Below are 57,095 nucleotides of genomic sequence, written 5' to 3' on the forward strand. Positions count from 1 at the left end.
CAGCGGCGCAAGGAGGCCCAGAAGGCCCAGGTCGAGGCCGAGTTCGAGGAACTGTCCGAAGAGCCGACGGCAGGTGGCTTCCCGGTGCCGCCGCTGGACCTGCCGCACTACCACGGCGTCTCCCGGCCGTGAGCGCCCCGGAACCCCGCCCTCCCCGGGAGGAGGGCGGGCGCCGGTCCTGATCAGCCGAAGCGCAGCGGCAGCGTGTCCGGGCCCTGGATCCCGAGGGGGCCCTGCCAGGCGACCGGCCCCGCGACGGAGGGCGGGCCCAGCCGGGCGGCGAGGATGGGCAGCGCCTCCCCGATCTCGACGCGGGCCAGAGCCGCGCCCAGGCAGTGGTGCGGGCCCGCGCCGAACTGCAGCGGGGGGCTGTCCCTGACCGCCGTGATGTCGAATCGATCGGCGTTCTTGTGCGCACGCGGGTCGCGCTGGGCGATGCTCACGCACATCGTGAGGAACGTCTCGCGCGCGATGTGCAGTCCCTCGTAGTAGAAGTCCTCCGCGGCGAACCGGTAGATGGTGCCCGCCGAGGGAAGCCAGCGCATCACCTCTTCGACGGCCTGGGCCGCCAGCTCCGGCCGCTGCCCCAGCAGGGTCCACTGGTCGGGGTGCTCGGCGAAGACGACCATGGCGTTCGCGAGCTGGTAGCGGGTGTTGTCCTGGGCGCCGAACACGAGCGTGACCAGCAGGTTGCGCAGCTCGTCCCTGGTGACTCGGCCGTCGTCGGCCTGGTAGGCCGCGACCAGGGCGGAGCTGAGGTCGTCGGTGGGCCTGGCCGACTTCTCCTCGATGAGGAAGTCGGCGTAGTCGTTCAGGCCGCGTACCGCGGCTTCCACCCTGGTGACGACATCGCCGCCGGTCGCGAGGCTGAAGACCAGGCCGATGTCTCTGGTCCAGGCTCCGAACACGTCGTAGTCCTCGGGCGGCACGCCGAGCAACCGGCACATGACCGTCAGCGGCAGCCGGGAGCCGAAGTCCTCGACGAACTCGCACGTCCCGGCCGACGCCAGGCCCTCGGTCAGCTGCTCGGCCTGCTCCCGGATGAACGGCCGCAGGCTCTCCACCGTGCGCGCGGTGAACGCCTTGCTCGTCAGGCGGCGCAGGCGGCGGTGGTCCTCTCCTTCGTGGTTGACGATCATCGGGACGAACCAGTCGTAGATCGGACCGTCGAAGATCCCGTTCGTCTCCAGGTACCGCTTGCCGTTGTGGTCCAGCCTCCGGTCGCGTAGGAGGTCATTGGCCTGCTCATAGCGCAGTACGAGCAGGCCGATGGGGCTGGTCGCGTACCAGCTTTCCGCTTGGGCCGCGGAGACCTCGGGGGCGCCGAAGTCGAAAGCCGGATCCAGGACATCGAGGAACGGCACGTTCGGGGGAGTGGGTTCCTGGCCCACGGATGTCGACAACGTCATCCTCCCTGCAGAGATGGGCGTACGGTCCACACTCCCCGGCATCACGGCGAAAATGAAGTAACGCGCCACGCACTCTTTTGAGTTATGACCATCCGTCCGGCGCGATCAGGACGCCGTGTTCTTCTTGCGGAAGGCGGCCAGTTCCTTGGCGGCCTCGTTCAGATCCTTGGCGGTGTCGATGGCCCGCCAGTACACCCCTTGCGGCAACTCATAACCCGCCAGGCGACGCTGGCGGGCGAGGTAGGGGAACGTGCTTCGCTCATGGTCGCCGACATCCGGGAGCATCGAGGCGAACTCGGCGGAGAAGACATAGACCCCGGCATTGATCGGATAGGGCGACGGCGGAGCCTCGACGAAGTCCAGGACATTGCCGAAACGGTCGATGTCGACGGTCCCCCAAGGGAGCCGAGGGCGAGCCAGGGCGAGGGTGGCATGGGCGTCGCGCTCATGGTGGAAGTCCGCCATGGCGCGCAGGCTGAAGCGGGTCCAGATGTCGCCGTTGGTGGCGTACCAGGGCTCATCCGGTCGGGGCAGGGAGGCGGCGGCGAACTTCAGCCCGCCACCACGCCCGAGCGCTTCGGTCTCGATCACCGGGGTCACCTTGAGCGGCAGACTCGCCCCGCCCAGCCAGTCGATGACGACCTCGGACAGGTAGCCGCAGGAGATGATGGCATCGGTCACTCCCTCCGCCGCCAGCCATTCCAGCTGGTGGCCGATGATGGGCAGGCCGGTGCCCGGGATCTCGATCATCGGCTTGGGATGGGTGTCGGTGTACGGGCGCAGGCGTGATCCCTTGCCACCGGCGAGGATCACGGCCTGGGTGACCGGCCGCGACACCAGCGGCGACTCACCGGCGGACGGGATGAGATCATCGAAGGTCATCCCCGCAATTTATACGCGGTCGAGCAACCTGCGCCGACACGCTCACCCGGCCCCGAAGCGTTCGGCGAACGCGGCCCGGTTGGCCGACTCCTCCGACCGGGCCCACACCGCGAACACCACCCGTTCGAACACCCCGCCCTCGGCCAGGTGGGCGTGGAAGGCCGCGGCGACCTCATGCGGGTCGTTGCGGAACACCCCGCACCCCCACGCCCCGAGCACGAGCTGCCGCGCGCCGTGGTGCGCGGCGACCGCCAGCACGCGTCCGGCACGCTCGTGCAGCGCGCGCCGGATCCGCGGCCCCGCGCCGGGATCGCGCCGCAGCAGCTGCCCGGCGTTGGGCGCGGGCGAGGTCAGGAACGAGACCAGGTACGGCTCGCTCAGCAGCCGGCCACGGTCGTCGCGGTGCACCGGCACATCGGGAGACCAGATGACCCGGTGGCTGTAGAGCAGGTCGGAGGAGGCGCGGTGCGCGGCGTAGTAGTCGGGGGCGTTCAGCAGACACGGGTACAGCAGGCTCGCGCGGCACAGGTCCTCCTCCTGCGCCTTGGCCCCGCCGAGGTAGCCGCCTCCGGGATTGCGGGCCGAGGCGAAGTTCAGCACGGCGATCCGTTCGGCGCCTGCCAGGTGCAGCCGCCGCGCGGCCTGCAGGCTGCCTTCCGCGGTGACCTCGAAAGACGCGCGGCGGCCCGCGGCGGTCGGCGCGGTAATCGGCTCGTCCGGCGGATGGCTCACCGTGCCGGCGATCGCCGCGGCCAGCGCGGGACCCACGGTGACGAGGGTGCCGTCCTCGGCGGTGTACCGGCCGTCGGCGGCGATCTGCTCGTTCACCGTCGCGACATGGCTCAATCTGTTGCCCACACGTCCGCATCGTAGATCGTGACCGCCGCCGCGATCGAACGATTTTGCGGCCCGGCCCGTCCGCGTGGGCGGTCCTGCACGCGGTTGCGGGCGGTCGAGTGCTGTCTCGTCCGGGAACGTGACGGGTCGGTGAAAGCCGGGTGCGGTGCGCGAGCGGCAGGCTGTCCTGGCCAGGCAAGCTGCTGTGACAAAGGGGAGCACTTTCATGTCGACTGTCGTGATCGCCGCCGCGGCGGTGTTCTTCCTCGGGATGGGCGTTTACGGCCTCCTCGCGCCTGCCGCGCTGATCAGGCCGTTCCGGATCGTGGCCGACTCGGTCGAGGCGCGGACCGAGGTCCGTGCCGTGTACGGCGGCTTCGGCGTGGCCGTCGCGGGCCTGCTGCTGGCCGCGGCGGTCGACGCGGGCGGGCTGCGGACGGGCGTGGTCGTGACCGTCGCCGGGTCCCTGCTGGGCATGGCCGCCGGCCGGCTGGTGGCGCGGTCGGTCGAGCGGCCGTCGGCGTTCTATCCCTCGTGGCTGTATTTCTGGGTGGAGGCCGTGGGCGGTGGCGCGCTGCTGGCAGCCATCGCCTGGTGAGCCGTCCCGTCACACCAGGGGATCCAGGCACCGGATCGTGAGCTGTCGGGAGAGCAGCGCGCTCGGGGGGAGGCCGAACATCGCGTGGAACGCGGTGCTGAAGTGGGAGGGGCTGGCGAAGTAGCCGTCGGCCGCGGCACGGGTGAGGTTCTCGCCCGCGGCCAGCGCACGAGCGGCCCGGTGCATCTGCGCCCACAGCCGAAACCTCCGGTACGAGGTGCCCGTACGTTCCCTGAACAGCCGCAGGAAGCGTGACTCCGACAGTCCCAGCTCGGCGGCCAGCAGCGCGGCGGCCAAGGGCTCGTCCGCGCCGATCAGGCGGCGCATGGCGGCGGCGATCCGGGGGTCGGTGAACGACGGCGGCTCATGGCCGGTGGCCTCGTCCGCCCAGGCGGTGATCTGCCGGTCCGGGCTGTGCGCGGAGATGGCCGCCGCCCGGACCAGAAGGCCGGCCTCGGCTTCGTGCCCGGTCATGACGCCGCCGTCGCCGGCGGTGAACCTGGCCCGGCACGCCCGGTCCTCGGCCGAGCCCGGGTCGAGGTAGAGGAAGACCATGCGGTCGCCACCCGCCGTGAGCTGGTGCCGGACCCGTGGCGGGATGAGGGCGGTCCGCGCCCGCAGTTCGCCGCCGGGCGCGCGTCGTACGGCGAAGGGCGCGTCCACGCCGACGGCCACGCACGCCACCGCGCCGGAGTGCGGGCCCAGCCGCAGGGACGGCCCGGCGTACAGGGCGCGGCCGGGCCACAGCCACACCGCCGCCTCCCCGCCCGCAGCTTCCCGGACCGGAGGTGACGGACAGGTCCGTGAAAGCGCTGACATCGACGTCTCCCGCAGGCTTGCCGGATTATGAGGGTTCATCGGAGGATACGGTGCGCTTGTTCACCCATCGGCATCGCGTTGTCCTGCGGCACAATCGTGTGATGACCGATCATTTGTTGCCTTTCATCGGCCTGTGCCTGCTGATCACGATTACGCCCGGTCTCGATACTGCCGTGGTCGTCCGCAGCACGATGAAGTCCGGCCGGTCAGCGGGGATGCGTACCGCGCTCGGTTGTGCGGCGGGGCTCTTCGTGCACGCCACGCTGGTCGCCTTTGGTCTGGCGGAGCTGTTGTTGCGCAGCGAGGCGCTGTTCGCGCTCGTCAAGTTCACCGGTGCGGTGGTGCTGGTCGTCCTCGGCGCCCGCTCGCTGTGGGCGGCCTGGCGCATCGGCCCCGCGCACGGGGGCGTCGAACCGGCCATCACCGAGCCCGAACGGCGCGGCACACCCTTCCTGCAGGGGCTCCTGACCAACCTCACGAATCCGAAGGCCACTCTGTTCTTCCTGGCCGCTCTCCCGCAGTTCGTGCCGGCCGGTTCGCCAGGCCAGGCCGTGCCGGTCGCTTTGGGACTGGCGATGATCGCTGTCGCCTTCAGCATGACCGGGCTGGGCCTGATCGCCCTGAGCGTGCACCGCGTTCGTCATCTGCTCCGCTCCCGGCGCGTCCGGCGCGTCCAGGAGGCGCTCCTCGGCGCCACCCTGATCGCGCTCGGAGTCCGGGTGGGCACCGAGTAAACCCCCGGCCGTGCTCCGTGCCCGTCAGCCACGGCGCAACTCCTTGATCAGCTTGGCCTGCCAGCGGACCTTGCAGAGCAGCCAGCCCTGCACCAGCCCCGCCACGAAGGCGGCGGCGACCGGCGCGTACTTGAGCGCGCCCGTCGGCAGCAGCATCGCCAGACCGTCCAGCTCCCGCGTCGCGGGCCGGGCGGGAACCGGCGCGGCCGAGGGGGCCGGGGCGCCGACGAGGGTGGCGAGGTTCGCGGCGAACTGCTGCAGGAGCCGGCCGGACACGGTCGCGATGGCTCCCTTGCCGAACTGCACGATCTTCCCGCGGATCAGCAGGTCGGTGCGGACCCGCAGCAGCGACCCGGCCGGCGCCTCCTCCACGGTGAGGACGACCTCGGCCTCGGCGTCGCCGCCGCCGTGGGTGTCGGCGCCCCGCCCCTGCAGCCGCAGCAGCCGCCGCCCGGCGTCCACCTCCAGAAAGCGGACCGTGCCGGTGTACGCGGCGGTGACGGGGCCGACCCTGACGGTGACCCCACCCTGGTAGGCGTCGCCGTCGCGGCCGTCGAGCGCGGCGCCCGGCAGGCACGTCACGACCCGTTCCACGTCGCTGATCAGCGCGAAGACCTCGTCGGGCGGGGCGGGGACGGTGATCTCGTTGTCCAGGATCATCGCGCGTCTCCCCGGGCCTCGCGCCGCTCGCGGGCGCACCGTTCGATCGCGTCGACGATGCTCTGGTAGCCGGTGCACCGGCACAGGTTCGAGGACACCACCTCGCGGATCTCCTCTCGTGTCGCGTCGGGACGTTCGGCGAGGAATCCCTCGGCGAGCATCAGGAATCCGGGCGTGCAGAACCCGCACTGCAGCCCGTGGCAGGCCGAGAAGGCCCGCTGCAGGTCGTTCAGCTCGCCGTCGTGGGACAGCGACTCCACCGTGCGGATGTCCCGCCCCTCGGCCTGGGCGGCGAAGATCAGGCATGCGCGCACGGGGGCGCCGTCGATCAGGACCGTGCAGGCGCCGCAGATGCCGTGCTCGCAGCCGACGTGCGTGCCGGTCAGGCCGATGTGGTGGCGCAGCACGTCCACCAGCGTGTAGCGCGATTCGATCACCAGGTCGTCGTGGCGCCGGCCGTTCACGGTCAGGCTGATCAGTAGTTTCTCCGTCACGGGCACGCTCCGATCGCCCGCTGCACCGTCTCGGGCCTGATGGGGGTGTCGTCCAGCTCCACGCCGGTGGACCGCAGGGCGTCGTTGACCGAGTTGAGCACGGCCGCCGGGGCGCCGATGGTGCCGCCCTCGCCGGCGCCCTTCGCGCCGCTCTCGGTGAACGCGCACGGCGTCTGCAGGTGGTGGATCTCGATGTCCGGGATCTCGCAGGCGGTGGGCACCTTGTAGTCGATGAACGACACGCACTCCGGCTCCCCCTGGGCGTCGTAGGTGACCCGCTCGAACAGCGCCCCGGCGATGCCCTGCGCGATGCCCCCGCGGCACTGGCCCTCGACGACCTGCGGGTTGATGGCCACGCCGCAGTCCTCCACGCAGACGTAGCGCAGGATCTCCACCTGGCCCGTGCCGGGGTGCAGCTCCACGACCACGCCGTGCGCGGCGTTGGAGAACGTGCCGTCGCCCTGCACGTCGAAGGACGCGCTCGCGGTCAGTCCCGGCTCGGCGTCCTTCGGCAGCAGGTGCGCCTTCAGGTAGGCCACCTCGGCCAGCTCGCGGTAGGTCAGGGCGCGCCCGTGGTCGTCGCGCCGCCGCACGGACCCGTCGTGCAGCTCGACGTTGTCGCCGGTGGTGTCCAGCAGGTACGCGGCCAGGCGCAGCAGCCGGTCGCCCAGCGCGCTCGCCGCCCGGGCGACGGCGCTGCCGCCGATGGTGGCCGACCGGCTGGCGAACGTCCCGAACCCGTACGGGACCCGGTCGGTGTCACCCTGATGGATCTTGACCTGGGCGATGTCCAGCCGCAGTCGGTCGGCGACGATCTGGGCCATCGTGGTCTCGTGGCTCTGCCCGTGGCTCATCGTGCCGGTGGTCACGGTCACGGTGCCGCTCAGGTCCATCCGCGCCTCGGCCAGGTCGAAGCCGGGCACCACCGCCATCTTGCGCTTGGCGAACGCGGCGGAGCCGTAGCCGGTGCGCTCGTTGAAGCAGGAGTAGCCGATGCCGACATGGCGGCCCTCGGCGGCGGCGGCCTCCCGGCGCTCGTACCAGCCCTCGTCGCGCAGCAGCCGCTCGCAGAAGTCCAGCGACTCCAGGTAGGAGCCGGGGTCGTAGGTGACCTCGTTGACCCCGGTGTAGGGGAACTCGGTGATCAGGTTGCGCCGCCGCACCTCCACCGGGTCCAGGTCCAGCTCGCGGGCGGCCCGCTCCATCAGCCGCTCCATGACCGTCACGATCTGCGGCCTGCTCACCCCTCGGTACGGCGCCGACGGCGCCTTGTTGGTGGCGACGGCCCGGGCGCGCACCCGGTAGGCGGGCACCCGGTAGACGCCGGGCAGCTCCGCCGAGGCCATCAGCGGCTCGATCCCGGCCGTGAACGGATAGCAGGAGTAGGCGCCCATGTCGCACACGATGCCGGCGTCCAGCGCGAGCATCCTGCCGTCCTCGTCGAACGCGGCGCGCACGTCGTAGTGCTGCTCGCGGGCCAGGAACGACGCGGTGAGCGCGTCGCGCCGGTCCTCGATCCACTTGACCGGGCGGCGCAGCCGCAGGGCCGCCGCGGCGGCGGCGAGTTCCTCCCGGCCGACGACGCACTTCAGCCCGAAGCCGCCGCCCATGTCGGGCGCGATGACGCGGACGGCTCGCTCGTCCAGGCAGAGACATTCGGCCAGCAGGGTGCGGACCAGGTGCGGCACCTGCGTGCAGGTGTGCACCACGAGCTGTTCCTCGCGCGGGTCCCAGCTCGCGACGGCGCCCCGGGTCTCCAGCGGCAGCGCGTTCTGCCGGGCGGAGTTCACCCGCACGCTCACCACCCGCTGCGCCCCCGCGAACACGGCGTCGATGCCCTCGGTGGCGAACATCGACACGTCCACCAGCGTGTTGGCCACGGCGGCGGGGTGCAGGAGCGGCGCGCCGGGGGCGAGCGCCTGCTCGGCGGAGACCACCGGCCGGTCCGCCTCGTAGATCACCCGGGCCGCCTCCACGCCGTCCTCCACGGCGTAGGGGTTGCCGGCGAGCACGACGGCGACCGGCTCGCCGACATAGCGCACCCGGTCGCGGGCCAGCACCGGCATCGCCGTCGGCACGAACTCCGACGGCGGCCGGTCGAGGATCGCGGTGATGTCGCCCAGGTCGAGGTCGGCGGCGGTGAACGCGGCCACCACGCCAGGCGTCGCCAGCGTCGCGGACAGGTCGACTCCGGTCACGGTGCCGTGGGCGACCGTGCTGCGGACGAACTGCGCGTGCAGCGTCCCGGGCACGTGGAGGTCGTCGACGAACCTTCCGTGACCGCTCAGCAGCCGTGGGTCCTCCCGGCGGGCGGCCGACCTTCCGACCCAGCTCATCGCGTCATCGCCGCCTCGCAAGCCCGTTCGACCAGGGTCCGGGTGAGAGCCCGGCGATATCCGGAGCTGCCGTTGCCGTCCGACGGCGGGTCGATGGCCGCCGCGGCGGCCTCGGCGCACTCGGCGAACGTCCCGCCGCCGGCCAGCACCGCCTCGGCCGCCGGAACCCGCACCGGCGCGGGGGCGACGCCGCCGAGCACGACGCGGCAGGCGTCGAGATCGACGGCGGCGGCCACGGTGGCGAAGTCGCCCCGCCGCTCGGCGTGCTCGGTGAGGGCCGCCCGCGGCGCGGGACGGGGGAACACCACCTCGACGATCAGCTCCTCCGGCGCCAGCGTCGTCGTGTAGAAGCCGAGGAACAGGTCCCCGGCGGGGACGCGGCGGCGGCGCCCGCTGGCCCCCTGGACGACCACCTCGCCGTCCAGCAGGAGCGCGAGCAGGCACCACTCGGCGGTGGCGTCGCCGTGCGCGAGGCTGCCGCCCACCGTGCCGCGGGTGCGGATGGGCAGGTGCCCGACCCACCGCATCGCCTCCCGCAGCACGGCGAAACCGGGGCCGAGCGGCGCCCGCTCCACCTCGTGATGCGTGGTGAGCGCCCCCACGCGCAGCACGCCGTCCTCCTCCTGGAGGCGGGCCAGCTCGCCGCGCAGCCCGCCCAGGTCGACCAGGTGCGCCGGCCGCGCGAGGCGGAAGTTCATCATGGCGACCAGGCTCTGGCCGCCCGCGAGGTATTTGGCGTCCTCGCCCAGCTCGACGAGCAGGGAGATCGCACCGGCGACGTCGCGGGCGCGGTGATAGGTGAACGGCGCGGGCTTCATCACGTGCTCGCGGTCACCGTGTCGCCGGACGGGTCGGTGATGCGGTCGAGCTCCTGGCCCCTCGTCTCCGGCGCGGCGATCGCCATCCACAGCACGACCGCCAGCACCAGGGCGCCCAGGGCGACGAACGTCATCGTCAGCCCCAGCGCCGGCCAGAGCAGGCCGCCGAAGATCATCGGGATGAAGCCGGAGGTCACCCGGCTGACCGAGGACGCCCATCCGAAGCCGCTGGCCCTGATCCTGGTCGGATACAGCTCGGCGACGTAGGCGTACAGGACCGGGATCGTGAGCTGGACGACGAAGCCGAAGACGGCCAGCCACAGCAGCGCCGCCGACCTGACGTCGAGGTACAGCGCGAAACCCACCAGTGCCCCGGCGCCCACCGGCGCCGACACGCCGATCACCCACTTGCGGCCGACCGCCTCGATCAGCCATGCCGAGACGAGCACGCCGACGATGCCGACCGCGGTCATGAGCGTGGTCTTACCGAAGGCCGCGTAGTCGGTGTAGCCCTCCTTGATGAGGATCGACGGCATCCAGCTCAGCGCCACGTAGTACATCGTCATGATCGTGATGAACAGGAGCCAGGCGGCGGAGGTCACCCGCGGGCTGAATGCCCAGACCAGGCGGAGCTGGCCGAGCGCCGCCCGAAGGCCGCGCGATGCGCCGTCGTCCACGGGCGGCTCGATGACGTACGGCTCGGGCGTGGCGCCGGTCCGCTTGACCAGGTCGTCGATGATCGTACGTGCTTCCTGCTCGCGGCCGGTCCCGGCCAGGTAGAGCGGCGACTCCGGAATGCCGCGCCGCACCCAGAACAGCAGCAGCGCGGGCAGGATCATGACGGCGAGCATCCACCGCCAGTTGCCCGGCAGCGGTCCGAGTAGGGTGGCGGCCACGCCGCTCAGCGTCGCGCCGACGGGCCACCAGACGTCCATGGCGGCCAGGACCTTGCCGCGCAGCCGGCTCGGCGAGAACTCGCCGACCAGCGCGTAGTCGACGGGGATGCACCCGCCCAGACCGACGCCGGCCAGGAACCTGAACAGCAGGAAGACCTCGAAACCGGGGGCGGCCGCGCCCAGGACGGAGAAGAGCGCGAAGATGAGCAGGGTCAGGCCGAAGGCCCGCTTGCGGCCCATCCGGTCGGCGACGGTGCCCCAGGCGACGGCGCCGGCCGCCATGCCGATGAGGTTGGCGGTCGCCACCAGGCCCCGCTCGCCGAGCGACAGGCCGAACTCCGTGCCCAGCAGGGGAGTGAGAAAGCCGTTGAGCGCGACGTCCCAGGCGTCGAACATGTAGCCGAGGCCGCCGATGACGAAGATCTTGCCCTGGACCCGCCACTTCCACGGCAGGTCCTGAACGATCTGGTCTCCTGTTTTCATGGTTCCACCCGGATGTGAGGCGACGATGGAGACGGGAGCGCGGCTGGGGGACGGCGCCGGACCGGTCTAGTCATGGAACTGATAGGAGAAGGTCTCCTCATCCCGGTCGTCGAGCGGGCTGCCGCTCCACAACCACCGGTACGAGACGTCGGATTCGCCGTCGAAGCGCCGCAGCTTGTCGTCGCGGGCCCGCTGCTCGGGCCCATCGGGCAGGTGGTAGAGGGCCATGTTGCGCCAGGCCGCGTCCTGGACCATCCCGGCGCGCCTGGCGCGGCGCGACACATAGCGCATGAGCGCCGCCCGCACCCCCTCGACCGGGACGGCGCCGAGCTCCTCGGCGAGGACGGCCGCGTCCTCCATCGTCTGCGAGGCGCCTTGTGCCTGGTACGGCAGCATGGCGTGGCACGCGTCACCCAACAGGGCCACCTGCCCGTCCACCCACACCGGATCACGGCGGCGGTGGTACATGGCCCAGGCCGAGATGTCGCCTGCGGCCTTGGACAACATCAGGCCGACCCGCTCGTCCCAGCCGGGGAAGGCCTCGACCAGCTCGTCCACGGTGGCTGGAACGGTCCAAAGCTCCTCGACCCCGGGAGTGCAGGGCACAATCGCGACGACGTTGAGCCACTCGCCGCCGCGGATCAGGTAGTGGACCAGATGCCGGTCCGGTCCGTACCAGATGGTGCTCTGGAAGCGGTCCACCAGCCACCGGGTCGCCGGATCGGCGGCGATCTTGTCTCCGGGGATGAGGACGCGGTAGGCCATCTCGCCGGAGAACCGCAGGGTGTCGGGCAGGCCCAGCGCGTCGCGCACCCTGGAACGGATGCCGTCGGCGCCGACCAGCACGTCGGTCTCGAACCGCCGGCCGTCGCCGACGACCGCAGCGGGCCGGGCGGGGTTCGTCCGGTCCACGGTCGTGACCTCGCACCCGGTGCGGACCTCCACGACGGGGCCGGGCCCGTCGTCCGCCACGCAGGCGTCGAGCAGCACTTTGTGCAGGTCGGCGCGGTGGTAGTGCCAGTAGGGGGCGTTGTGCTCCCGCTTGCAGAACTCGCCCAGCGGGGTCAGGCCGATGACGCTGCCGTCCTGCCAGCGCCGGCGCACCTGGTCCAGCGGCTCGGTGTGGATCTTCTCCAGCGCGGCGCGCAGGCCCAGGCCGATCAGGACCCGGCTGGCGTTCGGCGCGGTCTGGATGCCAGCCCCGGCCTCTCCCAGCTCGCTCGCCTGCTCCAGCACCGTGACCCGCAGGCCGCGCCGCCGCAGCGACAGCGCGGCGGTCAGCCCGCCGAGGCCGCCGCCGACGATCGTGACGTGGTACGACTGGCTCGCCGCCAACGCTCCTCCAGCCTCTCCTGATCGGGGCCGAAATTAATCCGAACACGGACGATCCACGGAAAGCAAGAGGTGGGAAAGGATATAACCCCAGTGAGACGAGGAACTGACGTCCCCCGCGGGGCGCTTCACTCGCCGGCCGTGAGCCCTTCCCACCGGGCGGCGAGGGCCGTCATCTCGCGCAGCACCCGTTCCCGCTCGGCCGGCGAGTAGCCCTTCAGCAGCTGCTCGTCGAGCTCCCGGGCCCGCTTGCCGACCTCGGCCAGCCGCCGGGACCCCTCCTCGGTCAGGTGCAGCAGCTTGCGCCGGCCGTCATGCGGCGCCGTGTGCCGGACGATCAGCCCGTTGTCCTCCAGCCGGCGGACGACGTCGGCCATCGTGGACCGGTCGAGCGCCACCGACGAGGCCAGCGAGCCCTGATCGACGCCCGGATGGTGGTCGACCGCGGTGAGGACCGCGAACTGGGGGCCCGTCAGGACGGGGTCGACCACGCGGGTCCACAGGGCCACGTACGACTGGTGGAGCCGCCGGGCCACGTAACCGGGTGCCGCGAGAAGCGCCTCAGGGGTGGTGATCGCGCCCCTTATCGTCGGCTTGCCCGATTCATGCGCCATGGGCCTACCTAATCATGACCCTGCGGCCGACGGCCTGGCCGTCGCCTCAGAGCGCCACCGTGCGGAAGCCCGCGTTGCCCATGCTGGAGTCGGGCGTGTTCGACGATCTGGCGGCGTTGCGGTAGCGGTTGCAGTAGGAGTCGTGGCACAGGTACGAGCCGCCGCGCAGGACCCGGAGCCTCGGGGCGACCCGGGAGCGCGGGTCGTGGACCTGAGCGCGGGCTCGTTTGGCGTACGCCCGCGGGTCGAACGGGTCGTCGCACCACTCCCAGACGTTGCCCACGGTCTGCCAGAGCCCGAACCCGTTCGGGCGGTAGGTGCGCACGGGCGCGGTGCCCGGCCAGCCGTCCTCGGCGGTGTCGTGATCGGGAAAGGAGCCCTGCCAGATGTTGGCCTGCCAGTCGCCCCGCGCGTCGAGGAGGTCGTCGCCCCAGGGGTAGCGGGCGCCTTCGAGGCCGCCGCGTGAAGCGCGTTCCCATTCGGCCTCGGTGGGCAGGCGCCGCCCGGCCCAGGCGCAGTAGGCCTGGGCGTCGTTCCAGGTCACGTGCACGACGGGATGATCTTCACGGTCGAGCAGGTCGGAGCCGGGGCCTTCCGGATGCCTCCAGCTCGCGCCTTCGACGGCGAGCCACCAGGGAGCGCGCGGCGAGCGGCCGATGACGTCCGCCCGCGGGTGGACCAGCGTGTGGAAGACCGCCGACATCCCCGCGAGCTCCGCCTCGGTGCGATAGCCCGTGTCGCCGGTGAAGCGGGCGAAGTCGGCGTTGGTGACGGTGGTCGCGTCGATGTCGTACGCGTCGAGCGTCACCTCGTGCGTCGGCGACTCGCCGTCCCCGGCCAGGCCGTCGCCGAAGGGGTCGCCCATGCGGAAGGCGCCGGCCTCGACGCGGCACTGCCCGATCAGGTGGGCGCCGCGCCCGGCGGGAATCGGCTCGCGGCCCGGGGCGGCCGCCAGGTTCGGCATGCAGCAGGAAGAGGGGTCGGACCTATCGACAGAGGGTGACACTTGTGTCATGGTATCACCGTTCCACTTGTGGCACGGTTAACTCCGTTACAACGACGGGCACATTTGATGAAGCTTGAGATTCTGCTGCTCGGCGGGCTGCTCCATCGCCCCAGCACCGGCTATGAGCTGAAGAGGTTCTTCGACACGCACGGCCGGTTCATGCGCTCGAACACCACCATGAGCCAGGCATACCGGACGCTGGCGGCGATGGAGGAGCGCGGCTGGGTCGAGCACACGATCGAGGAGCGCGCCGGGGCGAGCAACGCCAAGCGCTACCACGTGACCGAAGAGGGCCACACGGTCTTCACCGACTGGCTGACACGCCCGTACAACCCGCCCACGCGCTTCCAGGACCCTGACCTGTACGCGCGGCTGGGCAGTGCCGGGTTCATGACGGTCGAGCAGGTGATCGGCATCCTCGACGTCGAGATCAACACCCGGGTGGCGGAGGTCGCGCGGTACCGCCACCGTGACCGCAGCCGGTTCGACGAGCCGCCGCGGGGCTACGACGCCGAGCTCGGCGGCCAGATGGACGAGTGGCTCCACCGGCGCGGGGCCGAGGCGATGGACCGCCACATCGCCTCGCTCATCGAGCTGCGCCGGAGGCTCCTCGACGGAGAGCCGATCAACGCCGATCACGCCGAGGAGGCGACGCGATGAGAGCCATCATCCTCATGTTCGACAGCCTGAACAGGCACATGCTCGCCCCTTACGCCGACACCTTCGTCGACGCGCCCAACTTCGCGCGGCTGGCGGCCAAGGCGGTGACGTTCGACAACTTCTACGCCGGGTCGCTGCCGTGCATGCCGGCGCGGCGTGAGATGCACACCGGCCGGTACAACTTCCTGCACCGCAGCTGGGGCCCGCTGGAGCCGTTCGACGACTCGATGCCGGAGCTGCTCAAGCGGGCGGGCGTGCACACGCACCTGGTCTCCGACCATCCGCACTACTGGGAGGACGGCGGCGCGACCTACCACACCCGCTACAGCACCTGGGAGTTCTTCCGGGGCCAGGAGGGCGACCCGTGGAAGGGCGTGGTCGCCGACGACGGCGCCCCGGCGAGCCCGTACGGGGCGATGAAGCGGCAGGACGTGATCAACCGCACGTACATGCCGACCGAGGCCGAGCACTCGCAGACCCTGACCGTCGACGCCGGTCTGCACTTCCTGGAGACCAACGCCGACGCCGACCGGTGGTTGTTGCAGATCGAGCTGTTCGACCCCCATGAGCCGTTCTTCACCCACCAGCACTACAAGGACCGCTACCCGCACGACTATGACGGGCCCGCCTTCGACTGGCCGCCGTATCAGAAGGTGCTGGAGCCGCAGGGGCAGGTCGAGCACGCCCGCCTGGAGTACGCCGCGCTGGTGTCGATGTGTGACCGCTCGCTCGGCCGGGTGCTGGACTTCATGGACGAGCACGCCCTGTGGGACGACACCCTGCTCGTCGTCAACACCGACCACGGCTTCCTGCTGGGCGAGCACGGCTGGTGGGCCAAGTCGGTGATGCCGTGGTTCAACGAACTGGTGCATCTGCCGATGTTCCTGTGGGACCCGCGGACCGGTGGGCGGGACCGGCGGCGGGGTGAGCTGGCGCAGACGATCGACATCGCGCCGACCGTGCTGCGCTACTTCGGCCAGGAGCCCACCCCTGACATGCAGGGCGCGGACCTCGCCCAGGACGGGCCGCTGCGGGAGGGCGCGCTGTTCGGCATCCACGGCGGGCACGTGAACGTCACCGACGGCCGCTACGTCTACATGCGCGCGGGCAGGGAGGCGGCCAACGGGCCGCTGGAGGAGTTCACGCTCATGCCCACCCACATGCGCAGCAGGTTCTCGGTGGCGGAGCTGCGGGACTGGGAGCCGGCCGAGCCGTTCGCCTTCACCAAGGGCCTGCGCACGATGCGGATGCCCGCCTCCCCGAGCTGGATGAACCCGTGGCAGCACGGCACCCTGCTGTTCGACCTGCACGAGGACCCGGCGCAGGAGAGCCCGATCGTGGACGACGACGTGGAGCTGCGGATGATCGAGCTGCTGCGCCGTCTCATGGTCGAGACCGACGCCCCGCCCAGCCAGTTCGAGCGCCTGGGCATCCCGCGCGAGGGCGAGGTCACCCGCGAGCACCTGCTGGTCCGCGAGCAGCGCGAACGCGCGGCGGCCGTCGCCGTGCCGCTGCCCGCGGGCGCGGAGTCCCAGGCTCCCGCCCTGCTCCGTGCGCCCCTCCTGGAGCTGCTGGGCGTCACCGGCGCCAAGGACGTCCTCGCGCAGGAGGCCCCGGCCCTGGTCCAGTCGGAGCTGCTCGCCGCCCCCGCCCCCATGAGCCTGCTGGACCTCGCCCGTCTCGGCTTCGTGCCCGCCGCGGTCCTGCGCCGCATCGACGAGCAGTTCGGCCTTCTTACGGCAACACCCGCCGCCTCGATCGACTGAGGCGACGGTTTCTCTATCGCAACACTGCAGACAGGGGCACCGCATGGATGCCAGCGCCTCCACCGCGTCCGTACAGCCAGGAGCGGCTCAGGCCGCCAACGTCCCCCATCGCTGGCGCAATCTCGCCGTCCTTTCCGGCGTGAGCGTCGTCGACAACACCGAAGCCGGTCTCATCAACACCGTCTTCCCCACGCTCGCGGCCGCGCTCCGGCTCAACAGCGGTCATCTCGGCATCATCGCGGCGCTCGGCAAGATCGCCAGCGTTCCGGCCGGCCCGTTCTGGGTGTGGCTGTCCAGCAAGATCGGCCGTCGTGGCGCGCTGGTCGCCACGACGGTGACCGGCGGCCTGTTCGGCATCGCCGCCGGTTTCTCCCAGAACTTCGTCCAGCTCCTCATCTGCTGCACCCTCATGTCCGCCGCGGTGATCGGCGGCTCGCCCATCGCCATGGCCGTCATCGCCGACTCCTTCGCCGACGAGCAGCGGGCCCGGGCGAACGGGATCTTCTTCGGTACGCTCCAGCTCGCCGCCATCGTCCTCGCGCCCGTCATGGCCGTCTTCGTCGGACTCGAGGACGGCTGGCGCTGGGCGCTGTGGACCCTCGGCGGCGTCTGCATCGTCGCCGGGTTCGTCGTGGCCGCCTTCTTCACGGATCCGGGCATCGGATCCTCCGAGAAGCAGCTCGCCGACCTCGCGAACGAGGACCGGACGAAGGCGAAGGTCACCGTCGCCTCCGTGGTCGGCCTGTTCCGCATCCCCACGTACACCGTGATGATGGTGAGCCGGCTCCTGTCGGGCCACCTGCTGATCGCCATCTTCGGCGTGCAGTTCCTGGTCACCGAGCGCGGCATCGACAACGCCACCGCCATCCTGGTGGCGCTCCCGTTCGGCATCGGCTACAGCGTCGCCACGCTGAGCGCCGGATTCATCCTGCCCCGGCTCGACCGGCTCATGCCGAGCAGGGGACGCGTCCTGGTCCTGCAACTGGCCCAGATCCTGTTCGCCGTCATCGCCTTCTTCGGCACGCAGTTTCGGTACGAGACGATCGCCACCTACGCGGTCTTCTGGGCCCTGCTGGGCGCCTGTCAGGGCCTGAACCCGCCGGTCAACCGGCCCATCGTGGCCGGCGTCGTGCTGCCGGAGCTGCGCGGGCAGGCGTACGCGATCTGGCTGACGGTGTTCGAGACGATCGCCTGGGCGCTGTTCTCGCTCCTGGCCGGCTCGCTGGCGGCGACGCTCGGCATCCAGGGCGTGTTCCTGTGGGTGCTGGTCATCCTGATGATCATCAACGGCCTCCTGCTCTCCGTCCTGTACGTCACCTACCCGCGCGACACCGCCCGGATCGGGCAGCAGCTCGAACTCCGCCGCAGGCAGGCGCTGGCGGACTGACGCCCGGTCACGACGTCTCCCGGTGAACCACACTGGCCCAGACGTCGGGCTCGGCCGGGGGCGTGTCCTCGACCCCGAGGGCGTGGAGCGCGCGATGGGCGGCGTACCTGCCCAAACCCGCCACATCCACGCGCACGCTCGTCAGCGCGGGCACCAGCAGCCGTGCCAGGGGACTGTCGTCGTGCCCGACCACCGCGAGGCGGCCGGGCAGGGCGATCCCCGCGCGCACGGCCGCCCCCACGACGGCGGCGGCGATGTCGTCGTTGTAGGCGATCACCCCGGTGACTCCGGAGTCCACCCAGTCCCGTACGGCATCGGCCGCGGAGCCGTCCTCGTCGGAGACCGTCCGCACGTCGGCGATGTCGAGGCCGAGCTCCGCGGCGCGCGCCCGCGCCAGGGAGGCACGCAGGCCGGCGAGCAGCTCCAGGCGCGGCTCGCCCGTCCGGGCGACGGCCAGCCGGGCGTGCCCGCGCTCGTGGAGATGCTCCACCTGGAGGGCCGGCCCGGCCCGCAGGGACGGCACCTCGTGCAGCTCGGAGGGCTCACCGCCGCCGAAAAGCAGCCGCGCGCCCGCTTCCCGGCGCAGGACGTCGAGGTCGTCGCGGGGGAGGGGGACGACCGGGACGACGAGGTCGGGGTCGAGCGTCTCCCACAGCGGGCGGGAACGGCCGCCCGCGTGCCGGGTCCAGGTCACCAGCGAGTAGCCGGCGCGGTCCAGGACGAGGGTCGCCTCCTCCAGGTAGCGGCGCAGGCTGTGCTCCACCGGCCAGTCGGGCAGGATGAACAGGACGATGCGGTTGCTGCCCCGGGCGAGTGCCTGGGCGGCGGCGTGCGGCCGGTAGCCCAGGCGCGCGGCCTCGGCCAGCACCTTGCGCCGGGTCGCCTCCGAGATCGTCTGGCCCGGGGTGTCGTTGATGACGAAGCCCACCGTGGCCCGGGAGATCCCCAGGGACCGCGCGATGTCGCTCGCCGTCACCCGTCGTTCCCGTCCGCCCATGGCCGCCCTTCCGTTTCCCGACATGGCACTTGCGCGCGCTAGTGCCCCAAGGTTAGCGTCGCATCGCTGGCAGCTAGCGCGCGCTAGCTCCACTCATCCCGCAGGACAGGAAGGTCACGACATGACCGACGGACGACCCGTCGTCGAACGGCTCACGCTCGAGGAGAAGGCGCGGCTCGTGTCCGGCGCCAGTTTCTGGACGACCGCGGAGGTGTCGCACGCGGGCGTGCCTGCCGCGCTGCTCACCGACGGCCCGCACGGCGTACGCCTGCAGCGGGCCGGGGTCGACCACCTCGGCCTCGCCGACAGCATGCCCGCCACGGCGTTCCCCACCGCGGCGGCACTGGGCTCGTCGTGGGACGACGGCCTCCTGCGCGAGGTCGGCGAGGCGCTCGCGGTCGAGGCCGGGGCGCTCGGCGTGGACGTGCTCCTCGGCCCGGGCGTCAACATGAAGCGCTCCCCGCTGTGCGGGCGCAACTTCGAGTATTTCGCGGAGGACCCGCTGCTGGCCGGCGTCATGGGCGCCGCGTGGGTCGCGGGCCTGCAGTCGCGCGGCGTCGGTGCGTCGGTCAAGCACTTCGCGGCCAACAACCAGGAGACCGACCGCATGCGAGTCAGCGCGGAGGTGGACGAGCGCACCCTGCGGGAGATCTACCTGCGCGCGTTCGAGCACGTCGTCCGCGAGGCTCGGCCGGCCACGATCATGTGCTCGTACAACCGGGTCAACGGCGTGTACGCGTCGGAGAACCCCTGGCTGCTCACCACGGTCCTGCGCGAGGAGTGGGGCTTCGACGGTTACGTGGTCTCCGACTGGGGCGCGGTGCACGACCCGGCCGCCGCCGTCCGGTCCGGCCTGGACCTGGAGATGCCGGGCACCGGGGGCCGCAGCGCCGCCGCCATCGTCGCGGCCGTGCGCGCCGGCGAGCTCAGCGAGGAGGTCCTGGACGTCGCCGTGGAACGCCTGGTGAGCACCCACGACCGGCTGCGGCAGGGGCGCGCGGAGGCGGCGCCCGACTTCGACGCACACCACGCGCTCGCCCGCCGCGTCGCGGCGGAGTGCGCGGTCCTGCTGAAGAACGACGGCGGCCTGCTCCCGCTGGACCCGGAGTCCGGCGGCCCGATCGCGGTGCTGGGCGAGTTCGCGCGCACCCCGCGCTACCAGGGCGCCGGCAGCTCCCTCATCAACCCGACCCGGCTCGACGACGCCCTGACGGCGATCCGCGGCGCCACCTCGCGTGAGGTCGCGTTCGCGCCGGGGTTCCGCCTCGACGGGACGCCCGACGCCGTCCTGCTCGCCGAGGCGGTAGAGGCGGCTCGCGGCGCCGCCGCGGTGCTGCTGTTCCTCGGCGAGCCGTCGGAGGCCGAGTCCGAGGGCTTCGACCGCGAGGACCTGGACCTGCCGGAGGCACAGCTCCGGCTGCTCGAGGCGGTGGCCGCGGTCAACCCCTCGGTCGCGGTCGTGCTGAGCAACGGCGGCGTCGTGCTGACCGGCCCGCTCACCGAGCACGCGGCCGCCCTGCTGGAGATGTGGCTGGCGGGCCAGGCGGGCGGCGGCGCCGCGGCCGACCTGATCTTCGGGCACGCCGACCCCTCCGGCCGGCTGGCGGAGACCGTCCCGCACCGGCTGTCCGACACGCCCGCGCACGTCAACTGGCCGGGCTCGGAGGGGCAGGTGCTCTACGGGGAGCGCCTCTACATCGGCTATCGCTGGTACGACCGCACCGGGCGGGACGTGGCCTTCCCGTTCGGGTTCGGGCTGTCGTACACCACGTTCGCCTACTCCGACCTGGCCGTGCACGTCCCCGACCCGGCCCGGCCCGAGGCCCGCGTCGAGGTCACGGTGACGAACACCGGAACGCGGGAGGGCGCCGAGGTCGTGCAGGTGTACGTCAGCGACCCCGTCGCCGACGTGGACCGTCCCGAACGCGAGCTGCGGGGCTTCCGCAAGGTCCGCCTGGCCCCCGGCGAGAGCGCCCGCGTGGTGATCGAGCTCGACGCCCGGGCCTTCAGCTACTGGAGCACCCGGCACGGGCAGTGGGTGGCCGAGCCGGGCGAGTACGGCGTGCACGTCGGCAGTTCCTCCCGCGACCTGCCCCTGGAGCAGCGCATCCACCTGGACGTGGAGTCGCCGCGGGCCGCGCTCACGGCCGACAGCACGCTTCAGGAATGGCTGGCCCATCCCCAGGGCAGGAAGATCGTCGAGGAGACCCTGCTGAAGGCCGCGGACGGTGAGAAGAGCTTCTTCACCGACCCGGCCAGCCAGGCGCTGATCGCCCAGATCCCGCTGGCGACCCTCCTCAGCATGGGCGCCTCCCAGGGCGGGCAGCAGCCGCCGGCCATGGACGACCTGCTGCGGATGGCGAACTCCGAGGCCCCGGCGAGCTGAGCGGGCGGCCGCGCGGCCTCGGCCGCCGCCCGGAGCGATCAGCGCCCCTCGTGCGCCGTCGTCATCTTCGGGACGGCTCGGGGCCGTGATCAGGCCCATTGGGTCGCCTCGCCATCGCCGCATTCATGCGGGTCGATCATCAGATCGGATTACAGGGAGGGCCACCTCTCATCGGCGGTGCCCGTGGCCGGGCTCATCGCTTGACCGGGACCGGCTTCCAGGCGGTGACGCCCAGGAGGTCCGTGGAGCCGAGGTCGAAGAGGCCGCTGACGCGCTCCCTGCCGGAGCCGGTGGTGACGACGAGCGTGGCGCCTACGGCGGGCGGACGGGTGGTGCCGCCGTAGGTGTTGCGCCACGCCAGGGTGAAGGCGGCCGATCGGCCCGGCCGTACGGTCACCGCCTTCGGCCCGGGATCCTCGACTGCGGTGGTGACCTGCCGGGCGCCCCGGTCGATCTTCACCTTCAGCGGCTCGCCGTCCTCGTCCAGGAGCCGGACACGCGGGTACCCCTCGACCTGCCGCACCGTGTCGCCGCAGTTGGTGAGCGTCACTGTCTGGACGCGCAGCCCCATCGCGGCATTGGGCGGTTCGGCGTACAGGAGCAGTCCCGAGCCGGCGCAGGACGGGGTCGGGGGCGGGGACCACACCGTCGGCGGCGGCTGGACCAGGGGGTGGCCGGGCGGGAGACCCGTCACCGTGGGACGGGCCGGCGCGGCCGCGGCGCCGGGAGCCTGCGTGCCGCAGCCGGCGAGGCAGATCAGGGCGGCGGCGACGACGCAGACGCGCGCGGCGGGCGGGAGGATCATCGGCATCATTCTGCCGTGGAAACCCGATGCCGCGGTCGTCCGGGCGGCGCGGGCCTCCTGCCCGCGCCCCATCAGCGCGTCGCCGCCCAGGTTCGCCCGGATGCGCTCGGACTTCGGCGTGGGAGAAAGGGACGGCGACCAGGTCCGCCTCGGGGAAGTCGGCGACAACCCCGAGGACAAGGGCGCGGGTCATCCGGTTGTCCGGGGTCAGTCCACGGAGGTGTCCCATGCTTCCTGGCGTACCTCCAGGTGCGGGGAGGCGCGCAGGTCACGGAGGAGGTCGCGCCACGGGGCCGCCCACTCGGTGCGCTGCCCTCCCGACTGGGTGAGCATGAGCGCGAACAGGCCGCCGGACAGGTCACCGCGACCGGCCAGACGCCGGGCCGCGGGCAGCGCGACCGCGATCGGCAGTGGCGGCCGCCGTCCGTACTCGCCGAACAGCTCCGAGACGGCCTTGCCGGCCGTCCGGGCGGCGAGCACCGGCCGGTCCGCGAGCAGGTCGGCCAGGGAACACAGGGCGTCGGCGAGTTCGTCCCCGTCCGTTTCCCTGGGGACCAGGGCCACGCCCAGCTCGGCCACCTGGGGCAGCAGGAGGGGCTGGGTGGCGAGCACGTCCATCGCGTCCCGGGCGAGCCGCCGCCGCCACGGCTCCGGCTCCTCCTCCAAGGGCGCGGCCAGTCTGCGGGCGATGGTGTCCACGCGTTGCCTGGCCGGTGTCCGCAGGTCCTCCCCGGGTACGGCGGCGGCCAGCCTGGCCAGGACGTCCAGCGCCTGGGACCGGATCGACCCGGCCCGCAGCAGCCCCAGGAACACCGCCATGCCCTCCCCGGTCGTCCCCGGATCAGCCACGGCCTCGATGATCTCGTCGAAGCCGCCCCGGTACCAGTGCGCCCACACGGCGAACGCCTTCGACCCGCGGAAACTCACCCCGGGCAGGTCGGCGGCCATGAGGAGGCGCCGTACCAGGTCCGCGTAACGGGGGCGGGTGGCGGGGGCGTACTCCATCGGGTGGGCCTGGAAGAGCGTGCGCAGCATCGGCTCGCCGGCGTGCGGGCCGGCGGCGTCGCCGAGCGCGTCCAGGGTCCGCGGGTCCTCGGGGATCGTGCGCAGCACCGAGGCGAGGGCGACCCGTACGTCCCGGTGCAGCCCCGGGTCCGCCCACGCCCGCAGCAGCACGTCCACCGCGCCGGGCGGGCGGTTGCGGCCCAGCTGGCGGGCGGCCAGCTTGCGCAGCGTCACCTTGCTGCCGGGGGCGGTCAGCGCCTCCTCCAGCAGCGGCCCGAGCAGAGACGGGGGTGTCGAACGGCAGCAGCGGGCCAGCGCGGCCACCGCGACGCGGGAGGCCGGCCCGCCGGCGTGGCCCACGAGCACGGGCACCGCGCGGGCGGGCTCGCCGGCGTGCGCCATGGCCGTGACGGCGGCTTCGGCCAGCATCGTCTCCTCCCGGTCCGCCCATGCGGCGAGGAGGGCCAGCCCGCCGCCGATCCGGCCGGTCGCCTGGACGGCGGCCAGCCGTGCGGCGATGGGCAGCCCTTCGTCGTGGACGGCGGCGGTGAGCTCGGCGCGGACCCTTTCGCGCTGGGCGGGCGTCCATCGACCGGCGTCGCCGCCGTCGACCCGCGGCACCCACGCGGGGTCCGCGAAACGGCCGCCGCGGTGGCCGTCCAGGAGGGGGAGGAGGAGGTCGGTACGACGCCGGGCCACGGTCCGCCAGACGGCGGGCAGCGTCACGGCGGACGCGTCCTCCCGCACAAGCCAGAGCACCCGCTCCTCCCGCACGCTCCCGCTTCCTCCTGACCGCCCCTCCTGCTCGATCCTGAGGCCGCTCGACAGCTCCGGCGCCTGCCCCCCGGAGGCGGCTGCGGCACGAGTCGTCCGCAGGCGGCGATGAGGACGGTTCAGCCACAAGCCGGCAGCCTCGCGGGCCGGCGCCTCCGGCGCCGTGCGGATGGCGGCGCGCAGGTCGTCCTGGAGTTCGGCGAGCGCCCATGAACGGCGGCCGAGCATGTGGGCGAGGGCCACGGCCAGGGTGAAGTCCTCCCGCTCGCGTGCGGCACGAAGGTGTGGACGCAGCACCGCCAGTAGATCGTGCTCCTGACCCGCGCGCAGCACCCGGTCCAGGCGGTGCGACTCCGCGACCGGGCCATGGGCGCGGTAGCGGCGGCGGCGGACGGGGGAGGGCCGGGGCTCCCGCGCGGCCAGACCGCTCGCGCCGTGCCGCGCCACGAGCCTCCCGTACGTGCCCAGCGCCCACGTCGTCAGCGCCGGCGCGGTGGCCGGGTCGTGGTGCCGCAGGACCCGGCCGGCCAGGCTCCGCAGCTCGTCCTGGGTGGCGGGGGAGGAGTCCGGAGCCTCGACGGCGTCCGCGGCGATGCGCTCCAGCGTCCCCGCGCAGGAGTCGTCGAGCAGCGCGGGCGGGACCTCCCGCAGAGCGGCCAGCAGGTCCCGGCGGAGCGGGTCCTGTTCGTTGGCGGTGCGCAGGGCCAGGTCGGCGAGGAGCGCGTGGAGCGCCGCCCGGTCCCGGGTCCGGGCCGTGCACTGGATCAGCAGCGTCCTGGCCAGCCCGCGCCGTCGGGGGTCCCCGGCCACGGCGGCCTCGCGCAGCGGGCCGACGGCCTCCTCGTAGGGCAGGTAGGAGGTGAGCTTCAGCGGGATGTCCGGATTGTCCAGGCGGGAACGGGGCGAGTGCCACACCGACTCGTGCCAGGCCAGCATGCGCCTCGCCTCGGCCGCCGCCGACTCCGGAGGCAGCCATCTGAGGAACCGCATCGCCCACAGCCCGGTGGAACCGCCCCTCCGCGCGGCGACCGCCTCGAAGATCGCGGCCCGGCGGGCGGGCGGCAGCGAGGGCAGCACCGGGTCGAGCCGGTGTTCGGACGAGGCCAGACGCAGGATCTCCGCGTCCGAGCCCGACCGCAGGTGGCGGAGCACCGCTTTCGCCGGCCCCTCCCAGCCGGTCGCCACGGGGTCGGCGAACAACTTCCCGGCTCGCGCGGCATCCACCCTGAACAGCGCGTTCACGACCGGGGCGGGCAGGCCGCGGAGGCTGTGACGCAGGTCGTGCCGTTCCAGCAGAGCCAGCATGCGGGCCGGCTCGGCGAGGGCCGCGAGCATCACGCCCGCCCCGCGGCGGCGCCACCAGCTCCACGCATGAACGCCACCCGCCAGCTCCTGCTCGGCCACCGCCATGATCGCGCCCGGGTGCCGTTTGGCCAGCGCCGTCCAGGACGTCACCGCGTGGGCGACGTCCGGCAGCCATCGCGCGACGGTCTCGGCACCGCAGGCCGGCAGCAGCGCCGCCGCCTCGCGCGCCCCCCATCGCGCGTGGACGTCCGGCAGGAGCGCTTCGGCCAGCGCGTGCCGGCGACCGAGCGCCAGCGTGCGATACAGCGCGAACCGCAGCTCGGCAGGGGCGTCCTCGAACGCCGCGGCCACCGCCGGATCCGGCACGGGCAGGGTCCGCACCGCACGCAGCGCCGCGCGCCGCAGCCCCATGTCCGGCCCGGCGAGAACCTCCCGGACGTGATCGAGGTCGCGCGCCGCCATGGCCACGTGCAGCGCCGTACGCCGGGCGTACCGATCCCGCGCGGACAGCTCGTCCAGGAGGACGCGCAGCTGGGAGGTGCCGGCCAGCCGGCGGGCGTGGAGCGCCAGAGCCCGCATGCGCCGCGGGTACGGCAGGGGCGCGAAACGCGCCAGCAAGGCATCGGCGGAGAGATCGAGGGCCGGCTCCTCGGCCGGCTCCATGGGCCTCAACGGGCCGGGCGGAGACCGCCCTTTCCACAAGTCATGCCGACGATACTGACCGATCACCGCCTCGCCGCGCAACCCCGGCCGCTCAGGGCGAGCGGCGCGACGGCCGAGGGGGAGGCGGTGAGCCACCTCGGCCGTGGTTCCGTGGACGCCGGCCTTTCGCAGGAGACGGCGGCCGAGACGGGGTCAGCCCTCGATGTCCGCGAGCTGGTCCTGGGCCGGGTCCGGACGGTCATCGCGGGGCGGTGCGCAGCTCTGGCCACAGCCGCCGAAGCGGGCCGTGTTCACCGGGGTGAAGTCCGCGGCCGGCACGTCCTCCAGCGCCGCCATCATGGTGTCCTTCCAGATCGGCCCGGGCACCGAGGCGCCCGCCACCGCGCCGAAGGTGCGGCCGCCGATCGTGACGCCGGTCAGCTTGTAGCGCTGGGAGCCGCGCGGGTCGCCGACGCTGACCGCTCCCGCCAGGTCGGGGGTGAACCCGGCGAACCAGGCCGTGGCGTACCCGTCCGTGGTGCCCGTCTTGCCCGCCGCCGGGCGGCCGATGCCGCCGACGCCGCGCATCGTGCCCTTGGTGAACACGCCGGACAGGACGTGCGCGGTCGCGTCGGCCACCTCGGGGTCGAGGGCCTTGCGGCACGACGGCTCGTACGAGGTCGCCTTGCCCGTGCTCGCCTCCGTCACCTTGGTGATGACCATGGGCGCGCAGTACGTGCCGCGTGCCGCGACGGCCGCGTACGCGGTGGCCACGGTCACCGGGTCCATCTCGTTGATCCCGAGCGTGAACGTCTCGTACTCCTGCAGCGGCCCCCCGTCCGCCCGCCTGATGCCGAGCGACTTGGCGGTCTGAACCGTCTCGCACAGGCCGACCCGCTGCTCCAGCGCCATGAAGAACGTGTTCACCGACCCCCACGTACCGGTCGCGAGCGTCTTGAAACCGGGCGAACCCTCGTCGTTCGTGACCGTCCAGGACGGGATGCCCATGTTCTGGCCCTTGCAGTTCTTGAACGAGGCGTAGCCGGGGGCGGTGTAGGCGTTGGTCACGCTGATCCCGTCGTCGATCTTCATGCCCTGCGCCAGCGCCGTGATCAGCGTGAACGTCTTGAACGTCGAGCCCGCCTGGAAGCCGATCAACCCGCCGTGCCGCTTGTCCGCCACGGGGTTGTAGGAGATCTCGTTCCGCTTGGCCGAGCGGCCGTAGGGGCGGCTGGCCGCCATCGCCTTGATCTCGCCGGTGCCCGGCTTGACCAGCGCCTCGGCGGCGACGGGGTGGTCCGAGGCGAACACGTGCTTCCTGATCGCCGTCTCCGCCGCCCGCTGCGCCTTCGGGTCCAGCGTCGTGTAGATCTTCAGGCCGCCGCGGGCGAAGCGCTGCTTCCTGGCCTGCTCGGTCCTGCCGAAGGCGGGGCTGGTGAGCAGCTCATGACGTACGTATTCGCAGAAGTAGGGATAGCGGCTGGCCTGGCAGCCATTGGGTGCCTCGACGCCCTTGTAGCCGAGTTTCGCCGCCTTGGCCTGCTCCGCCTGATCCGGTGTGATCCGGCCGAGTTGCGCCATCCGGTCCAGCACCACGTTCCGGCGTTCCAGCAGCAGCTTGCGGGGCTGCTTGCCGAGCCCGGGGTCGGTCCTGTTGGGGTTCTGGACGGCGCCGGCCAGGGTCGCCGCCTGGGTCAGGTTGAGATCGGCGGCCGAGACGCCGAAGAAGCGCCGCGCCGCCGCCTCCACGCCGTTGGCGCCCGCGCCGAAATAGGCGATGTTCAGATATCGGCGGAGAATCTCGTCCTTGGAGTACTTCTCCTCGACGCCCATCGCGTACCGCAGCTCCTTGAGCTTGCGCGCGTAGCTGGCCTCCAGCGCCTTGTTCTTGCCCTCCTCGGTGTCGGCCGAGTTCAGCAGGACCTGCTTGACGTACTGCTGGGTGATCGACGAGCCGCCCTGGGCGATGCCGCCCGAGCTGAGGTTCTTGGCCAGGGCCCGGGCGGTGCCCTCCAGGTCGAGCGCGCCGTGCTCGTAGAAGCGGTAGTCCTCGATGGCGACGATCGCCGTCTTCATCACGTCCGCGATCTGGTCCAGCCGCACTTCCTTGCGGTTCTCGGCGTAGAACTGGGCGATGCGGTCGCCCTCGGCGTCGTACACGACGGAGGTCTGGGCCAGGGGCGGCTCTTCGAGCTGGGCGGGCTTGAGATCAAGCATCTCGGTGGCCGAGACGAACAGGGAGCCTGTGCCGCCCACGGTGGGCAGCGCGATCGCGGCGACCACCGTGCCGGCGGCCACGGCCGCTCCGGTCAGGCGGGCAAGGCTCCACAAGGGGCTCGAAGGGGACATGGGCGTCATGACAGCACAGAGCCGTTCGTGCTGTCCAAGACTGATATGCCTTGATTGTCGATATTCGAATGGATATCACTGCAGGCCGGAACGCCACCGTCCGGGGACGGTGGCGCTCAGCGTCGCGCATGTCACTCGCCGGTCATCGCGGCGTGCATGCGCAGGTACGGCTCGGCGTCCTTCGGCCTGTTCTGGCGCTGCAGCGTACGACCGAGGAGCAGGCAGGCGTACCCCTCCGCCGGGTCGCGCTCCAGCACCAGCCGGAGCTCGGCCTCGGCCCGGCCCAGCTGGGCCGAGTGGTAGTAGGCGCGGGCCAGCAGCAGCCGGGCCGCGAGGTTGTCCGGCGCGGCGGCCACCACCTGGGCCAGGATGCGGGCGGCCCCGATGTAGTCCTGGGAGTCGAAGAACCGGCGCCCGCGCCTGTACTCCTCGGCCAGCTTCTCGATCGGCATGTTCACTCCTGTCCGGTGTGCGGAAGGCGCTCGGCGGGGATGACGCCCAGGCGGCCGGCCTGGTAGTCCTCCATCGCCTGAAGGATCTCGGCGCGGTTGTTCATCACGAAGGGGCCGTACTGGACGACCGGCTCGCGGATCGGCTGCCCGCCGAGCAGCAGCACCTCCAGGTTCGGCTCGGCCTGCGGCTGGGCCGGGTCGGCGGCGACAGTGATCGCCCCGCCCTGGCCGAAGACGACCAGCTGTCCCTTGCGCACCGGCGTGCGCTCGTCCCCGGCGTAGCCGTGTCCGGCCAGCACGTAGGCCAGGGCGTTGTACGCCGGGTTCCACGGCACCTCCAGCCGGGCCCCGGGGCTCACCGTGGCGTGCACCATCGTGATCGGGGTGAACGTGACGCCCGGACCGGCGTGGCCGTCCAGCTCGCCGGCGATCACCCGCAGCAGCGCGCCGCCGTCGGCCGAGGCGAGCAGCGCCGCCTGGCGACCGCGGATGTCCTGGTAGCGGGGCAGGTGGAACTTGTGCGCCTTGGGCAGGTTGACCCACAGCTGGACGCCGTGGAACAGCCCGCCCGAGACCACCAGGTGCTCCGGCGGCTTCTCGATGTGCAGCAGGCCCGAGCCCGCGGTCATCCACTGGGTGTCGCCGTCGGTGATCGTGCCGCCGCCGCCGTTGGAGTCCTGGTGCTCGAAGATGCCGTCGATGATGTAGGTGACGGTCTCGAAGCCGCGGTGCGGGTGCCAGGGGGTGCCCTTGGGCTCGCCGGGCGCGTACTCGACCTCGCCCATCTGGTCCATGTGGATGAACGGGTCCAGCGCGGACTGCGGCACGCCGGCGAACGCGCGCCGTACCGGGAACCCCTCGCCCTCGAACCCGCTGGGCGCGGTCGTCACCGACTTCACGGGCCGCCGCGTGACGGCGGCCGGGTCGGGCGCGGCGACGCGGGGCAGGGCCAGGGTGTCAGCGGTGATGGCGGGCATGACCCCTCCTGTTTGGTTGAAAGTTCAATCGGTTGCTCGCCACAACGCATGGGTGCCTCCGGGCATTCCCGGCCGCGCGTACCTTTGAGCCATGCGATCTGCCGTCGTCGTTCCCGGCGGGAATTTCGGGCCGCAGGCGGGCGCCACCTGGCGTTGGGGCGCCGGTCAGCAGAACTCTCGCATGATGCGCACCAGCTCGTCGGGCCGCAGGGGCGGCTCCGGCAGCGGATGCGCCGCCGGGGCGCGGAACCCGTCGAGGATCAACCCCAGATGCCGCCGCCACACCTCGGGCCGGACGGCGGTGGTGGCCTCGACCGTGCGGGCGATGCCCCACGTCACGAACACCATGTCCTCCAGCGTGCAGTCGGGTCGCAGCACCCCGGCCTCGTGCGCGCGGTCGATGATCCGCGACATCATCGCGTAGCCGAGTGCCGGGTCGCTGGCCGGGGTCGGCTGGGGGCCCCGGCGTGACACGAGGTCGTTGTAGCCGCGGTCGGCGGCCTGCAGCTCGCACACCCGCTCCAGGAAGTGCACCAGCCCGCTCCACGCGTCCGGCAGCGACAGGGCGTGCTCCGAGATCCGCACCACGGTGGCGGTGCGGTCGGCGAAGACGGCGTCGACGAGGTCGTCGCGGCTCGGGAAGTGGTTGTAGAGGGTGCCGCTGCTCACCCCGGCCGTACGGGCGATCTCGTCGAGGGGGACGTCCAGCCCGCGGGCGGCGAACAGCTCTCTCGCGGCCGTCACCAGCAGGTCGCGGTTGCGCTGCGCGTCTCTGCGGAGCGGTCTGGCGGGGGTCGGCATGCGGTCCATCGTAGGCGAAGTTGAGAACACTCCCAACTTGTGCGTATGCTTCCGGCACAGAACTTGGGACTGCAGTCAAGTTAGCTGAATGCATTAAGGAGTCGTCATGCCCAAAACTCTCGCCATCTTCGGCGCCGGCCCCGTCATGGGCCTGTCCCTCGCCCGCCGCTTCGGGCGCGAGGGCTTCCGGATCGCGCTCGTCGCCCGGACCAGGCCGAACCTCGACCACCTCGTCGCCGAGCTCGCCCGCGACGGCATCGAGGCGGCCGGATTCACCGCCGACGTCTACGAGCCCGGCCGGCTCGCCGCCGCGGTCGCGGCCATCAAGGAGACGTACGGGCGGATCGACGTCGCCGAGTTCAGCCCCGGCGGCGGGAACATGGGGGAGGGGATCGCGGCGACGCTCGACGTCGACGTCGAGAACGCGCGGGTGATCCTGGACCGGTTCGTGCTCTCGGCGGTCGCCCTGGTGCGGCAGGTGCTGCCCGACATGGTCGAGCGGGGCGACGGCGCGATCCTGTTCACCGCGGGGCAGTCGGGGATCTACCCGACGCCGGGGCTCGGCAACGCCGGCATGGCGCAGGCGGCGCTGCGCAACTACTTCCACACCCTCAACGCCGAGCTCGCGGGCAAGGGTGTGTACGTGGGGGCGGTCAACGTGGGGGCGCTGATCGAGGGCAGCGTGCCGCACCGGGGGATCACCTCGTCCTCGGTGCCGCTCGAGTTCGAGCCGGAGGTGATCCACCCGGACGTCCTCGCGGACGGCTTCTGGGAGCTGTACGCGAAGCGGGACCGGGTGGAGGTGCTGGCGGGCAGCTTCGGTCAGTAGGCGGAAGGACGGTCAGGACGACTGGACGGGCAGCCCCGCGGCCGTCCAGTCCTCGATCCCCTCGCGGTACTTGCGCACGTCGGTGTAGCCCAGCGCGGTGAGCCGGCCGGCGACCTGGCCGCTGTTCGGGCACGCCGGGTTGGAGCAGTACGTGATGATCGCGGCGTTCTTGTCGGGCAGCAGCGCGGATGCCTGGGCGTCCACGTCGGCCGGGGCCAGGGGGACGGCGCCGGGGAGATGCTGCTTGGCGTAGTACGCGCCGCCGAGCGCATCGACCACGGTCACCGTGCCCGCCTCGATGGCCGCCGCGAGGTCGTCCCGGGTGATCAGAGCGGTCATGTCATTGCCTCCAGAATAAGTCGGACTGCGGTCCGGTTACGTGGGTAAGACGTTACCGGACCGCAGTCCGATTTTGCAATCTGGGGCGGGCGGCTCCTCGTTACTTGCCGAATCCGGCGGTCAGGCCGGCCAGCAGCTGGCGGCGGCCGACCACGTACAGGATGAGGATGGGCACCGAGGTCAGGACGACGGAGGCGAGCACCGCGGGCACGTTGATGCTGTACTGGCCCTGGAAGGTCCACAGCGCCAGCGGCAGCGTGCGCTGCTCGGGGCTCTGGGTGAGGATCAGCGGCAGCAGGAAGCCGTTCCAGATCGTCAGGGCGTTGTAGATGGTCACCGTCACCACGGCGGGCCTGGTCAGGGGGAGTGCCAGGTGCCAGAGCGTGCCGAGCTCGCTGGCGCCGTCGAGGCGCATCGACTCGAACAGCTCCTTGGGCACGTCCCTGATGAAGTTCGACAGGATCAGCACCGACAGCGGGATCGCGAACGCGATCGACGGCAGGATGAGCGCCATGGGCGTGTCGTAGAGACCGAGCTTGATGATGATCAGGTAGATCGGGATGATCGTGGCCTGGTGGGGGATGGCCAGGCCCATGAGGAACGCCGAGTTGGTCCAGCGCAGGAACCGCCCCCTGCCGCTGCGGACGATCGCGTACGCCGCCATGAACGACACCGCCACGGCGGGCGCGACCGCGCCGACCGTGACGACGACGCTGTTCATGAAATATCGGATGAAGTCCGACTCGATGACCATCTGATAATTGGCCAGCGTGGGCTCGGCCGGCGGCACGAGGGGGTTCTCGACGTAATAGTTGCTCTGCGACTTGAAGCTGGTGATGACGATCCAGTAGATCGGCACGACCACGACCGCCAGCCAGAACCAGGCGACCAGCCCGCCCAGCCAGTTGGGGCGGCGGGTCACCCGTTTGGGGCCGGGAGCGGTGTGCCGCGCCGCCGCCTGCGAGGCGTTCTTCGCGAGGGTCGTCGTCATGTCAGGCACCTTCCAGCTGGCTGTGGGTCGCGTCCCGGCCGCCGAGGCGGCGCAGCAGCAGCGCCAGCGCCAGGCCCACCAGGACCAGGATGACGGCGATCGCGCTGGCCGGGCCCATCAGGTTGGCCTGGAAGCCCCTCTTGTACATCTCCAGGGCGAGCACCCGGGTGGCGTCCCCCGGGCCGCCGGCGGTGAGCACGAAGATGAGGTCGAAGAAGACCAGCGACCCCACGACCATCAGCGTCGAGGACGTGATGATCGTGTACTTGAGCTGGGGCAGGGTGATGCTGAAGAACATGCGGACCCGGCCGGCGCCGTCGATCTCGGCGGCCTCGTACATCGAGCGCGGGATCTGGCGCACGCCACCCTGGTAGATCAGCGAGTGGAACGGGATGAACTGCCACGACACCACGAAGATCACGACGCTGAAGGCGAGGACGGGCTCGCCCAGCCAGTCCTGCACGAGGATCGGGATCCCCAGCCCGGCGCCGAGCCCGAAGTTCGGGTCGAGCAGCGCCTTGTAGGTGATCGCGATGGCGGCCGAGCTGAGCAGCAGCGGGATGAAGTAGATCACCGAGAACACCGCGCGGTAGCGCTGGAAGCCGGCCAGGAACGTGCCGAGCAGGATGCTCGCCGGCGTCTGCACCACCCACGACATCGCGATGACCAGGAACGTCACCCACAGCGCGTGCGGCAGGCCGGGATCGGAGAGCACGGCGCGCCAGCTGTCGAAGCCCGCCGGACGGATCTCGCCGAGCCCGTCCCAGGCGGTGAAGCTGAGCACGAAGACCCCGATGAGCGGGATGACGCCGAAGCCGACGAAGAGCAGCAGGGCCGGTACGGCCAGCCAGGCCAGGCCGCGCCCCTGGCCGCCGGGCACGGCGGCCAGGGGCGCGTTTCCCCTGGCGGAGATCGGGGGGACCGTCACTTGCCTATGACCTCGTTGAGGTTCGTGGCGAACTGCTGCGGCGAGACCGACAGCTGGAACAGCTTGGCGATGTTGTCCAGCAGGACCTCGGCCGCGGTCGGGCTGAGCGCCTGGTCCCAGGACTGCTGGAAGGACTTGGCCTTGCTGGCGGTGTCGTAGACGAACCGCTGCCACGTCCCGTCGAGGTCGGTGCCGAACTGCGAGTCGGTGCCCTTGACGATCGGCACGAAGCCGTTGCTGGCCCAGTCCTTGTTCTGCGCGTCGGAGTTCATCTCGGTGGCGAGGAACTTCTTGACGATCTCCTTCTCCGCCTCCGACGCCTTGGAGGAGATCGACATGTACTGGGCCGGGTTGCCCACGGTGTCGCTGGGGTCGCCCTTGCCGCCGTCCACCGGCGGGAAGTTCATGTAGCCGAGGTTGCCGCCCTTGACGAAGTCGCCGCCGGTGTCGCGCATGTTGCCGTACGTCCAGCCGCCGTGCAGCATCATCGCGGCCTTGCCCGTGTACAGCAGCGCCTGGTCGGCGTTGGAGTCGGCGGTGATCGAGGAGAAGCCCTTGATGAAGCCGTTCGCCTTGATGAGGTCCTGCATCTTGGTCAGGGCGTCGATGGCGGCCGGGTTGCTCCAGGCGTCCTTCTCGCCGTCGAAGACGGCCTGGAAGACCTCGGGGCCGGCGATGCGGTCGAAGAGGAACTCCAGCCACATCATGTTCGTCCAGCGCGACTGGCCGCCGAGGGAGAACGGCGCGACGCCCGCGGCGTTGAACTTCTTGACCAGGTCCATGATGTCGCCCCAGCTCTGCGGGGGCTGCGCGCCGACCTTCTCGAAGACCTTCTTGTTGTAGAAGAGGACGATCGGCGTCACGGCCTCGACCGGCACCGCGTAGATCTTGCCGTCGACCGTGGCCGCGTTGAAGGAGGAGGGGAACAGCTTGTCCTTCAGGGCCGCGTTCTGGTCGAACCAGGAGGTGAGGTCGTCGACCTGGCCGGCCTGCACGTAGCTCTTCAGTCCGCCGCCGCCCCAGCCCCAGATGATGGTGGGGGCCTCGCCCGCGCCGATCGCCGTCTTGATCTTGGTCTTGAAGGCGTCGTTCTGGAACATCGTGGTCGCGAGCTGGCTGCTCGGGTTGGCCTTGTTGAAGCGCTCGACGGCGCGGGTGCGGATGCCTTCCTGTGGCTGTCCGGTGAGATACCAGTAGGTGGCCTTGCCGGCACCGCTGCCGCCACCTGTGGTGGTGGCACCCCCGCCACCGGCGCCGGCCTGGGTCGGCCCGGAGCCTCCGCAGGCGGTCAGGGCGGCTCCGAGGGGAAGGCCCATGGAGAGGCTGAGGAAGGTGCGGCGGGAAGTTGACCTGTTCTCCACGCTGATCTCCGTACTTGAACGCCGGGGGGTTGGCCGCGCGGCTCGTTGATCGTCGGATGGTGGTGGCGGGCGGCCGGGGACGCGGCGCCTGCCGATGCCGCTCGTCACGTCTCCTTTGAGTGAGCTCGTCGAAACATTTGCGACATACCGCGTGGTCCGTCAATTTAGGTTTCGACCATGGGCCTGTCAAGACCGGGGTATCCGGGAATCTGCCCATCCGAGCAGCGCGTGTGTAAAGTACTCAGGCGCGGCGTTCATCTGGTCGTCTGTAAATCGGGGACGCTTGCTCGCAGGCCACTCGACGACATCGAAACATTTCGAAATACTCACGGCGGGAATCGGCTTTAAGGAGAGCAGATGACGGCTCTGGATCGGACCCCCGCGATGGACGGCGTGCTCCGCCCGTGGCAGGACCCGGCGCTTCCCGTGGCCGACCGAGTCGAGGCCCTCCTCGCGGAGCTGACCCTCGAGGAGAAGGTCGGCCAGCTCGGCAGCCGGTGGTTCGGCAACGACATGCAGCACGAGCCGGCGCAGGACGCCGAGACGCTGAACGTCGCCCCGATGCAGGACGTGTTCACGGCCTCCGGCACGGTCCCCCTCGACGAGGCCGTCAGGCACGGGCTCGGCCACCTGACCCGGGTGCACGGCAGCGCCCCCGTGACCGCGCGGGAGGGCGCCGCCGAGGTGGTCAGGCTGCAGCGGGCCGTCGTCGAGCGCTCCCGGCTCGGCATTCCGGCCATCGTCCACGAGGAGTGCCTGACCGGGTTCACCACGTACGGGGCGACCGTCTACCCGGCGGCCATCGCGTGGGGGGCGACGTTCGACCCTGAGCTGGTGGAGCGGATGGCGGCCGCGATCGGCCGGGACATGCGGGCCGTGGGCGTGCACCAGGGCCTGTCACCGGTGCTGGACGTGGTGCGCGACTACCGGTGGGGCCGGGTCGAGGAGACGATGGGCGAGGATCCGTACCTCGTCTCCATGCTCGGCGCCGCGTACGTGCGCGGGCTGGAGAACGCGGGGATCATCGCCACCCTCAAGCATTTCGCCGGATACTCCGCCTCCCGGGCGGCCCGCAACCACGGGCCCGTGCCGATGGGGCGGCGCGAGCTGATGGACATGATCCTGCCGACCTTCGAGACCGCCATCGCGCTGGGCGGCGCCCGGTCGGTGATGAACTCCTACTCCGACGTGGACGGCGTGCCCGCCGGAGCCGACCCCTGGCTGCTGACCGAGGTGCTGCGCGAGGAGTGGGGCTTCACCGGGACGGTCGTGTCGGACTACTGGGCGATCCCGTTCCTGGCGAGCATGCACCGCGTCGCCGCCGACACGGGCGAGGCGGGCGTCCAGGCACTCACCGCGGGCATCGACGTCGAGTTGCCCGACACGCTCGGCTTCGGCCCGCACCTGGTCGAGCGGGTACGCGCCGGCGGGCTCCCCGAGTCGTTGATCGACCGGGCGGTGCGCCGGCTGCTCACCCAGAAGGTGCAGCTCGGGCTGCTCGACCCGGACTGGACGCCCGAGAAGTCCGTGTCCGGGGCGGATGACGTGGACCTCGACTCGCCGGGCAACCGGACGCTGGCGCGCGAGCTGGCCGAGCGGTCGATCGTCCTGCTCGACGCCGGCGACGCGCTGCCGCTGCCTGCCGGGCCGCGCCGGATCGCGGTCGTCGGGCCGTGCGCCGACGATCCGCGGACGTTGATGGGCTGCTACGCCTTCCCCAACCACGTGCTGCCCCGCCACCCCGCGCTCGGGCTCGGCATCGAGGCGCCCAGCCTGCTCGACGGGCTGCGGGCCGAGCTGCCGGAGGCCGAGCTCGTCCACGAGCGGGGCTGCGAGGTGCAGGGCGACGACCGCTCCGGGTTCGCCGCCGCGCTCGAAGCGGCGCGCGGGGCGGACCTGTGCGTGGTGGCCGTGGGCGACCTCGCCGGGCTGTTCGGCCTCGGGACCTCCGGGGAGGGCTGCGACGCCGACGACCTGCGCCTGCCTGGGTTGCAGGAGGACCTGGTGGCCGAGCTGGCCGCGACGGGCACGCCGGTCGTCGCCGTCGTCGTCTCCGGCCGTCCGTACGCGCTGGGCCGGGTGCGCGCGGGCGCGGCGGCGCTCGTCCAGGCGTTCATGCCCGGCGAGGAGGGCGGCGCGGCCGTCGCCGGCGTGCTGTCCGGCCGGGTCCAGCCGTCGGGCAGGCTGCCGGTGCAGATCCCGCGCGGGCACGGCGGGCAGCCGGGCACGTACCTGCAGCCGCCGCTGGGCGCCGACAGCCAGGGCATCAGCAACCTCGACCCGACCCCGCTCTTCCCGTTCGGGTACGGCACCTCCTACACCGGCTTCGAGGTCGGCGACCTGCGGATCAGCGACGCCGAGGTGCCCACGGACGGCGAGTTCGGCGTGGCGGTCAGCGTGCGCAACATCGGGGACCGGGCCGGCGAGGAGGTCGTCCAGCTCTACCTGCACGACGTCGTCGCCCAGGTCACCCGGCCGGTCCGGCAGCTGACCGGGTTCGCCCGGGTCCGGCTGGAGCCTGGGGCGAGCGCCCGCGTGACCTTCCGGGTGCACGCCGACCGGACGGCCTTCACCGGCCGCGATCTGAGGCGCATCGTGGAGCCCGGGGACCTCGAGGTGCTCGTCGGCACGTCGGCGGCCGACCTGCCGTGCCGGGGCACGGTACGGCTGACCGGCCCGTCCCGGGTCGTCGGCCACGACCGGCGCCTGGACACCCCCGTGTCGGTCGAGCGGGAAAGGGGAGTCGATGCCGTCCAGTTCTAGACGCGCCACGCTGGCCACGGTCGCGGCCTCGGCGGGCGTGTCGGTGGCGACCGTGTCCAAGGTGCTCAACGGCCGCAGCGACGTGGCGCCGACCACGCGCTCCCTCGTGCAGTCGCTGCTGCGGGAGCACGACTACATCGCGCCGTCGCCACGCCGGACCCCGGGTACGGACGGGCCGGTCGCCACGGACACCGTCGAAGTGCAGTTCGACGACGACTTCAGCACCTACTCCACGGAGATCATCCAGGGTGTGGTGGCGGCCGGGGCGGAGCTCGGCGTCGGGATCGTCGTCAGCGTCAGGAAGAAGATCGACCACCCCGCCGCGTGGGCCGGCGACCTGGCCGCCGCCGGGCGCCGGGCGCTGATCTGCGTCACGTGCGACCAGCTGAGCACCCGGCAGCTGGCCGCGCTGTCCCGCGTCCGGCTGCCGCTGGTCGTGATCGACCCGCTGCACCTGCCGCACGCCGGCGTGACCAGCGTCGGTTCCACCAACTTCGCCGGCGGGCTGGCCGCCACCCAGCACCTGCTGTCCCTCGGCCACCGGCGCATCGCCTACCTCGGCGGCCCGGCCACCGCCGCCTGCAACCAGGCCCGCCTGCATGGCTACCGTGCCGCCATGGAGGCCGAAGGGGTGCCGGTGCCGCCCGCGTACACGCGCTCCGGGCACTTCCGCTACGAGGACGGACTCGAGTACGGCGGGGCCGTGCTCGACCTGCCGGAGCCGCCGACGGCGATCTTCGCCGGCTGCGACGAGAGCGCGCTGGGCGTCATGGAGGCCGCCAGGGAGCGGGGCCTGCGCGTCCCGCAGGACCTGAGCATCGTGGGGTTCGACGACACCCAGATGGCCCGGATGGCCTCCCCGCCGCTGACCACCGTCCGCCAGCCGCTGCGCGAGATGGGCGGGGTGGCGGTGCGTACGGCGCTGCGGCTGGCGGCCGGCGAGAAGATCGACTCCCACCACGTCGAGCTGGCCACCGAGCTGGTCGTCCGCGCCTCCACGGCGAAGCGCGTCTGACGTGGATTTTGTCAGGCGCCTTGCACATATTCCGTAAGGCGCCTTACGATTCTTCGGGTGATCAACGACTCCGCCGCCCAGCCGCCCTCCTACGCCGAACTCCACGCCCGGTACGGCACCCCGCTCGGCGTCGAGGAGGCCCGCGCCGGCTGGGGGACCATCGTCAAGGCCGCCAGGAACGGTGAGACCATCCTGGTCACCCGCGAGCGCTGGGAGTGGGCCGCGCTCGTGCCGCTCTCCCAGGTGTCCGGGATCCTGAGCGGCCTCCCGCTCGTGCCGCTCTCGACGGCCCGGGCCAAGCTCGGCGACCTCGTCCGGCAGGTCACCCAGCCGTACGACGAGAGCCCTGTGCTGCTGGGCCGCCACCGCACCCCCGTGGCCGCCCTGATCTCGGCCCGCGACCTGATCAACCGGGCCGCGCCCCCGTCCAGGACGGACGCCGAGGCGATGCTGCTCGACGGGCACGCCGTCACCCTCACCTGCGACCCGGATACCCCGGCCGGCCCGGTCTTCTCCGCCGTGGCCGTCGACCGCGAGGGCGGGGTCGTCGCGGCGGGCTCCGGCGCCGACCTCCGCGAGGCCCTGCGCGCCCTCACCCCGACGCGCGACTGACCGGCCCCGCGCCGGCCGTTGTTACGATCCTTCCCATGCACAGCGCGGAAGCCGCACTCGACGGAGAGGACGTGCGCCGGGTCGTGGCTCTGGCCGTCGACGCCCTGAGGGACGCGGATGCCGATGCGTGGGAGGCCAGGGCGGGGACGCTTGAGTGGACCTGCCGGGAGACGCTCGAGCATCTGGCCGACGACCTGTTCACCTACGCCGTGAGGTTCGGGCTCGCCGAGCCGCCGACGACCGCGCTGTTGCCGTTCCGGACGAGCAGCGACCGGAGCGGTGGCCCGGCGAACGTCATCTTCGCCGACCGGGCCGCGGGTGCCGAGGGCCTGCTGACCATTGTGGAGGCGTGCGGAGGCCTGATGGCGTCCGTCCTGCGCACCGCCCCCTCGGACGCCGTCGCCTACCACGTTTTCGGGCCCTCCGACCCGGAGGGTTTCGCCGCCATGGCCGTTGTCGAGGTCCTCGTGCACACGCATGACATCGCTCAAGGGCTGGATCTGGAGTGGAGGCCGCCGGGGGAGTTGTGCTCCCGGGTCCTGAACAGGCTCTTTCCCCACCATGCCGCCGTTGACGGTGACGCCTGGGAGGTCCTGCTGTGGGCGACGGGGCGGACCGCTCTCCCCGATCGCCCACGGCTCACCGAGTGGCGCTGGTACGGCACGCGGGGCGCGAGTTGAGCGCGGGCGGGGCGGCTCCGTACCCGGTCGGCGCCACGGTCCTCGTGGTGCCCGTGCCCGAAGCCGAGCCCGTCGTCGGCGGCCAGCGCGCGTTGTTCGACCCGTCGGCCAGGTACGGCGTGACCGCGCACGTCACCGTGCTCTATCCGTTCCTGCCACGGCCGGAGATCGGGGACGGGACGCTGGCGGAGCTGGCGGGGCTGTTCGCCGCCCACCAGCCCTTCGAGGCGGCCTTCACCGGTTGCGGCCGCTTTCCCGGCCTGATCTATCTGGGGCCGGAGCCCGCCGGGCCGTTCGCCGCTCTCACGCGGAGCGTGACCGGCAGGTGGCCGGCGCTGCGCCCGTACGGCGGCCGGTACGGCGAGGCCGTCCCCCACCTGTCCGTCGGCTACGGCGACGACGAGGTCCTGGACGGCGTCGAGTCCGCCGTCGCGCCCGGACTGCCGTTCACCACCCGCGTCACCGCCGTGGACCTGGCGAGCTTCGACGGGCTCCGCTGGACGCCCGTCAGGCGCTTCCCACTGCGCCAAAGCCGGATATTTCAGGAATGAGAACAGCCTCAGGGGTTGTGGAAGGCGACCTCCGGGTTCGCCGGTGACGGGCCGTTGAGCAGCGGCTGCTTGCGGCCCTTCAGGTGCTGGTCGAAGAAGGCGCCGACATAGGCGCGGGTGATCTCCAGCGAGCGTTGCGGTGAGAGCGAGTCGGGGCCCGACCGGCCGATCGCCTGCTGCAGGATGGACAGGTCGGTGAAGCTCGCATGGTCGGTGGCGGCCACCGTGAGCCAGCGCTTCCAGCCGCTCATCTTCGTCCAGGCGTCATCCCACGTGTGGTCCTTGCCGGGCACGTGGTCGGACCGGCTGCCCATCAGCAGGAAGGGCCGGTCGAGCGGGACCGCGGGGTGGAAGGTGCCGTCCAGGTTCACCCCGGCCCGTACGCGCCTGTCCACGGCCATGGTGGCGGCACTGGCGTCGCCGCCGAGGGAGTGGCCCGCCATGCCGATCCGCTTGGGGGCGATCATGCGGGCGTTCTTCCAGGCGGGGTGCCGGCCGGTCAGCTCGTCGAGGACGAAGGTGATGTCCTTGGCGCGGTTCGCGGTGATGGCCGCCTGTCCGCCTTCCGGCGGTTTGGGCTGGTCGCAGAGCGGCGCGCAGGTGATGGTGCGGCCGTCGGGCAGGGTCGTGCCGGAGGACTCGTAGGCGTGGTCGACCAGCGCGACCACGTACGCGCGGCTGGCCAGGTCCTCGGCCAGGAAGGTGAGGCTGGCGCGCGGGAGCCCGAGGCCGGGGGAGAGCACCACCAGCGGGTAACGGCCCTGCTTGGGCGGCGCTCCTGCGCGGGCGTAGGTGCGGGTGCCGCTGATGACCTCGGCGGGGATCTTCGCGCCGGGGGCCTTGCGCTGGAGCAGGGACGCGGCCTCGGCGGTGGTCATGTACGGAGCGGGTCCGCCGGTGGCCGAGCGGGCGGGATAGTACATCGAGACCATGAGCCGGCGCGGGCCCGACTCGGGGACCCAGGGGTCCTTGCGGGCGCTGTCGACCAGGGGGAGGATGTCGCGGCCGACCGGGTTCGGGCCGGTCGGGCGGGGCAGTTCCAACTGGATGGAGGCCGAGGCGGCGGCCGCTGTGCCGGGGACGGCGGTCAGGGTGAGGCAGGCCGTCAGCGCGACGGCGGGCAGGCGGAACTTCATCGGATTTCCTTTCGTACGGGTCATACGTCGCGGCGACGTACGACGATCAGGGTCAGGGCGGCGGCGACGAGCGGCCACAGAGCGAAGGCCGCCCACGAGCCGGCCACCGTGGGCAGGGCGGGGTCGTCGCGGAGCAGGGGCAGGCCCAGGCAGGTCCGCCAGACGTAGAAGGGGACCAGGGCGTACAGGTCGTTGAGCCACTGGTGGACGGTGGGCTGGAAGAACGTGGGCACGATGACCAGCGCGGCGCAGACGGTGACGACGGCGGCGGCGGTGTGCCGGGCCAGCGCGCCGATGCCCATGCCGGTCAGCGCCGACACCGGGGCGAGCAGCGCGTTGGCGGCCAGGACGCGCAGCACGCCGGGGTCGCCGAGCGAGACGGCGACGCCGCGGCCGGACATGATGGCCTGGCTGACCCCGAACGTTCCCCCCGAGATGAGCGCGCCGGTCGCGAGCGTCACGGCGGCGGTGACGGCGAGCTTGGCCGCCACGACGCGGTGGCGGGCCGGGACGGCCGTGAGCGTCGTGCGGATGAGGCCGGTGGCGTACTCGCCGACGATGGTCAGGGCGCCCAGGCTGCCGGCGCCGATCATGAGCATGGAGGCGGCCAGGCCGCTGAACGCCTCGCCCAGCGGGTCGAACCTGGCCCTCTCCATCGCGGTGAAGCCTGGCCAGCTCTGGTAGGCGTCGAGGCTGCTCTGGGCGGCCAGGGCGACGATGGCCAGCGTGCCCAGGCCGAGCAGCCACGAGGTCGAGCGCAGGGACCAGAGCTTGATCCACTCGGCGGCGAGCAGGTCGCGGAAGGTGCCGGAGCTCGTCGTGGGATCACCGGCGGGTCTGGTGGTCATCATCGGAGGTCACCGGCCGGGTGGTCGGCGGGTCTGGCGGTCATTGCGGGGTCGCCGGTCCGGTGGTCGGCGTGTCCGGCGGTTATCGCGGGGTCACCGGCTCGGTGTTCGGCGTGGCCGGCGGTCAGCTCCATGAACGCCTGCTCCAGCGAGGCGGTCCGCGGCGTGAGCTCGTACAGCATGATCCGGCGCCGATGGGCGAGCTCGCCGACGCGGGCGGCGCTCAGCCCCGTCACGGTCAGGGCGTCTCCACCCTCCGGCCGCACGTGCGCCCCCTCCAGGCTGAGGACGGCCGCCAGCTCGGCGGGGTCGGGGGTGCGTACGGCGACGGACGCGCCGGTGCCGCGGGCGGCGAACCCGGCCAGGCTCTCCTCGGCGATCAGCTCGCCGCGGCCGATGACGACGAGGCGGTCCGCGGTGTGCTCCATCTCGCTCATCAGGTGACTGGAGACCAGCACCGTGCGTCCTTCGGCGGCCAGCCGCCGGAACAGGCCGCGCACCCAGAGCACACCCTCCGGGTCCAGGCTGTTGATCGGCTCGTCGAACATCAGCACCGGCGGGTCGCCCAGCAGCGCGCCGGCGATGCCGAGCCGCTGGCGCATGCCGAGTGAGAACCCGCCGATCCGGCGGCGCGCCACCCCCGCCAGTCCCACCTCCTCCAGCACCTCGGCCACCCGGCGCCGGGGCAGGCCGTTGCCGCGGGCCAGCGCGCGCAGGTGGGCGCCCGCGGTGCGGCCGCCGTGCACGTCACCGGCGTCCAGCAGCGCGCCGACGTGGCGCAGGCCCGCCGGGCGGCGGCGGCCGTCGATGGTGGCGCTTCCGGACGTGGGACGGTTCAGGCCGAGGATCATGCGCAGCGTGGTGCTCTTGCCGGCGCCGTTGGGGCCGAGGAACCCGGTGACGTGCCCCGGCCGCACGGTGAACGTCAGGCCGTTCACCGCCGTCACCGCGCCGTAGCGCTTGGTCAGTCCGTTGACTTCGATCACCTGACCAACGTTGTCGCAGGTCGAAGGCGTGCCGCATCTGGCCGCGGGCCTGTTTGCGGCGGGCGGGGGTGGCCCGCGGGCATAGGCCCGGCGGCCGATGCCCGGCCCCTGAGCAGGTGACTACGATCGACGGGTGCGCGACAGATGGCCGGAACGGCTGCCGGGCGGCGTGCGGACGCTGCTCACCTGGTGCGGCCTGGCGGGCCTGGTGCCGCTGCTGTACGCCCTGACGCTGACCGACGGCGAGAACCTGCTCCCGGTGGACGCCGCGCACGCGGCGTTCGCCGCCGCCATGGCCTTCCCCCTGGCCTGGGCGCGGCGGCGGCCCGGCATGGTGCTCGCGGTGCTGCTGGCCGGGGTGGTCACGGCGTCGGCGGCCGGGCTGCCGGCGGAGCGGTTCTGGCCGCTGCTCCTGGCGGGTGACGTCCTGGTCTGCCTGGTCGCCGCCGCCCGGTCGCGCCGTGTCGGCCTGGCCGCGGCGGCCGTCACGCTCGTCGTCCAGGAGACGGCCTTGCAGGCGGACCTGCTGCGGCACGGCCTGCGCGCTCTTGCGCCCGGGTTCCTGGCGCTGTCGGTCCTGCTCGGCCTGGGCGTGGTGGTCGGCTGGATGGGCGGGATGTTCATCCGGCAGCGGCGCGAGTACGAACGTGCGCTGCGTACGCACGCCGCGGCCCAGGCGGTCACGGACGAGCGGCTGCGCATCGCCCGGGAGCTGCACGACATGGTCGCGCACAGCATCGGCATCATCGCCATCCAGGCCGGCGCGGGCGCCCGCGTGATCGACAGCCGGCCGGAGCAGGCGCGCGAGGCGCTGGGCGCGATCGAGGCGACCAGCAGGCAGACGCTGAAGGGGCTGCGGCACCTGCTCGGCGCGCTGCGCGACGGCGACCGTGACCGCGAGTCCTCTGAGCCCGCGCCCGCGGCGGGGCTGGCCGACGTCGACCGGCTGGCCGAGGCGACGGCGGCCGCCGGGGTACGAGTGGACGTGCGCAGGCACGGGCGGCCACGGCCCCTGCCCGCCGCCGTCGACCGGTCCGCCTTCCGCATCGTGCAGGAGTCCGTGACCAACGTGCTGCGCCACGCGGGCACCGACCACTGCCAGGTCACGATCGACTACGGGAACGAGGAACTGCGCATCGACATCTCCGACGCCGGACGCGGCACCGCCACGCCGAGCGCGGGGAGCGGGCACGGGATCGCCGGCATGCGCGAACGCGTCGCCCTGCTGAACGGCGATTTCAGCGCGGGCCCCCGGCCCGGCGGCGGCTTCCGCGTCACCGCCCGCCTGCCGCTCACCACCCCACTCGCCGGCCCAATCAAAGACCCGGCCGGACGTGCGGGCGCCGAGGTGGAGGTGTCGTGACGATCCGTGTCGTGCTCGCCGACGACCAGCCGCTGATCCGCGCCGGCCTGCGCATGGTCATCGACGGCACCCCCGGCGTCGAGGTCGCCGGAGAGGCCGGGACCGGAGCCCAGGCGGTCCAGCTCGCCAGGCGGCTGCGTCCGGACGTGGTGGTGATGGACATCCGCATGCCCGGCATGGACGGCATCGAGGCCACCCAGACCATCACCGCCGAGTCCCCGTCCACCCGGGTGATCATGCTGACGACGTTCGACGACGACGACAACGTCTACGCCTCCCTCCGGGCGGGGGCCAGCGGATTCCTGGTCAAGGACATGGCACTGGAGGACATCCTGTCCGCCGTGCACGTCGTCGCCGCCGGGGACGCCCTGATCGCGCCCGGCGTCACCCGCCGCCTCATCGAGGACTTCGCGCGCCGCCCCGCCCCGGCGCCCCGGCCGCGCGAGCTCGCGGGCGTCACCGGGCGGGAACGCGAGGTGCTGACCCTGGTCGGGCGCGGCCTGTCCAACGCCGAGATCGCGGCCGAGCTGCACATCAGCCCGGGCACGGCCAAGGCACACGTGGCCAGCCTGCTCGCCAAGCTCGCCGCCCGCGACCGGATCCAGCTGGTCATCACGGCCTACGACGCGGGCCTGGTGTCACCGTCCCGCTGATCAGTACGGCCCGCCCGGACGCCGCCGCTCCGCACGACAAGCGTGCATCAGCCGCTGAACGGCGCCAGCGTGATCCTGTCGATCACGGGGGCGTACTGCGCGCGCAGGAGCACCCCGGGGAAGGTCTCCGACGCGTACGTGGTGCCGTCGAAGTTCGGCAGCTCCTCGGCCGAGAAGCGCACCGTGTTCGAGCCCTTCTTCAACCGCACCGGGACGGTGAGCTCCCAGAAGTTGTTCTCGTGGAAGGTGTGGGGGAACAGGACGCGCTGCGCGGCGGCGCCGTTCACCGAGATGTCGGCGTGCCTGGCCAGCGGGTCCGGGTTGTAGTGCGTGGCGGGCGACTGCTCCGGGTTGGAGTAGCGCACCCGCATGGCGTACGTGCCGTCGGCGGCGGCCCGCACGTCGAAGGTGAGCGTGTTGGCGTTGCCGGGCGTGCCGCCGACCCCGGTGACCGCGCGCCCGCCGCCCGCCAGCGAGAGCGGCGACGCCTTCGCCGTCCCGGCGAGCCGGGCGGACTCCGCCTCGTACACGGTGGCCGGCAGCGCGCCGGCGGCGGGCCGCACCTCGAGCCGGTCGATGAGCGACGTGCCGGACCTGCCGGTGACCGTGACCTTGTTGACGCCGCCGGACAGCGACACCGCCGCGGTCGCGTCGCCGCGCCGGGCGCGGTCCAGCACCCGTACGCCGTTGACCGTCACCGCCGCCTGGCCGGAGCCGAGCAGCTTGAGGTCCAGCTCGGCCGGGGCGTCCTGGGCGGAGTACACCCAGAAGGTGGCCGACTCCTCGCGCCGGGCCGCGACGACCCCGGAGCCCGAGAGCCCGGCTCCGTACGCGGAGTAGGACGGGCGGGCGCCGCGCAGGTCGGCCAGCTCGGCCTCGTAGATCGAGGTCGCCGCCGCCGGGTTGGCCAGCGAGAGCCGGATCCGGTCGACGATCGCGTCGCCCTTCGTGGCCTTGGCGCCGTCGAGGCTGCGCGCGGCCAGGGAGAGCACGTGCTTGCCCGCCGTGAGCTCCACGGTGGTGTCCGCGTGGTCCCACACCACCCACTTGTAGCCCAGCGGCAGGAACAGCTCCTGCTCCGCGCCCCCGTCCACGCGGACGAAGACGTTGGTCGGACCCTGCTCGCGCACCCGGTCGAAGGTGTTCAGCGAGTTGGCGAACACGCTGAGGTCGTAGCGGCCGGCCCGCGGGACCTCGACGGTGAAGTCGAGCACCCCGTCCGAGCCGGTACGCAGCCCGCCCACGTCGTAGCGGCCGGAGGTGTAGAACTTCGACACGTCCGACGGGGAGCCCTCGGGACCGTTGCGGTTGTAGCCGCCGCCGGTGTACTTCGCGTCCTCGGCCTCGTACGACCCCTCCCACAGCTTGGGCGCGGGCGCCGTCGCGGTGCCCGAGCCGGCGGGGGTGAGGACGATCTCGTACGCCGACGACTCCTTGAGCCTCGGCAGGTCACCGGCCCCGAAGTCGAAGACCACGGTGCCGTCCTTGACGGCGACGTCGCGCTCGGCGACGATCTCCGGCTGCGCCGAGTCGCCGACCTGGCCGGTCCACGGGATCTCCCGCACCCACGCGTGCACGCGGCGGCCGAAGACCTTGTCGGGGACGTGCTCGAAGCGGATGTGCCCGGCGCTGTCGGCGCCGCCGATGATGGCGCGGGCCTGCTTCTTGCCGGGGTCGAGCGTGGCGACGCCCTGCAGGGTGTAGTTCTGCCCCGGGTACGGCGGCGTGACCCGCACGGTGTGGCCGCTCATGCTGCCGTAGGCGTTGAAGAGCCACCACTGGCCGTTGCCGCGGTTGGCCTGCACGGCGGAGTCGGACAGGTTTCCGTCGATGTTCCAGTACGCGATGTCGGCGTCGACCTTCGACTCCTCGATGGCCGACACCCACTGGATCATCTGGCCGGGCACCGAGGTGTGGTAGTTGAAGGCGTACTCGTTGACGTTGATGGGCAGCCGCTTCCCGGCGTACTTCGTGCCGGCGAAGACCTCGGCCTCCATCTCGCGGTAACGCTTGACGCTGGCCCTGACCTGCTCGGGGTGGCTGAGCTCGTGCCAGGTCATCACGTCGGGCACGGTGCCGGCCTCGACGACGTGCTCCAGGTAGCCCTTGACCTGGGAGTACAGCACGCTGGTGTTGGGGCCGGCGATCCGGGCGGCCGGCATCCTGCCCTTGATGAGCGCGTAGACGTCGTCCCACGCCTTGAAGTAGTCGCGCGGGTCGCTGAGCCAGCTGACCCGGTTGTAGCTCCACTCACCCGTGCCGAACATGTTGCCCTCGGGCTCGTTGAACGGCACGAAGACAATGTTGTCCTGATATTTCGGGTCGAGCTGGAGGACCTGGTCCACCTGCTTGGCGATCTTCTGCCGGTACAGGTCGAGCTTCTCCTGCGGCGTGCCGCCGGGCCACTGGTAGGGGAAGCCGCGGTGGATGTCGGTCATGTAGATGTACACGTCGCCGTCGGTGCTGTCGGCCAGCGGCTTGACGACCTCCAGGGCGTCGGCGCCGGGGTGCTGCGGGCCGTCCTGGGCCTTGGTCGAGACGGTGCGCAGGCGCATCCCCTCGATGAGGTTGTCGGTCGGCACCCCCGGCCCGTACAGGCCGTAAAGGGTGCCGGACGCGCCGCCGTGGAAGGGGCCGGTGTTCTCGGCGAGGTCGATGACGAGCTGGCCCTCGCGGATCACGGTGACCTCGGCTGTGACGGGCCTGCCGCCGGCCGTGCCGGTCACGGTGAAGGTCCCGGCGGCGGCATAGTCCCCGGGATCCACGGGCGACCAGGCGATGGGCAGCTCGCGGTCGTAGCCGTCGGTGAAGGTGGCGCGGACGGCGGCCGGCAGGGCCGGCGCGGTGCCGATGGTCGTCCGGACGGAGAAGGCGCTCTGGGCGAGGCCCGTCGGCGTCGGCGGCCGGCCGCCGGTGACGGCGGCCACCTGCTCCGCCGACAGCGCGGCGGCGTAGACGCGGAAGTCGTCGATCGCGCCGTCGAAGAGCGGGTCCTGATAGAACGAGCGCCCGATGAACCCGGCCGAGGTCGTGGCGGCGTCGATCAGCTGCGCGGCGGTGATGGTGGTGGGAGCCGAGGCCACGGCGGCGCCGTCCAGGTAGGTGGTGACGCGCTTGGCGGCGGTGTCGAGCGTGACGGTCAGCGTCTTCCAGGCGCCGGCCGGCAGTGGGGCATAGCCCGTGACCTTGGCCTCGCCGCCGCCGCCCGAGGTGGTGACCGCAGTGCGCAGCACGCCGTCCCCGTTGTACGGCGTGCTGAACAGGTAGCGGTTGGTGTCCTTGCCGAGCGCGTAGATCCACTGCCAGGCGGCGGTGGTGCCGTCCCACTTGACCCGCGCCGAGACCGTCAGGTCGGTCCTGCCCTTGATCGTGTCCAGCGGCAGCCGCACGTAGGCGCCGTCGGAGGAAGGCGCGCCGCCGGGCAGGCTCAGCGCGTGGCCACCGCCCGCGCCGTCGACCAGCGCGGCGGTGGAGCCGTTGACCAGCGTCCCGTTCAGGCCGTTGCCGGAGGAGTCGGTGATGGAGCCGGTGGCGAGGTCGTCGGAGTCGAACGTGTAGAGGAGCACGGGAGAGGGCGGATCCACGGTCCGCGCATCCGCGACGCCCGTGGTTAAGGCGGCGACGAGGGCGGCCGGGAGCAGCCCGGCCCACATGGCCTTGATGGTCATGACGAAGTCCCTGGGAGGTGTGAGCGTTAACAAGTCTCAGGGAGGGTGATCGAGGAACGCAACTGAGGGTTTCGCGTAGGTTACGTAGCCGCGCCCCGCGCGTCAATGGGTGTTTCCGGCGTGTCACGATTCGATATCGCCGACCGTTCTCGCTCTTGACTCCCGCTCACCGGCGGCGCGACAGTCGGGGCACATCGTTGAACCGGTTCGCTGATTCCGGCGGCCCGCAGGTGGAGCCCGTTCCCGGCCGTGACCGGCGGCGGGCCGATCGATCCTGCAGATCCCCAGGAAAAGGCGCCGACCGGTCGGCGATCCGAGGGTTTTCGCGACGCAACTGTCGAACCGGTTCAATGACGTACAGGAGGTGAGAGTGGCGACGATCGGAGACGTGGCCCGGGAGGCCGGGGTGAGCCGCAGCACCGCGTCCTACGCGCTGTCGGGCAAGCGGCCCATCTCGGAGGAGGTCCGCCGTCGCGTGCTGGCGGCCGCCGAGGCGCTCGACTACACGCCGAACGCGGGCGCCCGAGCGCTGGCCACATCCCAGACCAAGGTCCTCGGTCTGCTCGCCCAGTTCCACGAAGACGAGTTCGCGCCCGCGATGATGCAGTACATCCTGGGTGTCACGAACACCGCCCGCGACCTGGGTTACGACACGCTGCTGGTCACCGAGGCCGACGGAGTGCGCGCGCTGCGGCGCATCACCGACTCGCGCATGGTGGACGGCGTCGTCCTGATGAACATCGCGCAGTTCGACCCGAGGCTGCCCATCCTGCGGGCCGCGCCGCAGCCGGGCGCCCTGGTCGGCCTGCCGGGCGACTGCTCGGGGCTCGACGTGTTCGACCTCGACTTCGAGGAGGCCGGCCGGGCCATGGTGGAGCACCTCCACCGGCTCGGCCACCGCGAGCTCATCCTGATCTCGCAGCCCGAGCACGTAGTCGAGCGCGGCGGCGCGTACGTGTGGCGCCTGCGCGACGCCGCACTCGAACGGGCCCGCCAGCTCGGCGTCACCCTGCACGCCGTGTACGGCGAGTCCCGCCAGCCCGCGGTCGGACACCTGCTCAACGCCCTGCTCGACGCCTACCCGTCGGCGACCGGCCTGCTGCTCAACAACGAGGCCGCCACCGCGGCCCTCCCCTCCGTCGCCCACCAGCGGGGCCTGCGGGTGCCCGAGGACCTCTCGGTCATCGGGCGCTACTCCGCCGAGTTCGCCGCGACCTTCTCCCTGCCCTATTCGTTCATCGAGAGCGCGCCCGACCGGCTCGGCGCCATGGCCGTACGCCAGCTCGTGCGCCGCGTCGAATCGCCGGCGGCCCGCGACGAGCCGTTCGTGGTGCGCTTCATCTCTCCCGAACTGGTCTCGCGCGGAAGCACAGCGCCCCCCACAGCGCCCCCTACAGCGCCCCCCACCGTGCCCCCGACCGCCCGCTAGTTCGCGGGCCCCGACCCCCCACACCTTCCGGCCGCGCTCGCATGGGAGCGCTAACATTGGAGGCCTCGATGAACCGCACGTCGGTTTCCGCGAAGGCGGCGGTCCTCGGAACCGCCGTTCTGGCCCTGTCGGTCAGCGCGTCCGCCTGCGCGTCCGCCCCGCAGACCGGTGGCACCACCACCACCAGCGCCGCCGCGGGCGGCGCCGGCGCGTACACCTGGTGGGACCCGTACCCGCAGCACGACCCGGCCTCGGCCTGGGCGAAGCGGGTGGACTCCTGCGGCAAGCAGGCCGGCGTCACCATCCAGCGAACCGCCTACGACACCACCGCGCTGACCAACCAGGCGCTGCTCGCCGGCCAGGAGGGCAACGCGCCGGACGTCATCCTCCTCGACAACCCCGCCGTCTCGACGCTCGCGGACGCCGGGATGCTCACCACGATGTCAGATTTCGGCCTGGACACGGCCCGGTTCGACAAGAACCTCATCGCCGCCGGCGAGCTGGACGGCAAGACGTACGGCATCCCCATCGGCGCGAACACCCTCGCCCTCTACTACAACAAGAAGATCCTCGACGCGGCCGGCGTCGACCCCGGCTCGATCAAGGACTGGGCCACGCTCAACGCGGCGCTGAAGAAGGTCAAGGCCGCGGGCAAGAAGCCGATCACGTTCGCGGCCATCGGCACGGAGGAGGGCTCGTTCCAGTTCCTGCCGTGGTTCTGGGGCTCCGGCGCGCAGCTGACCCAGCTCGACTCGCCCCAGGCCGTCGCGGCGCTCGACCTGTGGACCACGTGGGTCAAGGACGGCACCGCCCCCAACTCCGTCATCAGCAACTCCCAGAACACCACCTGGGAGCAGTTCCTGACCGGGGAGTTCGCGTTCGCCGAGAACGGCACCTGGCAGATCGACAGCGCCAAGAAGGCGGGCTTCCCGACCGGCATCGTGCAGATCCCCGGCAAGGACGGGGGCACCGCGCCCACGCCCACGGGCGGTGAGTTCATCACGGTCCCGGTGCAGAAGGACACCAAGCGCTATGCCACCACCAAGAAGATCCTCGAATGCATGACGACGCCCGAGGGCCTGGTGGAGACCGGTACGACGTTCGCGTACTACATCCCCTCCACCGCCGAGGGCCAGCAGGCCATCCTCGCCAAGGAGCCGGGCCTCAAGCCGTGGGTCGACGCCGTGAAGTCGGCCAAGGGCCGCACCAGCGACAACCTCGGCACCAAGTACCCGAAGATCTCCGAGGCGCTGTGGACCGGGGTGCAGAAGGCGCTGAGCGGCTCGGCCACCCCCGCCGACGCGCTCAAGCAGGCGCAGGCCCAGGCGAAGCAGGCCACCGGCGGCTGATCCGATGACCTCTCTCAGCAGCGAGGCCGGCGAGGCGGTGACGGTGGGCAGGGCGGCGCACGCGGCTCCCCGGCGGGGGCGCCCGCGGCAGTGGACGGCCTACGCCTTCCTCGCGCCGCTCGTGATCTACCTGCTCGCCTTCTACGCCTATCCGCTCTACCGCAACATCGACCTGAGCGTGCACGACTACACGCCCCGGGCGTTCGTGCGGGGCGACCCGGAGTTCACCGGGCTGGACAACTACCGCGACATCCTGTCCGACGACACCTTCCTGCGGGCGCTGCGCAACACGGCCCTGTTCACGCTGGTGTCCATCGCGACGCAGTACGCCCTCGGCCTGGCCCTCGCGGTCTTCTTCCACCGCAGCTTCCGCCTGTCGGCGGTGCTGCGCGCGATGTTCCTGGTCCCGTGGCTGCTGCCGCTGATCGTCTCGGCCTCGACCTGGTCGTGGATGCTCAACAGCGACAACGGCATCGTGAATGCGGCGCTGGAGGCGTTCGGGATCGGCCAGATCAACTGGCTCACCTCTCCCGACACCTCGCTGCTGGCCGTCACGATCGCCAACATCTGGCTCGGCGTCCCGTTCAACCTGGTGATCCTGTACGCCGGGCTGCAGACCATCTCCGCCGACCTGTACGAGGCCGCCGGCCTGGACGGGGCCAACGGATGGCAGCGCTTCTGGCGCATCACCTTCCCGCTGCTGCGCCCGGTGTCGGCGATCACGCTGCTGCTCGGCCTGATCTACACGCTCAAGGTCGTCGACATCATCTGGATCATGACGAAGGGCGGCCCGGCGGACGCCTCGACGACGCTGGCCACCTGGTCGTACCGGGAGGCGTTCGGCACCGGCCAGCCCGACTTCTCGCCGGCGGCGGCCGTCGGCAACCTGCTGATCCTCATCGCCTTCGCCGCCGGGCTCCTGCACGTGCACCTGCAGCGCAAGGAGGAGCGCGCATGAAGAGCTGGAAGACCGCGGCAGGCGTCGTCCTCGTCGGGGTGATGCTGTTCCCGGTCTACTGGATGTTCAACGTCTCGCTGACCAAGACGGGCGACATGCGGGCCGACCCGCCCCACTGGTTCCCCTGGAACCCCACGTTCGAGGGGTACGCGGCGGCGTTCGCCCAGCAGCTGCCGGCCCTGGCCACGAGCCTGTTCATCGGCCTCGGCACCGTCGCGCTCACGCTGCTCGTCGCCCTGCCCGCGGGCTACTCACTGGCCAAGCTGCGCCCGCGCGGCGCGCGCGGGATCGACTTCCTGCTCCTCGTCGCGCAGATGATCCCGGCGGTCGTCATGGCCATGGGCTTCTACGCCATCTACATCAGGCTCGGGATGCTCAACACCGTCCCCGGCCTGATCGTCGCCGACTCGACGCTGGCCGTACCGTTCGGGGTGCTGCTCTTCCGGGCGTTCATGGCGAGCATCCCCGGCGAGCTCATGGCCGCCGCGCAGATCGACGGGGCGAGCACCTGGCGGACGTTCCGGTCGATCATCCTGCCGCTGAGCCGCAACTCGGTGATCACGGTCTCGCTCTTCGCGTTCCTGTGGGCGTGGTCGGACTTCATCTTCGCCTCGACCCTCAACCGCAACAGCGACGTGATCCCGATCACGCTCGGCATCTTCCGCTACATCGGCAACAACACCACGCAGTGGAACTCGATCATGGCGACCGCCGTGATCGCGTCCGTCCCCGCGGCCTTCCTGCTGGTCCTCGCGCAGCGCTACATCGCCGCCGGGGTCACCGCGGGCGCCGTGAAGGACTGAACAGCAATCCGTCGAAAGGTTCACCACATGACCAGCCCCGTGCTGCCGTCCCAGGGCCGGGTACGCCCCCTCGGGCCCGCGCAGGTCTCCATCACCGGAGGGTTCTGGGGGAGCCGGCAGGCCGTGAACGCCGCGGCGACGCTCGCCCACTGCGAGTCGTGGATGGAGCGCCTCGGCTGGCTCGCCAACTTCGACCGGGTCGCCGACGGGACGACCGCGCCCGACCGCCCCGGCTGGTCGTTCTCCGACTCGGAGGTCTACAAGCTCCTGGAGGCCCTGGCCTGGGAGAACGGTCGTACCGGCGATCCGGGGGTGGAGGCGGCGATCAAGCGGCTCACCGGGCGGATCGCCCGCGCCCAGGATCCGGACGGCTACCTCAACACCTGCTTCGGGCACGGCACGCAGCCGCCGCGCTACAGCGACCTGGAGATGGGCCACGAGCTCTACAACACCGGCCACCTCCTGCAGGCCGCGGTGGCCCGGCTGCGCACGCACGGCGAGGACGACCTCGTACGGGTCGCGCGCCGCGCCGCCGACCACGTGTGCAGCACGTTCGGCGCGGACGGCCGGCCCGGGATCTGCGGGCACCCGGAGATCGAGGTCGGCCTGGCCGAGCTCGGCCGGGCGCTGGGGGAGGAGCGCTACGTCGAGCAGGCGCGGATCTTCCTCGACCGCCGCGGGCACGGCACGCTCAGGGACATCCCCCTGGGCCGCGCCTACTTCCAGGACGACATCCCGATCCGGGAGGCCGACGTGTGGCGCGGCCACGCGGTCCGCGCGCTCTACCTGACCGCCGCCGCCGTGGACGTCGCCGTCGAACGCGGGGACGACGAGCTGCTGCGGGCCGTGGAGCGGCAGTGGGAGCGCTCGGTCGCGCGCCGCACGTACATCACGGGCGGGATGGGCTCACGACACCAGGACGAGGGCTTCGGCGAGGACTGGGAGCTGCCGCCGGACCGGGCGTACTGCGAGACGTGCGCCGGCGTCGCCTCGATCATGGTCTCCTGGCGCCTCCACCTCGCCACCGGCGACGTCCGCTACACCGACCTGATCGAGCGCACGCTCTACAACGTCATCGCGACCTCCCCGAGCCCCGACGGCACGGCGTTCTTCTACGCCAACCCCCTCCACCAGCGGGCACCGGGCCGGGAGGCGGACCCGGACGAGGTGAGCCCGCGCGCCGAGGCCGGCGTCAGGGCCGCCTGGTTCGACGTGTCCTGCTGCCCCACCAACGTCGCCCGCACCCTGGCCGGCCTCCAGGGCTACCTCGCCACCACCGACGACGACGGCCTGCAGCTCCACCAGTACGCCCCCTCGACCGTCCGCGCCGAGCTGCCGGACGGGCGGGAGATCGCGGTGGAGATCGAGACCGCCTACCCCGACAGCGGAACCGTCCGCGTCCGGATCCTCGCCGACGGGCTCTGGACGCTGGCGCTGCGGGTGCCAGCCTGGGCCACCGGGGCCACGCTCGCCGAGGACGGGCGGGCACGGCCGGTCGAGCCCGGCATGGCCACGGTGCGGCGGGCGTTCCGGGCGGGCGAGGTGATCACGCTCGAACTGCCGATGGAGCCCCGCTTCACCTGGCCGGACCCCCGCATCGACGCCGTACGCGGCTGCGTCGCCGTCGAGCGCGGCCCCGAGGTCCTGTGCGCCGAGTCCCACGACCTCCCGCACCCCGGCGGGCTCGACACCCTGACGATCGATCCCCGACGCGACCCCCGATCCGGCCCCCGGGCCGAGCCCGGCGAGGTGCTGGTCCGCGGACGCCTGGCCGCACCCCCCGACCGGCCGTGGGCCTATTCCGGCGCCGCGGCTGCCTCCGCGGCGGACGTCGAGTGGTTCGACGTGCCGCTGCGGCCGTACCACTCGTGGGCCCGTCGCGGCCCGTCGAGCATGCGTGTCTGGTTGCCCATCGAAGGAGAGTGACACGATGTCCCGATTCCGAGTGCTCGCCTTAGCCCTGGTCACCACGGCCACTGCCCTGGTGACCGCCTCACCCCCGGCCGCGGCCGCCGGCGCGACGCTGACCGTCAACGTCGCGCAGCCGTTCCGGCCGGTCACCCACGTCGCCTCCGGCGGCCTGTACGGCCTGGCCGAGAACTCCCGGCCGGCCGACTCCACCCTCCTCCCGATCAAGGTCAACTCTCTGACCCAGCCCGCGCCCGGCGTCGGCCAGCGCCCCAACGGCCAGCCGCCCGGCGGCGACTCCCTGCTGGTGTCCCCGCAGGCCACCCGGGCCGGGGCGGGCGAGTTCATCCGGATGCCCGACATCTATCCCGACTTCCCCTACAGGTGGGTGAGCTGGGACGACTGGCTGGCCAAGGTCAACACCATGGTCAACGCCCGGCTGTCGGCCACCACGGTCACGAACGTCATCGGCTGGGAGCTCTGGAACGAGCCCGACTACACCTGGAACACCGCCGCGGCGGGCAACTTCAACGACGCCTGGGTGCGTACGTACCGGGCGGTGCGCGCGCTCGACACGCTCACGCCGATCGTCGGCCCCAGCACCGCCACCTACAACCGCTCCTGGATGCAGTCGTTCCTCACCAACGCCAAGAACACCGGCACCCTGCCGGACATCATCTGCTGGCACGAGCTGCAGAATCCCACCAGGATCGCCTCCGACATCGCCGACTACCGCAACCTGGAGTCCTCGCTCGGCATCAGCCCGCGCCGCATCTCCATCAACGAGTACGCCGCCACCAGCGAGGTCGACGTGCCCGGCCGGATCGCCAGCTACGTCGCCAAGCTGGAGCGGGGCGGCGTGGAGTCCGCCCACCGGGCCTTCTGGTACGAGTACGGCACCATGAACGGCCTGGTCGTCAACAACAGCCAGCCCACCGGCACCTGGTGGCTGTACAAGTGGTACGGCGACATGGCCGGGAACATGGTCACGACCACGACGACCACGACGACCGGCCTGGACGGGTTCGCCTCCTACGACGGCACCCGCAAGATCGTCAACGTGGCGTTCGGCAACGAGGCCGGCACCAACACCGTCAACCTCACGGGCCTCGGCGCGCTCGGCTCCAGCGTCCGCGTCACGCTGACCTCCACCCCGTCCAGCGGCCGCTTCACCGCGGTCACCGCCCCCACCACGATCTCCACGACCACCCGGACGGTCAGCGGCGGTCAGCTCAGCGTGTCCGTGCCCAACATGGTGGCCACCAGCGCCTACCAGCTCGTCGTCGAGCCGGTCAGCGGGGTGCCCGCCTACCAGCAGCGGTACGAGGCCGAGAACGCCTCCGTCTTCCGCGCCCAGCGGCTCAGCGCCTCCAGCGCGTCGGGCGGCGGCTACGTGGGCCGGATCGACAACTCGGGCACGCCGCGTACCGACAGCTACGTCGACTTCGTGGTGAACGTGCCCACGGCGCGCTCGTACACGATGACCATCGGCTACGCCAACGGCACCGGCGCCACCGCGACCCAGGGCCTGGCCTACAACGGCGGCTCCTGGAGCACGGTCAGCTACCCGCCCACCGCGGCGTGGGGCGAGTTCGGCGCCACCGTCGGCACCACCGTCACCCTCCGGGCCGGGTACAACGTGATCCGCCTGGCCAAGGGCTCGCCGTTCTTCTCCGGCGGCACCGGATACGCCGAACTCGA

At 72.0% G+C, this 57,095-nt stretch carries 47 protein-coding genes (1 of these 47 running past the window's edge); 20 read left to right on the forward strand and 27 right to left on the reverse strand.

The features are described 5' to 3' along the window. Positions 1 to 182: 182 nt before the first annotated feature. The 3 genes from ABZX61_RS61395 to ABZX61_RS61405 all read right to left on the reverse strand — a co-directional run bounded on the left by ABZX61_RS61395 (position 183) and on the right by ABZX61_RS61405 (position 3,149). Positions 183 to 1,403 (reverse strand): cytochrome P450, encoded by a 1,221-nt coding sequence (locus ABZX61_RS61395; RefSeq protein ID WP_355211405.1) that lies wholly within the window; start codon positions 1,401 to 1,403, stop codon positions 183 to 185. Positions 1,404 to 1,514: 111 nt separating this feature from the next. Beyond that, positions 1,515 to 2,291, reverse strand: coding sequence for a nucleotidyltransferase family protein (locus tag ABZX61_RS61400; RefSeq protein ID WP_355211408.1), 777 nt, complete (start codon positions 2,289 to 2,291; stop codon positions 1,515 to 1,517). A 42-nt stretch (positions 2,292 to 2,333) separates the two neighbouring features. Next, the gene (locus tag ABZX61_RS61405; RefSeq protein WP_355211410.1) at positions 2,334 to 3,149 is read right to left on the reverse strand and encodes a TIGR02452 family protein; all 816 of its coding nucleotides are present in this window, start codon (positions 3,147 to 3,149) and stop codon (positions 2,334 to 2,336) included. 205 nt (positions 3,150 to 3,354) lie between these two features. On the opposite strand from ABZX61_RS61405, the gene ABZX61_RS61410 reads away from it, so the two are divergent. Further along, positions 3,355 to 3,726 carry a DUF4345 family protein gene (locus ABZX61_RS61410; protein WP_355211413.1) on the forward strand — a complete coding sequence of 124 codons (372 nt, stop codon included), beginning with the start codon at positions 3,355 to 3,357 and terminating at the stop codon, positions 3,724 to 3,726. A 9-nt stretch (positions 3,727 to 3,735) separates the two neighbouring features. On the opposite strand, the gene ABZX61_RS61415 is transcribed toward ABZX61_RS61410, so the two are convergent. Then, the gene (locus ABZX61_RS61415) at positions 3,736 to 4,479 is read right to left on the reverse strand and encodes a helix-turn-helix domain-containing protein (RefSeq protein WP_355211416.1); all 744 of its coding nucleotides are present in this window, start codon (positions 4,477 to 4,479) and stop codon (positions 3,736 to 3,738) included. A 50-nt stretch (positions 4,480 to 4,529) separates the two neighbouring features. Between ABZX61_RS61415 and ABZX61_RS61420 the strand changes: the two genes are divergently transcribed. Continuing rightward, entirely contained in the window at positions 4,530 to 5,279 is a 750-nt protein-coding gene (locus ABZX61_RS61420) for a LysE family translocator (RefSeq protein ID WP_355211419.1), read from the forward strand. A 24-nt stretch (positions 5,280 to 5,303) separates the two neighbouring features. Here ABZX61_RS61420 and ABZX61_RS61425 read toward each other — a convergent pair whose 3' ends face one another. The 8 genes from ABZX61_RS61425 to ABZX61_RS61460 all read right to left on the reverse strand — a co-directional run bounded on the left by ABZX61_RS61425 (position 5,304) and on the right by ABZX61_RS61460 (position 13,876). Next, entirely contained in the window at positions 5,304 to 5,939 is a 636-nt protein-coding gene (locus ABZX61_RS61425) for an SRPBCC family protein (RefSeq protein ID WP_355211422.1), read from the reverse strand. Next, positions 5,936 to 6,433, reverse strand: coding sequence for a (2Fe-2S)-binding protein (locus ABZX61_RS61430; protein ID WP_355211425.1), 498 nt, complete (start codon positions 6,431 to 6,433; stop codon positions 5,936 to 5,938). The genes ABZX61_RS61425 and ABZX61_RS61430 overlap by 4 nt, the downstream gene beginning before the upstream one ends. Then, positions 6,430 to 8,769, reverse strand: a complete 2,340-nt coding sequence (locus ABZX61_RS61435; RefSeq protein WP_355211428.1) for a xanthine dehydrogenase family protein molybdopterin-binding subunit — start codon at positions 8,767 to 8,769, stop codon at positions 6,430 to 6,432. The genes ABZX61_RS61430 and ABZX61_RS61435 overlap by 4 nt, the downstream gene beginning before the upstream one ends. Beyond that, positions 8,766 to 9,587 (reverse strand): FAD binding domain-containing protein, encoded by an 822-nt coding sequence (locus ABZX61_RS61440; RefSeq protein ID WP_355211545.1) that lies wholly within the window; start codon positions 9,585 to 9,587, stop codon positions 8,766 to 8,768. Before ABZX61_RS61440 ends, ABZX61_RS61435 begins: the two co-directional genes overlap by 4 nt. Next, entirely contained in the window at positions 9,587 to 10,966 is a 1,380-nt protein-coding gene (locus ABZX61_RS61445) for an MFS transporter (protein ID WP_355211431.1), read from the reverse strand. The genes ABZX61_RS61440 and ABZX61_RS61445 overlap by 1 nt, the downstream gene beginning before the upstream one ends. Before the next feature lie 66 nt (positions 10,967 to 11,032). Next, a complete protein-coding gene (locus ABZX61_RS61450; RefSeq protein WP_355211434.1) occupies positions 11,033 to 12,301 on the reverse strand; it encodes an FAD-dependent oxidoreductase in 1,269 nt (422 codons plus the stop codon). 125 nt (positions 12,302 to 12,426) lie between these two features. Continuing rightward, the gene (locus tag ABZX61_RS61455) at positions 12,427 to 12,912 is read right to left on the reverse strand and encodes a MarR family winged helix-turn-helix transcriptional regulator (protein WP_355211437.1); all 486 of its coding nucleotides are present in this window, start codon (positions 12,910 to 12,912) and stop codon (positions 12,427 to 12,429) included. A 46-nt stretch (positions 12,913 to 12,958) separates the two neighbouring features. Continuing rightward, on the reverse strand, positions 12,959 to 13,876 hold the full coding sequence (locus ABZX61_RS61460) for a formylglycine-generating enzyme family protein (RefSeq protein ID WP_355211440.1): 918 nt from the start codon (positions 13,874 to 13,876) through the stop codon (positions 12,959 to 12,961). Positions 13,877 to 13,984: 108 nt separating this feature from the next. On the opposite strand from ABZX61_RS61460, the gene ABZX61_RS61465 reads away from it, so the two are divergent. From ABZX61_RS61465 to ABZX61_RS61475, 3 genes are read left to right on the forward strand one after another with little or no spacing between them, the layout of a single operon-like run. Next, entirely contained in the window at positions 13,985 to 14,578 is a 594-nt protein-coding gene (locus ABZX61_RS61465; RefSeq protein WP_355211443.1) for a PadR family transcriptional regulator, read from the forward strand. Continuing rightward, positions 14,575 to 16,344, forward strand: coding sequence for a sulfatase (locus tag ABZX61_RS61470; protein WP_355211446.1), 1,770 nt, complete (start codon positions 14,575 to 14,577; stop codon positions 16,342 to 16,344). Before ABZX61_RS61465 ends, ABZX61_RS61470 begins: the two co-directional genes overlap by 4 nt. Positions 16,345 to 16,387: 43 nt before the next feature. Then, positions 16,388 to 17,731 carry an MFS transporter gene (locus ABZX61_RS61475; protein ID WP_355211449.1) on the forward strand — a complete coding sequence of 448 codons (1,344 nt, stop codon included), beginning with the start codon at positions 16,388 to 16,390 and terminating at the stop codon, positions 17,729 to 17,731. Between the two features lie 7 nt (positions 17,732 to 17,738). On the opposite strand, the gene ABZX61_RS61480 is transcribed toward ABZX61_RS61475, so the two are convergent. After that, entirely contained in the window at positions 17,739 to 18,707 is a 969-nt protein-coding gene (locus ABZX61_RS61480; protein ID WP_355211451.1) for a LacI family DNA-binding transcriptional regulator, read from the reverse strand. Positions 18,708 to 18,849: 142 nt separating this feature from the next. On the opposite strand from ABZX61_RS61480, the gene ABZX61_RS61485 reads away from it, so the two are divergent. Beyond that, positions 18,850 to 21,114 (forward strand): glycoside hydrolase family 3 C-terminal domain-containing protein, encoded by a 2,265-nt coding sequence (locus tag ABZX61_RS61485; protein ID WP_355211454.1) that lies wholly within the window; start codon positions 18,850 to 18,852, stop codon positions 21,112 to 21,114. A 193-nt stretch (positions 21,115 to 21,307) separates the two neighbouring features. Here ABZX61_RS61485 and ABZX61_RS61490 read toward each other — a convergent pair whose 3' ends face one another. From ABZX61_RS61490 to ABZX61_RS61515, 6 genes are all read right to left on the reverse strand, one after another. Continuing rightward, positions 21,308 to 21,919 (reverse strand): DUF4232 domain-containing protein, encoded by a 612-nt coding sequence (locus tag ABZX61_RS61490; RefSeq protein ID WP_355211457.1) that lies wholly within the window; start codon positions 21,917 to 21,919, stop codon positions 21,308 to 21,310. 207 nt (positions 21,920 to 22,126) lie between these two features. Then, positions 22,127 to 25,666 (reverse strand): hypothetical protein, encoded by a 3,540-nt coding sequence (locus ABZX61_RS61495; RefSeq protein WP_355211460.1) that lies wholly within the window; start codon positions 25,664 to 25,666, stop codon positions 22,127 to 22,129. A gap of 192 nt (positions 25,667 to 25,858) precedes the next feature. Further along, positions 25,859 to 27,994: a transglycosylase domain-containing protein gene (locus tag ABZX61_RS61500; RefSeq protein WP_355211463.1), complete on the reverse strand. Its 2,136-nt coding sequence runs from the start codon at positions 27,992 to 27,994 to the stop codon at positions 25,859 to 25,861. 131 nt (positions 27,995 to 28,125) lie between these two features. Then, a complete protein-coding gene (locus ABZX61_RS61505; RefSeq protein ID WP_350741085.1) occupies positions 28,126 to 28,446 on the reverse strand; it encodes a tetratricopeptide repeat protein in 321 nt (106 codons plus the stop codon). A 2-nt stretch (positions 28,447 to 28,448) separates the two neighbouring features. Beyond that, positions 28,449 to 29,423 carry a pirin family protein gene (locus ABZX61_RS61510; protein WP_350741083.1) on the reverse strand — a complete coding sequence of 325 codons (975 nt, stop codon included), beginning with the start codon at positions 29,421 to 29,423 and terminating at the stop codon, positions 28,449 to 28,451. A gap of 165 nt (positions 29,424 to 29,588) precedes the next feature. Beyond that, the gene (locus tag ABZX61_RS61515; RefSeq protein WP_355211466.1) at positions 29,589 to 30,224 is read right to left on the reverse strand and encodes a helix-turn-helix domain-containing protein; all 636 of its coding nucleotides are present in this window, start codon (positions 30,222 to 30,224) and stop codon (positions 29,589 to 29,591) included. A 106-nt stretch (positions 30,225 to 30,330) separates the two neighbouring features. Between ABZX61_RS61515 and ABZX61_RS61520 the strand changes: the two genes are divergently transcribed. Next, entirely contained in the window at positions 30,331 to 31,053 is a 723-nt protein-coding gene (locus tag ABZX61_RS61520) for an SDR family NAD(P)-dependent oxidoreductase (RefSeq protein WP_355211469.1), read from the forward strand. A gap of 12 nt (positions 31,054 to 31,065) precedes the next feature. On the opposite strand, the gene ABZX61_RS61525 is transcribed toward ABZX61_RS61520, so the two are convergent. The 4 genes from ABZX61_RS61525 to ABZX61_RS61540 form a co-directional block, all read right to left on the reverse strand. Next, the gene (locus ABZX61_RS61525) at positions 31,066 to 31,392 is read right to left on the reverse strand and encodes a rhodanese-like domain-containing protein (protein ID WP_350741077.1); all 327 of its coding nucleotides are present in this window, start codon (positions 31,390 to 31,392) and stop codon (positions 31,066 to 31,068) included. A 100-nt stretch (positions 31,393 to 31,492) separates the two neighbouring features. After that, the gene (locus ABZX61_RS61530) at positions 31,493 to 32,383 is read right to left on the reverse strand and encodes a carbohydrate ABC transporter permease (RefSeq protein ID WP_355211472.1); all 891 of its coding nucleotides are present in this window, start codon (positions 32,381 to 32,383) and stop codon (positions 31,493 to 31,495) included. A 1-nt stretch (position 32,384) separates the two neighbouring features. After that, the gene (locus ABZX61_RS61535) at positions 32,385 to 33,311 is read right to left on the reverse strand and encodes a sugar ABC transporter permease (RefSeq protein WP_350741074.1); all 927 of its coding nucleotides are present in this window, start codon (positions 33,309 to 33,311) and stop codon (positions 32,385 to 32,387) included. Beyond that, positions 33,308 to 34,672: an extracellular solute-binding protein gene (locus ABZX61_RS61540; RefSeq protein WP_350741072.1), complete on the reverse strand. Its 1,365-nt coding sequence runs from the start codon at positions 34,670 to 34,672 to the stop codon at positions 33,308 to 33,310. Before ABZX61_RS61540 ends, ABZX61_RS61535 begins: the two co-directional genes overlap by 4 nt. A gap of 357 nt (positions 34,673 to 35,029) precedes the next feature. Here ABZX61_RS61540 and ABZX61_RS61545 point away from each other — a divergent pair, with 357 nt between their 5' ends. Genes ABZX61_RS61545 through ABZX61_RS61565 form a run of 5 tightly spaced genes read left to right on the forward strand, consistent with a single transcriptional unit; the run spans position 35,030 to position 40,293 of the window. Beyond that, on the forward strand, positions 35,030 to 37,435 hold the full coding sequence (locus ABZX61_RS61545; protein ID WP_355211476.1) for a glycoside hydrolase family 3 N-terminal domain-containing protein: 2,406 nt from the start codon (positions 35,030 to 35,032) through the stop codon (positions 37,433 to 37,435). Further along, on the forward strand, positions 37,419 to 38,450 hold the full coding sequence (locus tag ABZX61_RS61550) for a substrate-binding domain-containing protein (protein WP_355211479.1): 1,032 nt from the start codon (positions 37,419 to 37,421) through the stop codon (positions 38,448 to 38,450). Before ABZX61_RS61545 ends, ABZX61_RS61550 begins: the two co-directional genes overlap by 17 nt. Positions 38,451 to 38,507: 57 nt before the next feature. Continuing rightward, positions 38,508 to 39,062, forward strand: coding sequence for a type II toxin-antitoxin system prevent-host-death family antitoxin (locus tag ABZX61_RS61555; protein ID WP_355211482.1), 555 nt, complete (start codon positions 38,508 to 38,510; stop codon positions 39,060 to 39,062). 35 nt (positions 39,063 to 39,097) lie between these two features. Continuing rightward, positions 39,098 to 39,742 carry a maleylpyruvate isomerase N-terminal domain-containing protein gene (locus ABZX61_RS61560; RefSeq protein WP_355211485.1) on the forward strand — a complete coding sequence of 215 codons (645 nt, stop codon included), beginning with the start codon at positions 39,098 to 39,100 and terminating at the stop codon, positions 39,740 to 39,742. Further along, on the forward strand, positions 39,709 to 40,293 hold the full coding sequence (locus ABZX61_RS61565; protein WP_355211488.1) for a 2'-5' RNA ligase family protein: 585 nt from the start codon (positions 39,709 to 39,711) through the stop codon (positions 40,291 to 40,293). Before ABZX61_RS61560 ends, ABZX61_RS61565 begins: the two co-directional genes overlap by 34 nt. 8 nt (positions 40,294 to 40,301) lie before the next feature. Here ABZX61_RS61565 and ABZX61_RS61570 read toward each other — a convergent pair whose 3' ends face one another. The 3 genes from ABZX61_RS61570 to ABZX61_RS61580 are packed head-to-tail and all read right to left on the reverse strand — an operon-like array spanning position 40,302 to position 43,263. Beyond that, positions 40,302 to 41,429: an alpha/beta hydrolase gene (locus ABZX61_RS61570; RefSeq protein WP_355211491.1), complete on the reverse strand. Its 1,128-nt coding sequence runs from the start codon at positions 41,427 to 41,429 to the stop codon at positions 40,302 to 40,304. A gap of 20 nt (positions 41,430 to 41,449) precedes the next feature. After that, entirely contained in the window at positions 41,450 to 42,280 is an 831-nt protein-coding gene (locus ABZX61_RS61575) for a hypothetical protein (protein WP_355211494.1), read from the reverse strand. Next, positions 42,277 to 43,263, reverse strand: coding sequence for an ATP-binding cassette domain-containing protein (locus ABZX61_RS61580; protein ID WP_355211497.1), 987 nt, complete (start codon positions 43,261 to 43,263; stop codon positions 42,277 to 42,279). The genes ABZX61_RS61575 and ABZX61_RS61580 overlap by 4 nt, the downstream gene beginning before the upstream one ends. Positions 43,264 to 43,396: 133 nt before the next feature. On the opposite strand from ABZX61_RS61580, the gene ABZX61_RS61585 reads away from it, so the two are divergent. Together ABZX61_RS61585 and ABZX61_RS61590 are read left to right on the forward strand one after the other, a co-directional pair. Continuing rightward, a complete protein-coding gene (locus ABZX61_RS61585; protein WP_355211500.1) occupies positions 43,397 to 44,626 on the forward strand; it encodes a sensor histidine kinase in 1,230 nt (409 codons plus the stop codon). Further along, entirely contained in the window at positions 44,623 to 45,279 is a 657-nt protein-coding gene (locus ABZX61_RS61590) for a response regulator transcription factor (protein ID WP_355211503.1), read from the forward strand. Before ABZX61_RS61585 ends, ABZX61_RS61590 begins: the two co-directional genes overlap by 4 nt. Positions 45,280 to 45,326: 47 nt before the next feature. Here ABZX61_RS61590 and ABZX61_RS61595 read toward each other — a convergent pair whose 3' ends face one another. Continuing rightward, positions 45,327 to 48,947, reverse strand: a complete 3,621-nt coding sequence (locus ABZX61_RS61595; RefSeq protein WP_355211505.1) for a LamG-like jellyroll fold domain-containing protein — start codon at positions 48,945 to 48,947, stop codon at positions 45,327 to 45,329. 370 nt (positions 48,948 to 49,317) lie between these two features. On the opposite strand from ABZX61_RS61595, the gene ABZX61_RS61600 reads away from it, so the two are divergent. The 6 genes from ABZX61_RS61600 to ABZX61_RS61625 all read left to right on the forward strand — a co-directional run. Next, on the forward strand, positions 49,318 to 50,376 hold the full coding sequence (locus tag ABZX61_RS61600) for a LacI family DNA-binding transcriptional regulator (RefSeq protein WP_355211507.1): 1,059 nt from the start codon (positions 49,318 to 49,320) through the stop codon (positions 50,374 to 50,376). Positions 50,377 to 50,444: 68 nt separating this feature from the next. Next, on the forward strand, positions 50,445 to 51,725 hold the full coding sequence (locus tag ABZX61_RS61605) for an extracellular solute-binding protein (protein WP_355211510.1): 1,281 nt from the start codon (positions 50,445 to 50,447) through the stop codon (positions 51,723 to 51,725). A 4-nt stretch (positions 51,726 to 51,729) separates the two neighbouring features. Next, complete coding sequence (locus ABZX61_RS61610; protein WP_355211512.1) at positions 51,730 to 52,683, forward strand: sugar ABC transporter permease; 954 nt, start codon at positions 51,730 to 51,732, stop codon at positions 52,681 to 52,683. Beyond that, positions 52,680 to 53,486 carry a carbohydrate ABC transporter permease gene (locus tag ABZX61_RS61615; RefSeq protein ID WP_350741042.1) on the forward strand — a complete coding sequence of 269 codons (807 nt, stop codon included), beginning with the start codon at positions 52,680 to 52,682 and terminating at the stop codon, positions 53,484 to 53,486. The genes ABZX61_RS61610 and ABZX61_RS61615 overlap by 4 nt, the downstream gene beginning before the upstream one ends. Positions 53,487 to 53,513: 27 nt before the next feature. Next, the gene (locus ABZX61_RS61620; protein ID WP_355211515.1) at positions 53,514 to 55,412 is read left to right on the forward strand and encodes a beta-L-arabinofuranosidase domain-containing protein; all 1,899 of its coding nucleotides are present in this window, start codon (positions 53,514 to 53,516) and stop codon (positions 55,410 to 55,412) included. 4 nt (positions 55,413 to 55,416) lie between these two features. Continuing rightward, positions 55,417 to 57,095, forward strand: the 5' portion of a protein-coding gene (locus ABZX61_RS61625; protein ID WP_355211518.1) for a hypothetical protein. Its footprint extends 19 nt past the window's final position; 1,679 of the gene's 1,698 nt are visible here — the first part of the coding sequence; its start codon is at positions 55,417 to 55,419; the stop codon falls past the right edge of the window.

It is taken from the genome of Nonomuraea sp. NPDC003709 (assembly GCF_040610775.1).
GTDB lineage: Bacteria > Actinomycetota > Actinomycetes > Streptosporangiales > Streptosporangiaceae > Nonomuraea > Nonomuraea angiospora_A.

What these genes read in the sequence shown, in the direction of transcription:
- ABZX61_RS61400 (WP_355211408.1), bottom strand. Translation starts at nt 2,291, where the DNA reads ATGACCTTCGATGATCTCATCCCGTCCGCCGGTGAGTCGCCGCTGGTG.
- ABZX61_RS61410 (WP_355211413.1), top strand. Translation starts at nt 3,355, where the DNA reads ATGTCGACTGTCGTGATCGCCGCCGCGGCGGTGTTCTTCCTCGGGATG.
- ABZX61_RS61425 (WP_355211422.1), bottom strand. Translation starts at nt 5,939, where the DNA reads ATGATCCTGGACAACGAGATCACCGTCCCCGCCCCGCCCGACGAGGTC.
- ABZX61_RS61435 (WP_355211428.1), bottom strand. Translation starts at nt 8,769, where the DNA reads ATGAGCTGGGTCGGAAGGTCGGCCGCCCGCCGGGAGGACCCACGGCTG.
- ABZX61_RS61440 (WP_355211545.1), bottom strand. Translation starts at nt 9,587, where the DNA reads ATGAAGCCCGCGCCGTTCACCTATCACCGCGCCCGCGACGTCGCCGGT.
- ABZX61_RS61445 (WP_355211431.1), bottom strand. Translation starts at nt 10,966, where the DNA reads ATGAAAACAGGAGACCAGATCGTTCAGGACCTGCCGTGGAAGTGGCGG.
- ABZX61_RS61455 (WP_355211437.1), bottom strand. Translation starts at nt 12,912, where the DNA reads ATGGCGCATGAATCGGGCAAGCCGACGATAAGGGGCGCGATCACCACC.
- ABZX61_RS61460 (WP_355211440.1), bottom strand. Translation starts at nt 13,876, where the DNA reads ATGCCGAACCTGGCGGCCGCCCCGGGCCGCGAGCCGATTCCCGCCGGG.
- ABZX61_RS61465 (WP_355211443.1), top strand. Translation starts at nt 13,985, where the DNA reads ATGAAGCTTGAGATTCTGCTGCTCGGCGGGCTGCTCCATCGCCCCAGC.
- ABZX61_RS61470 (WP_355211446.1), top strand. Translation starts at nt 14,575, where the DNA reads ATGAGAGCCATCATCCTCATGTTCGACAGCCTGAACAGGCACATGCTC.
- ABZX61_RS61475 (WP_355211449.1), top strand. Translation starts at nt 16,388, where the DNA reads ATGGATGCCAGCGCCTCCACCGCGTCCGTACAGCCAGGAGCGGCTCAG.
- ABZX61_RS61485 (WP_355211454.1), top strand. Translation starts at nt 18,850, where the DNA reads ATGACCGACGGACGACCCGTCGTCGAACGGCTCACGCTCGAGGAGAAG.
- ABZX61_RS61490 (WP_355211457.1), bottom strand. Translation starts at nt 21,919, where the DNA reads ATGATCCTCCCGCCCGCCGCGCGCGTCTGCGTCGTCGCCGCCGCCCTG.
- ABZX61_RS61495 (WP_355211460.1), bottom strand. Translation starts at nt 25,666, where the DNA reads ATGGAGCCGGCCGAGGAGCCGGCCCTCGATCTCTCCGCCGATGCCTTG.
- ABZX61_RS61500 (WP_355211463.1), bottom strand. Translation starts at nt 27,994, where the DNA reads ATGTCCCCTTCGAGCCCCTTGTGGAGCCTTGCCCGCCTGACCGGAGCG.
- ABZX61_RS61505 (WP_350741085.1), bottom strand. Translation starts at nt 28,446, where the DNA reads ATGCCGATCGAGAAGCTGGCCGAGGAGTACAGGCGCGGGCGCCGGTTC.
- ABZX61_RS61510 (WP_350741083.1), bottom strand. Translation starts at nt 29,423, where the DNA reads ATGCCCGCCATCACCGCTGACACCCTGGCCCTGCCCCGCGTCGCCGCG.
- ABZX61_RS61515 (WP_355211466.1), bottom strand. Translation starts at nt 30,224, where the DNA reads ATGCCGACCCCCGCCAGACCGCTCCGCAGAGACGCGCAGCGCAACCGC.
- ABZX61_RS61520 (WP_355211469.1), top strand. Translation starts at nt 30,331, where the DNA reads ATGCCCAAAACTCTCGCCATCTTCGGCGCCGGCCCCGTCATGGGCCTG.
- ABZX61_RS61525 (WP_350741077.1), bottom strand. Translation starts at nt 31,392, where the DNA reads ATGACCGCTCTGATCACCCGGGACGACCTCGCGGCGGCCATCGAGGCG.
- ABZX61_RS61530 (WP_355211472.1), bottom strand. Translation starts at nt 32,383, where the DNA reads ATGACGACGACCCTCGCGAAGAACGCCTCGCAGGCGGCGGCGCGGCAC.
- ABZX61_RS61545 (WP_355211476.1), top strand. Translation starts at nt 35,030, where the DNA reads ATGACGGCTCTGGATCGGACCCCCGCGATGGACGGCGTGCTCCGCCCG.
- ABZX61_RS61550 (WP_355211479.1), top strand. Translation starts at nt 37,419, where the DNA reads ATGCCGTCCAGTTCTAGACGCGCCACGCTGGCCACGGTCGCGGCCTCG.
- ABZX61_RS61560 (WP_355211485.1), top strand. Translation starts at nt 39,098, where the DNA reads ATGCACAGCGCGGAAGCCGCACTCGACGGAGAGGACGTGCGCCGGGTC.
- ABZX61_RS61570 (WP_355211491.1), bottom strand. Translation starts at nt 41,429, where the DNA reads ATGAAGTTCCGCCTGCCCGCCGTCGCGCTGACGGCCTGCCTCACCCTG.
- ABZX61_RS61575 (WP_355211494.1), bottom strand. Translation starts at nt 42,280, where the DNA reads ATGATGACCACCAGACCCGCCGGTGATCCCACGACGAGCTCCGGCACC.
- ABZX61_RS61595 (WP_355211505.1), bottom strand. Translation starts at nt 48,947, where the DNA reads ATGACCATCAAGGCCATGTGGGCCGGGCTGCTCCCGGCCGCCCTCGTC.
- ABZX61_RS61605 (WP_355211510.1), top strand. Translation starts at nt 50,445, where the DNA reads ATGAACCGCACGTCGGTTTCCGCGAAGGCGGCGGTCCTCGGAACCGCC.
- ABZX61_RS61610 (WP_355211512.1), top strand. Translation starts at nt 51,730, where the DNA reads ATGACCTCTCTCAGCAGCGAGGCCGGCGAGGCGGTGACGGTGGGCAGG.
- ABZX61_RS61615 (WP_350741042.1), top strand. Translation starts at nt 52,680, where the DNA reads ATGAAGAGCTGGAAGACCGCGGCAGGCGTCGTCCTCGTCGGGGTGATG.
- ABZX61_RS61620 (WP_355211515.1), top strand. Translation starts at nt 53,514, where the DNA reads ATGACCAGCCCCGTGCTGCCGTCCCAGGGCCGGGTACGCCCCCTCGGG.